This is a genomic window from Candidatus Glomeribacter gigasporarum BEG34 (genome assembly GCF_000227585.1).
Lineage (GTDB): Bacteria > Pseudomonadota > Gammaproteobacteria > Burkholderiales > Burkholderiaceae > Glomeribacter > Glomeribacter gigasporarum_B.
Genome location: NZ_CAFB01000034.1, coordinates 1 through 54,530, shown reverse-complemented (window position 1 = coordinate 54,530; position 54,530 = coordinate 1). Strand labels below are relative to the sequence as shown.

Annotated in this window: 57 protein-coding genes, 1 tRNA gene and 6 pseudogenes (1 of these 64 running past the window's edge); 24 read left to right on the top strand and 40 right to left on the bottom strand. The window is 55.7% G+C overall.

Features of this window, described 5'->3' with window-relative positions:
- The 5 genes and pseudogenes from CAGGBEG34_RS00925 to CAGGBEG34_RS00905 form a co-directional block, all read left to right on the top strand.
- Positions 1-540: the 3' portion of a methyltransferase domain-containing protein gene (locus tag CAGGBEG34_RS00925; protein WP_006682041.1), read on the top strand. 444 nt of this gene lie to the left of the window's left edge; 540 of the gene's 984 nt are visible here — the last part of the coding sequence; its start codon lies beyond the left edge, outside the window; its stop codon occupies positions 538-540.
- 4 nt (positions 541-544) lie between these two features.
- Positions 545-1,699 (top strand): annotated as a pseudogene (gene coxB, locus CAGGBEG34_RS00920) (cytochrome c oxidase subunit II); the annotation flags it as partial.
- 55 nt (positions 1,700-1,754) lie between these two features.
- Positions 1,755-3,809 (top strand): cytochrome c biogenesis protein ResB, encoded by a 2,055-nt coding sequence (locus tag CAGGBEG34_RS00915; protein WP_006682039.1) that lies wholly within the window; start codon positions 1,755-1,757, stop codon positions 3,807-3,809.
- A complete protein-coding gene (gene ccsB, locus CAGGBEG34_RS00910) occupies positions 3,806-4,945 on the top strand; it encodes a c-type cytochrome biogenesis protein CcsB (protein ID WP_006682038.1) in 1,140 nt (379 codons plus the stop codon). Before CAGGBEG34_RS00915 ends, ccsB begins: the two co-directional genes overlap by 4 nt.
- Positions 4,946-5,007: 62 nt before the next feature.
- A tRNA-Ser gene (locus CAGGBEG34_RS00905) sits at positions 5,008-5,098 on the top strand.
- 83 nt (positions 5,099-5,181) lie between these two features.
- Here the strand turns inward: CAGGBEG34_RS00905 and CAGGBEG34_RS00900 are convergent.
- Both CAGGBEG34_RS00900 and CAGGBEG34_RS00895 read right to left on the bottom strand, forming a co-directional pair.
- The gene (locus tag CAGGBEG34_RS00900) at positions 5,182-5,814 is read right to left on the bottom strand and encodes a tyrosine-type recombinase/integrase (protein ID WP_050009262.1); all 633 of its coding nucleotides are present in this window, start codon (positions 5,812-5,814) and stop codon (positions 5,182-5,184) included.
- A gap of 160 nt (positions 5,815-5,974) precedes the next feature.
- Positions 5,975-6,524 (bottom strand): annotated as a pseudogene (locus CAGGBEG34_RS00895) (recombinase family protein); the annotation flags it as partial.
- A gap of 204 nt (positions 6,525-6,728) precedes the next feature.
- Here CAGGBEG34_RS00895 and CAGGBEG34_RS00890 point away from each other — a divergent pair.
- A pseudogene (locus CAGGBEG34_RS00890) lies at positions 6,729-9,633 on the top strand (Tn3 family transposase).
- Between the two features lie 37 nt (positions 9,634-9,670).
- Here the strand turns inward: CAGGBEG34_RS00890 and CAGGBEG34_RS00885 are convergent.
- The 7 genes from CAGGBEG34_RS00885 to CAGGBEG34_RS00855 form a co-directional block, all read right to left on the bottom strand.
- Positions 9,671-10,006: a ComEA family DNA-binding protein gene (locus CAGGBEG34_RS00885; RefSeq protein WP_042687432.1), complete on the bottom strand. Its 336-nt coding sequence runs from the start codon at positions 10,004-10,006 to the stop codon at positions 9,671-9,673.
- Positions 10,007-10,077: 71 nt separating this feature from the next.
- Entirely contained in the window at positions 10,078-11,058 is a 981-nt protein-coding gene (rfaD, locus tag CAGGBEG34_RS00880) for an ADP-glyceromanno-heptose 6-epimerase (RefSeq protein ID WP_006682037.1), read from the bottom strand.
- Complete coding sequence (locus CAGGBEG34_RS00875) at positions 11,055-11,504, bottom strand: DUF29 domain-containing protein (RefSeq protein WP_006682036.1); 450 nt, start codon at positions 11,502-11,504, stop codon at positions 11,055-11,057. Before CAGGBEG34_RS00875 ends, rfaD begins: the two co-directional genes overlap by 4 nt.
- 11 nt (positions 11,505-11,515) lie before the next feature.
- Positions 11,516-11,956 carry a DUF29 domain-containing protein gene (locus CAGGBEG34_RS00870; protein ID WP_006682035.1) on the bottom strand — a complete coding sequence of 147 codons (441 nt, stop codon included), beginning with the start codon at positions 11,954-11,956 and terminating at the stop codon, positions 11,516-11,518.
- A gap of 1 nt (position 11,957) precedes the next feature.
- A complete protein-coding gene (gene rfaE1 / locus CAGGBEG34_RS00865; protein ID WP_006682034.1) occupies positions 11,958-12,923 on the bottom strand; it encodes a D-glycero-beta-D-manno-heptose-7-phosphate kinase in 966 nt (321 codons plus the stop codon).
- Positions 12,910-14,301 (bottom strand): UDP-glucose dehydrogenase family protein, encoded by a 1,392-nt coding sequence (locus CAGGBEG34_RS00860; RefSeq protein ID WP_006682033.1) that lies wholly within the window; start codon positions 14,299-14,301, stop codon positions 12,910-12,912. The genes rfaE1 and CAGGBEG34_RS00860 overlap by 14 nt, the downstream gene beginning before the upstream one ends.
- A 347-nt stretch (positions 14,302-14,648) precedes the next feature.
- Positions 14,649-15,200, bottom strand: a complete 552-nt coding sequence (locus CAGGBEG34_RS00855) for a fimbrial protein (protein ID WP_006682032.1) — start codon at positions 15,198-15,200, stop codon at positions 14,649-14,651.
- Between the two features lie 115 nt (positions 15,201-15,315).
- Between CAGGBEG34_RS00855 and CAGGBEG34_RS00850 the strand changes: the two genes are divergently transcribed.
- Both CAGGBEG34_RS00850 and pnuC read left to right on the top strand, forming a co-directional pair.
- On the top strand, positions 15,316-16,479 hold the full coding sequence (locus CAGGBEG34_RS00850; protein ID WP_042687332.1) for a phosphotransferase enzyme family protein: 1,164 nt from the start codon (positions 15,316-15,318) through the stop codon (positions 16,477-16,479).
- Entirely contained in the window at positions 16,466-17,074 is a 609-nt protein-coding gene (gene pnuC, locus CAGGBEG34_RS00845; protein ID WP_006682030.1) for a nicotinamide riboside transporter PnuC, read from the top strand. Before CAGGBEG34_RS00850 ends, pnuC begins: the two co-directional genes overlap by 14 nt.
- Here pnuC and CAGGBEG34_RS00840 read toward each other — a convergent pair.
- A complete protein-coding gene (locus tag CAGGBEG34_RS00840; protein WP_042687329.1) occupies positions 16,993-17,427 on the bottom strand; it encodes a dihydroneopterin aldolase in 435 nt (144 codons plus the stop codon). The two genes, pnuC and CAGGBEG34_RS00840, sit on opposite strands and share 82 nt — an antisense overlap.
- A gap of 4 nt (positions 17,428-17,431) precedes the next feature.
- On the opposite strand from CAGGBEG34_RS00840, the gene CAGGBEG34_RS00835 reads away from it, so the two are divergent.
- Positions 17,432-18,628 (top strand): class I SAM-dependent methyltransferase, encoded by a 1,197-nt coding sequence (locus CAGGBEG34_RS00835; protein ID WP_006682028.1) that lies wholly within the window; start codon positions 17,432-17,434, stop codon positions 18,626-18,628.
- Between the two features lie 141 nt (positions 18,629-18,769).
- Here CAGGBEG34_RS00835 and CAGGBEG34_RS00830 read toward each other — a convergent pair whose 3' ends face one another.
- Complete coding sequence (locus CAGGBEG34_RS00830) at positions 18,770-19,921, bottom strand: tRNA nucleotidyltransferase/poly(A) polymerase-related protein (protein WP_006682027.1); 1,152 nt, start codon at positions 19,919-19,921, stop codon at positions 18,770-18,772.
- Positions 19,922-19,969: 48 nt separating this feature from the next.
- On the opposite strand from CAGGBEG34_RS00830, the gene lipB reads away from it, so the two are divergent.
- From lipB to xseA, 3 genes are read left to right on the top strand one after another with little or no spacing between them, the layout of a single operon-like run.
- A complete protein-coding gene (lipB, locus tag CAGGBEG34_RS00825) occupies positions 19,970-20,605 on the top strand; it encodes a lipoyl(octanoyl) transferase LipB (protein WP_006682026.1) in 636 nt (211 codons plus the stop codon).
- Position 20,606: 1 nt separating this feature from the next.
- Positions 20,607-21,596, top strand: a complete 990-nt coding sequence (lipA, locus tag CAGGBEG34_RS00820) for a lipoyl synthase (protein WP_006682025.1) — start codon at positions 20,607-20,609, stop codon at positions 21,594-21,596.
- Positions 21,593-22,825, top strand: coding sequence for an exodeoxyribonuclease VII large subunit (xseA, locus tag CAGGBEG34_RS00815; protein ID WP_006682024.1), 1,233 nt, complete (start codon positions 21,593-21,595; stop codon positions 22,823-22,825). Before lipA ends, xseA begins: the two co-directional genes overlap by 4 nt.
- 21 nt (positions 22,826-22,846) lie before the next feature.
- Here xseA and CAGGBEG34_RS00810 read toward each other — a convergent pair whose 3' ends face one another.
- From CAGGBEG34_RS00810 to def, 3 genes are all read right to left on the bottom strand, one after another.
- Entirely contained in the window at positions 22,847-24,418 is a 1,572-nt protein-coding gene (locus CAGGBEG34_RS00810; RefSeq protein WP_042687323.1) for an ABC transporter substrate-binding protein, read from the bottom strand.
- Positions 24,419-24,452: 34 nt separating this feature from the next.
- Positions 24,453-25,229 (bottom strand): helix-turn-helix transcriptional regulator, encoded by a 777-nt coding sequence (locus CAGGBEG34_RS00805; RefSeq protein ID WP_006682022.1) that lies wholly within the window; start codon positions 25,227-25,229, stop codon positions 24,453-24,455.
- Between the two features lie 113 nt (positions 25,230-25,342).
- Positions 25,343-25,846 (bottom strand): peptide deformylase, encoded by a 504-nt coding sequence (gene def, locus CAGGBEG34_RS00800; RefSeq protein ID WP_006682021.1) that lies wholly within the window; start codon positions 25,844-25,846, stop codon positions 25,343-25,345.
- An 81-nt stretch (positions 25,847-25,927) separates the two neighbouring features.
- On the opposite strand from def, the gene dprA reads away from it, so the two are divergent.
- Entirely contained in the window at positions 25,928-27,121 is a 1,194-nt protein-coding gene (gene dprA / locus CAGGBEG34_RS00795; protein WP_006682020.1) for a DNA-processing protein DprA, read from the top strand.
- A gap of 14 nt (positions 27,122-27,135) precedes the next feature.
- On the top strand, positions 27,136-27,513 hold the full coding sequence (locus CAGGBEG34_RS00790; RefSeq protein ID WP_006682019.1) for a thioredoxin family protein: 378 nt from the start codon (positions 27,136-27,138) through the stop codon (positions 27,511-27,513).
- Positions 27,514-27,611: 98 nt separating this feature from the next.
- On the opposite strand, the gene CAGGBEG34_RS00785 is transcribed toward CAGGBEG34_RS00790, so the two are convergent.
- The 6 genes from CAGGBEG34_RS00785 to gatC all read right to left on the bottom strand — a co-directional run bounded on the left by CAGGBEG34_RS00785 (position 27,612) and on the right by gatC (position 31,784).
- A complete protein-coding gene (locus CAGGBEG34_RS00785) occupies positions 27,612-28,400 on the bottom strand; it encodes a BON domain-containing protein (protein ID WP_081463690.1) in 789 nt (262 codons plus the stop codon).
- Between the two features lie 27 nt (positions 28,401-28,427).
- Positions 28,428-29,030 carry a phosphoheptose isomerase gene (locus tag CAGGBEG34_RS00780; RefSeq protein ID WP_006682017.1) on the bottom strand — a complete coding sequence of 201 codons (603 nt, stop codon included), beginning with the start codon at positions 29,028-29,030 and terminating at the stop codon, positions 28,428-28,430.
- 14 nt (positions 29,031-29,044) lie between these two features.
- Complete coding sequence (locus tag CAGGBEG34_RS00775) at positions 29,045-29,407, bottom strand: YraN family protein (RefSeq protein ID WP_238984918.1); 363 nt, start codon at positions 29,405-29,407, stop codon at positions 29,045-29,047.
- Positions 29,407-30,099 carry an ABC transporter ATP-binding protein gene (locus CAGGBEG34_RS00770; protein ID WP_006682015.1) on the bottom strand — a complete coding sequence of 231 codons (693 nt, stop codon included), beginning with the start codon at positions 30,097-30,099 and terminating at the stop codon, positions 29,407-29,409. Before CAGGBEG34_RS00770 ends, CAGGBEG34_RS00775 begins: the two co-directional genes overlap by 1 nt.
- A 132-nt stretch (positions 30,100-30,231) precedes the next feature.
- Positions 30,232-31,479, bottom strand: a complete 1,248-nt coding sequence (locus CAGGBEG34_RS00765) for a lipoprotein-releasing ABC transporter permease subunit (RefSeq protein ID WP_006682014.1) — start codon at positions 31,477-31,479, stop codon at positions 30,232-30,234.
- On the bottom strand, positions 31,476-31,784 hold the full coding sequence (gene gatC, locus CAGGBEG34_RS00760) for an Asp-tRNA(Asn)/Glu-tRNA(Gln) amidotransferase subunit GatC (protein WP_006682013.1): 309 nt from the start codon (positions 31,782-31,784) through the stop codon (positions 31,476-31,478). Before gatC ends, CAGGBEG34_RS00765 begins: the two co-directional genes overlap by 4 nt.
- Before the next feature lie 87 nt (positions 31,785-31,871).
- On the opposite strand from gatC, the gene CAGGBEG34_RS00755 reads away from it, so the two are divergent.
- From CAGGBEG34_RS00755 to mrdA, 4 genes are read left to right on the top strand one after another with little or no spacing between them, the layout of a single operon-like run.
- Positions 31,872-32,915, top strand: coding sequence for a rod shape-determining protein (locus tag CAGGBEG34_RS00755; RefSeq protein WP_006682012.1), 1,044 nt, complete (start codon positions 31,872-31,874; stop codon positions 32,913-32,915).
- An 11-nt stretch (positions 32,916-32,926) separates the two neighbouring features.
- Positions 32,927-33,835: a rod shape-determining protein MreC gene (gene mreC / locus CAGGBEG34_RS00750; RefSeq protein ID WP_320408613.1), complete on the top strand. Its 909-nt coding sequence runs from the start codon at positions 32,927-32,929 to the stop codon at positions 33,833-33,835.
- Positions 33,832-34,344: a rod shape-determining protein MreD gene (mreD, locus tag CAGGBEG34_RS00745; protein ID WP_006682010.1), complete on the top strand. Its 513-nt coding sequence runs from the start codon at positions 33,832-33,834 to the stop codon at positions 34,342-34,344. Before mreC ends, mreD begins: the two co-directional genes overlap by 4 nt.
- A 28-nt stretch (positions 34,345-34,372) precedes the next feature.
- Positions 34,373-36,304 carry a penicillin-binding protein 2 gene (gene mrdA / locus CAGGBEG34_RS00740; RefSeq protein WP_420885869.1) on the top strand — a complete coding sequence of 644 codons (1,932 nt, stop codon included), beginning with the start codon at positions 34,373-34,375 and terminating at the stop codon, positions 36,302-36,304.
- A 53-nt stretch (positions 36,305-36,357) separates the two neighbouring features.
- Here mrdA and CAGGBEG34_RS00735 read toward each other — a convergent pair whose 3' ends face one another.
- From CAGGBEG34_RS00735 to CAGGBEG34_RS00665, 15 genes and pseudogenes are all read right to left on the bottom strand, one after another.
- Positions 36,358-36,819: a ClpXP protease specificity-enhancing factor gene (locus tag CAGGBEG34_RS00735; protein WP_006682008.1), complete on the bottom strand. Its 462-nt coding sequence runs from the start codon at positions 36,817-36,819 to the stop codon at positions 36,358-36,360.
- Between the two features lie 24 nt (positions 36,820-36,843).
- Positions 36,844-37,443 (bottom strand): glutathione S-transferase N-terminal domain-containing protein, encoded by a 600-nt coding sequence (locus CAGGBEG34_RS00730; RefSeq protein ID WP_042687317.1) that lies wholly within the window; start codon positions 37,441-37,443, stop codon positions 36,844-36,846.
- A gap of 258 nt (positions 37,444-37,701) precedes the next feature.
- A complete protein-coding gene (gene tatB, locus CAGGBEG34_RS00725; RefSeq protein WP_042687314.1) occupies positions 37,702-38,142 on the bottom strand; it encodes a Sec-independent protein translocase protein TatB in 441 nt (146 codons plus the stop codon).
- Positions 38,143-38,169: 27 nt separating this feature from the next.
- Positions 38,170-38,427 carry a Sec-independent protein translocase subunit TatA gene (tatA, locus tag CAGGBEG34_RS00720; protein WP_042687413.1) on the bottom strand — a complete coding sequence of 86 codons (258 nt, stop codon included), beginning with the start codon at positions 38,425-38,427 and terminating at the stop codon, positions 38,170-38,172.
- Positions 38,428-38,546: 119 nt separating this feature from the next.
- On the bottom strand, positions 38,547-38,912 hold the full coding sequence (locus tag CAGGBEG34_RS00715; protein ID WP_006682004.1) for a histidine triad nucleotide-binding protein: 366 nt from the start codon (positions 38,910-38,912) through the stop codon (positions 38,547-38,549).
- Positions 38,913-39,136: 224 nt separating this feature from the next.
- A complete protein-coding gene (gene murA / locus CAGGBEG34_RS00710; protein WP_006682003.1) occupies positions 39,137-40,444 on the bottom strand; it encodes a UDP-N-acetylglucosamine 1-carboxyvinyltransferase in 1,308 nt (435 codons plus the stop codon).
- A gap of 90 nt (positions 40,445-40,534) precedes the next feature.
- Positions 40,535-41,290, bottom strand: coding sequence for an ABC transporter permease (locus CAGGBEG34_RS00705; protein WP_006682002.1), 756 nt, complete (start codon positions 41,288-41,290; stop codon positions 40,535-40,537).
- Positions 41,291-41,344: 54 nt separating this feature from the next.
- Positions 41,345-42,028: pseudogene (locus tag CAGGBEG34_RS00700) on the bottom strand (ABC transporter ATP-binding protein); the annotation flags it as partial.
- 17 nt (positions 42,029-42,045) lie between these two features.
- On the bottom strand, positions 42,046-42,327 hold the full coding sequence (locus CAGGBEG34_RS00695) for an STAS domain-containing protein (protein WP_042687308.1): 282 nt from the start codon (positions 42,325-42,327) through the stop codon (positions 42,046-42,048).
- A complete protein-coding gene (locus tag CAGGBEG34_RS00690) occupies positions 42,324-42,995 on the bottom strand; it encodes an MlaC/ttg2D family ABC transporter substrate-binding protein (protein ID WP_006681999.1) in 672 nt (223 codons plus the stop codon). The genes CAGGBEG34_RS00695 and CAGGBEG34_RS00690 overlap by 4 nt, the downstream gene beginning before the upstream one ends.
- A 40-nt stretch (positions 42,996-43,035) precedes the next feature.
- Complete coding sequence (locus tag CAGGBEG34_RS00685) at positions 43,036-43,863, bottom strand: MlaA family lipoprotein (protein ID WP_006681998.1); 828 nt, start codon at positions 43,861-43,863, stop codon at positions 43,036-43,038.
- Between the two features lie 5 nt (positions 43,864-43,868).
- Positions 43,869-44,378 (bottom strand): outer membrane lipid asymmetry maintenance protein MlaD, encoded by a 510-nt coding sequence (mlaD, locus tag CAGGBEG34_RS00680; RefSeq protein WP_006681997.1) that lies wholly within the window; start codon positions 44,376-44,378, stop codon positions 43,869-43,871.
- Position 44,379: 1 nt separating this feature from the next.
- Positions 44,380-45,168 (bottom strand): lipid asymmetry maintenance ABC transporter permease subunit MlaE, encoded by a 789-nt coding sequence (mlaE, locus tag CAGGBEG34_RS00675; RefSeq protein ID WP_042687408.1) that lies wholly within the window; start codon positions 45,166-45,168, stop codon positions 44,380-44,382.
- The gene (locus CAGGBEG34_RS00670) at positions 45,168-45,998 is read right to left on the bottom strand and encodes an ABC transporter ATP-binding protein (protein ID WP_006681995.1); all 831 of its coding nucleotides are present in this window, start codon (positions 45,996-45,998) and stop codon (positions 45,168-45,170) included. Before CAGGBEG34_RS00670 ends, mlaE begins: the two co-directional genes overlap by 1 nt.
- Positions 45,999-46,026: 28 nt before the next feature.
- A pseudogene (locus CAGGBEG34_RS00665) lies at positions 46,027-46,326 on the bottom strand (septal ring lytic transglycosylase RlpA family protein); the annotation flags it as partial.
- 198 nt (positions 46,327-46,524) lie between these two features.
- Here CAGGBEG34_RS00665 and CAGGBEG34_RS00660 point away from each other — a divergent pair.
- Both CAGGBEG34_RS00660 and CAGGBEG34_RS00655 read left to right on the top strand, forming a co-directional pair.
- Positions 46,525-46,902, top strand: a complete 378-nt coding sequence (locus CAGGBEG34_RS00660) for an SMR family transporter (RefSeq protein ID WP_042687404.1) — start codon at positions 46,525-46,527, stop codon at positions 46,900-46,902.
- The gene (locus CAGGBEG34_RS00655; protein ID WP_006681993.1) at positions 46,899-48,071 is read left to right on the top strand and encodes a DegT/DnrJ/EryC1/StrS family aminotransferase; all 1,173 of its coding nucleotides are present in this window, start codon (positions 46,899-46,901) and stop codon (positions 48,069-48,071) included. Before CAGGBEG34_RS00660 ends, CAGGBEG34_RS00655 begins: the two co-directional genes overlap by 4 nt.
- A 114-nt stretch (positions 48,072-48,185) precedes the next feature.
- Here the strand turns inward: CAGGBEG34_RS00655 and gspF are convergent, their stop codons facing one another.
- Positions 48,186-49,397 (bottom strand): type II secretion system inner membrane protein GspF, encoded by a 1,212-nt coding sequence (gene gspF, locus CAGGBEG34_RS00650; protein WP_006681992.1) that lies wholly within the window; start codon positions 49,395-49,397, stop codon positions 48,186-48,188.
- A gap of 198 nt (positions 49,398-49,595) precedes the next feature.
- Here gspF and CAGGBEG34_RS12065 point away from each other — a divergent pair.
- From CAGGBEG34_RS12065 to CAGGBEG34_RS00635, 3 genes and pseudogenes are all read left to right on the top strand, one after another.
- Positions 49,596-50,628 (top strand): annotated as a pseudogene (locus CAGGBEG34_RS12065) (glycerophosphodiester phosphodiesterase family protein).
- Positions 50,625-51,404 carry an exodeoxyribonuclease III gene (xth, locus tag CAGGBEG34_RS00640; RefSeq protein ID WP_006681991.1) on the top strand — a complete coding sequence of 260 codons (780 nt, stop codon included), beginning with the start codon at positions 50,625-50,627 and terminating at the stop codon, positions 51,402-51,404. The pseudogene CAGGBEG34_RS12065 and the gene xth overlap by 4 nt, the downstream one beginning before the upstream one ends.
- Positions 51,405-51,481: 77 nt before the next feature.
- The gene (locus CAGGBEG34_RS00635) at positions 51,482-52,129 is read left to right on the top strand and encodes a 4'-phosphopantetheinyl transferase family protein (RefSeq protein ID WP_203224810.1); all 648 of its coding nucleotides are present in this window, start codon (positions 51,482-51,484) and stop codon (positions 52,127-52,129) included.
- Between the two features lie 156 nt (positions 52,130-52,285).
- On the opposite strand, the gene CAGGBEG34_RS00630 is transcribed toward CAGGBEG34_RS00635, so the two are convergent.
- A complete protein-coding gene (locus tag CAGGBEG34_RS00630) occupies positions 52,286-52,531 on the bottom strand; it encodes a hypothetical protein (protein ID WP_042687284.1) in 246 nt (81 codons plus the stop codon).
- A gap of 428 nt (positions 52,532-52,959) precedes the next feature.
- Between CAGGBEG34_RS00630 and CAGGBEG34_RS10910 the strand changes: the two genes are divergently transcribed.
- Positions 52,960-53,103: a hypothetical protein gene (locus CAGGBEG34_RS10910; protein WP_158641748.1), complete on the top strand. Its 144-nt coding sequence runs from the start codon at positions 52,960-52,962 to the stop codon at positions 53,101-53,103.
- A gap of 142 nt (positions 53,104-53,245) precedes the next feature.
- Here CAGGBEG34_RS10910 and CAGGBEG34_RS00620 read toward each other — a convergent pair whose 3' ends face one another.
- The 3 genes from CAGGBEG34_RS00620 to CAGGBEG34_RS11910 all read right to left on the bottom strand — a co-directional run bounded on the left by CAGGBEG34_RS00620 (position 53,246) and on the right by CAGGBEG34_RS11910 (position 54,034).
- Complete coding sequence (locus tag CAGGBEG34_RS00620; RefSeq protein WP_275226110.1) at positions 53,246-53,500, bottom strand: glycoside hydrolase family protein; 255 nt, start codon at positions 53,498-53,500, stop codon at positions 53,246-53,248.
- Positions 53,501-53,518: 18 nt separating this feature from the next.
- Positions 53,519-53,668 (bottom strand): hypothetical protein, encoded by a 150-nt coding sequence (locus CAGGBEG34_RS11270; protein ID WP_203224809.1) that lies wholly within the window; start codon positions 53,666-53,668, stop codon positions 53,519-53,521.
- Positions 53,669-53,911: 243 nt separating this feature from the next.
- Positions 53,912-54,034, bottom strand: a complete 123-nt coding sequence (locus tag CAGGBEG34_RS11910; protein WP_275226108.1) for a hypothetical protein — start codon at positions 54,032-54,034, stop codon at positions 53,912-53,914.
- Between the last annotated feature and the right edge of the window lie 496 nt (positions 54,035-54,530).

Genomic DNA, 54,530 nt, shown 5'->3' with positions numbered 1-54,530 from the left:
CATTGGCATGCGCGACCGGATGAAGTGTTGACTGAATGGCAACGGGTATTGAGAAAAGGCGGTTTGCTGATGTTCAGCACGCTGGGGCCGGATTCGTTGCGCGAATTGCGCGCCGCATGGTGCGCCGCGGACGCCGCGCATGCGCTGCTGCGCGTGATTCCTTTTATCGATATGCACGATCTGGGCGATATACTGGCGCGCAGCGGCTTTGAAACGCCGGTGATGGATATGGAAATGCTGACATTGACTTACCGTTCGCCTGCCGCATTGCTCAACGATGTGCGCCGCTGGGGCGCGTATCCTTGCAACCGTTCGCTGGATGGACTGACGGGCCGACGCCGGTACGCCGCGCTGACCGCAGCGCTGGAGGCGCAGCGCGCTGCCTGCGGCGGCCAGATCGAACTGACTTTTGAAGTGGTCTACGGCCACGCCTGGAAAGAGCGCGCGCGGACATCCACCTCATCGCCGGAAGGATATGGGGTTGTAAAACTTGAAAATATTCTTGGGCGCTCAAAAAGCAGCCATCACATCATTCGATGAAATTATGAAGATCATCGCTCAAACACGGAATATCCTGAAAAATGGTTTGGCTCTGGCCGGCGGCGCGTGGGCAAACGCAGTCTGGGCGCTCGAAGATAAAGAGGGTTTGCCCCCGGTGAACGGGATGAATTTCCAGACGCCGGTCACAGAAATCGCTCAAACCTTATACAGCTTGCACACCCTGATGCTGGCAATCTGCGGCGTGATTTTCGTCGGCGTGTTCGGCGTGATGTTTTATTCGATTTTTGCGCACCGCAAATCTAAAGGACGCGCGCCCGCGCATTTCCATGAAAATATGGCGGTTGAAATCCTCTGGACGGCGGCGCCGTTATTGATCATTGTGCTGATGGCCTTGCCCGCGACGCAAACGGTGATGCGGATGAAAGATACAACAAATCCGGATTTGACGGTAAAAGTCACCGGCTATCAGTGGAAGTGGGGCTATGAATATCTTCAGGGGCCGGGCACGGGCGTACAGTTTTTATCGACGTTGACAACGCCGCGCGATGAAGTCAATGGCCGAAGCCCGATCTCCGAGACATATTTACAGGAAGTGGATCATCCGCTGGTGGTGCCGGCGCATAAAAAAATCCGCATTCTGACCACGTCAAGCGATGTGGTTCATTCATGGTATGTGCCGGCATTCGGCGTCAAGCAAGATGCAATACCGGGCGTGATGCGGGACACGTGGTTCAAAGCGGATAAGGTCGGTACGTACCGGGGTTTTTGTACAGAATTATGCGGAAAAGACCATGCGTATATGCCGGTCGTGGTGAAAGTGCTCTCCGGGGCGGACTATGCGCAGTGGGTGGAACGCGCGCAAAAAGGTCAAATAGCAGTTCATCTAGCAGTGAAAGAAGTCTTGACGATGGATGAACTCAAGGCGCGCGGCAGGCAAGTGTACGCAATGCACTGTGCAGTGTGTCATCAGGACAATGGCAAAGGCATCGGACCATTTCCAGCGATTGACGGCGGGGCGGTGGCGAGCGGGCCGCTGGATGCGCATTTAAAACTGGTGCTTCAAGGCAAAGGGCAAATGCCGCCGTGGGCGCATACGCTGAACGATCTAGAAATCGCCGCTGTAACCACCTATCAGCGCAATGCCTGGAATAATCAGACGGGAGAGATTGTGCAACCTGCACAAGTGTCTGCATTGCGTTAGCGTATTCGCCGTGCGCCAACGTTGCCGTTCCATTCTTCACATTTTAGGTTCGATGCGCATCGCCATCGGCCTGCTGGTGGTGCTGGCCATTGCGAGCGTCATTGGCACGGTGCTCACGCAACAAGCGCCCTATGCAAACTACGTCAACCAGTTCGGCCCGTTCTGGGCTGAAATTTTTGACGCGCTCGGCCTGGTTCACGTCTACGGCTCGGCCTGGTTCACCGCGATTCTGCTTTTTCTGGTAATTTCGCTGTCGGTATGTCTCGCGAATCATGGCCCTAAAATCGTGGCCGATCTGCGCAGCTGGAAAGATCGAGTCCAGGAACAGAGTTTGCGCGCCTTTGGCCATCAAGCCTCTTTTCATGCTGCGGGTTCGCGCACCGAAATGGCCGCGCGGCTGTCCCGGTTGGTCGAGGCGCAGGGCTATCGCCAGCGTCAACAGGAAAAAGCGGGCGCAACGCTGATGACCGCAAAGCGCGGCGCACTGAACCGGCTCGGCTATCTCTGGACACATCTGGGGATTATTGTGATCTGCACGGGCGGATTGCTCGACGGTTCGCTGCCGGTGACGCTACAGATGTGGTGGTTCAACAAAAGTCCGCTGCACGGCAATATGACGATTGCCGAAGTGCCGCCCGAACACCGCTTGCCGGCGGCCAATCCGAGTTTTCGCGCACAAGCGTGGGTGCCGGAAGGGCGATATGTATCGACCGCGGTTCTGAATCGCGGCAATGGCGTTCTGATTCAAGACTTGCCTTTTTCCATTCAACTGAATCAGTTTATCGTCGAGTATTACTCGACCGGAATGCCGAAGCGGTTCGCCAGCGATATTGTGGTGATCGATCATGCCAATGGCGCGCGCATCCCCGCCCGCGTCGAAGTGAACAAACCCTTTATTTACCGCGGAATTGCGATTTATCAATCGAGCTTTGAAGACGGCGGCTCAACGGTGCATTTAAGCGCGTATCCAATGAGGGGCGCGCGCACATCCGCCTTTAAACTCAGCGGAACGGTTGGCGAATCCGCGCAGATCGCTGGCGCGCAGAAGGGCGAAACAGTTGAATGGACGGGCCTGCGCGCGATCAACGTCGAAAATATCGCGGACGGCGCCGGTCAAACAGATGCGCGCGGCCTTGCAAAAAAGCGCGGCTTGCGTGAAGTATTCGACGAGCGGCTTGGCTCAGGCGCGAAGGCATCGAAACCGGTTCAGTTGCGCAATATCGGCCCTTCGTTGCAATATATATTGCGCGATCAAAGCGGCGGCGCGCGCGAATTCAATACCTATATGCTGCCGGTTGACATCGACGGCGAGCGCGTTTTTCTGGCCGGACTGCGCGAAAATCCCAATGAGCCGTTCCGCTATCTGCGCATTCCGGCGGACGCTGAAGGGACGTTGCGACAATGGATGCAATTGCGCGCCGCGCTGGCGAATCCCGCGTTGCACGCAGCCGCGGCGCGGAAATTCGCCGCCGCGCTGCAATCGCCTGAGCCGCGGCTGCGTGCGCGCGCCGAGCAGAGCGCCGCGCGCGTGCTGGCGCTTTTTGCGGGTCAGTCCGAAATACAGCCGCGCCGCGCGCGCGCTATCGGCGGTTTTGCCGCAGTGGCGGACTTTATTGAGTCTTCGGTGCCAAAGCCAGAGCAAAATCGGGCCGCGCAATTATTGCTGCGCGTGCTGGAAGGCGCGGTATGGGAACTGTGGCAAGTCTCTCGCGCGCGAGCCGGCGAGCCGGCGCTCAAGGAGACAGAGGCGAACCGCCGTTTTGTACAATCCGCCATGAATGCATTGTCTGACCACTTTTTTTACCGCGCGCCGGTATTGCTGCAACTGAATACCTTTAATGAAGTCAAAGCATCGGTGTTTCAGCTCACGCGCGCGCCTGGCAAAAAGTGGGTGTATTTAGGCTGCGCGTTGCTGGTGCTGGGCGTATTCTCAATGTTTTTTATCCGTGAACGGCGTCTCTGGTTCTGGTTGAAAGACGATGACGCTCAAGTCAATGTACTGATGGCGATGTCAACGGCGCGCCGCACCGTTGACTTTGAAAACGAATTCAATCATCTGCGCGACAACGTCCGCGCGGCCCTGAATGCGTCCGAAGCAGATCGATGAAAACCGTGATTGCCCTAATGCGCGCCCGATTCAGCCGATTCACGCCTTTTGATGGCGTGTATGCCTTCGCGTTGGCTGCGGGTGCGCTCTTCCTGCTTACGCGCTACCACGCCGCGATGGATGGCTATGAGCGGCTCATTTTGATCGGCGCAGCGTTCGCGCTCGGCGCGCTTGGCATGCGCTGGAAACCCGTACGAGCGCTGATCAGCGCAGTGGCGATGCTGTCCCTGCTAGCGATTACGCTTTACCGCGGCGATCTGGCGCGCGCTGAACAGGTCTTTCTCCTCAAATATGCACTGTCGAGCCAGTCAGCAATTTTGTGGATGAGCGCATTATTTGCGTTCTCCACCATTTTCTACTGGATTGGCGTATGTGCGCGCGCGCCGCTTGGATTCAATCTTGGCATGCGTCTGTGCTGGAGCGCGGTGCTGATGGGCGCAACCGGCATGATGGCGCGCTGGTACGAGTCTTATTTGATCGGCGCGGACGTCGGCCATATTCCGATTTCAAATCTGTATGAAGTGTTCATCTTGTTTTGCCTGATCACGGCGCTGTTTTATTTATATTATGAAGCGCATTACCAGACGCATGCGCTCGGCGCGTTCGCGCTGCTTCTGATCAGCGCAGCGGTTGGATTTCTCATTTGGTACTCGGCAACGCGCGATGCACATTTGATTCAACCGCTTGTTCCCGCGCTGCAAAGCTGGTGGATGAAAATTCATGTGCCGGCAAATTTTATCGGCTACGCGGGCTTTGCCTTGGCGGCGATGGCGGCGGCGGCCCGTCTGCTCGCGCAGCGCGGATTATGGACATCCCGCCTGCCCGCGCTGGATGTGCTGGACGATCTGATGTACAAAGCCATTGCCGCCGGTTTTAGCTTTTTCACGCTTGCCACGATTCTTGGCGCATTATGGGCCGCGGACGCATGGGGCGGATACTGGAGCTGGGACCCAAAAGAAAGCTGGGCGTTGATCGTCTGGCTGAATTACGCCGCCTGGCTGCATATGCGGCTGATCAAAGGGTTGCGCGGCGCGCTGGCCGCCTGGTGGGCGCTCGCCGGTTTACTGGTAACGCTGTTCGCTTTTCTGGGCGTGAATATGTTCTTATCCGGCCTGCATAGTTACGGCCAGTTGTAGATTTGTCCCCAGAACCTTAAAATCGGCGCGCGCTGGCATCTGGCAATAGAGATCAAGCAATAGGAAAGGTGGCAGAGTGGTCGAATGCGCCGGATTCGAAATCCGGTGTACGGTCAACCCGTACCGTGGGTTCAAATCCCACCCTTTCCGCCACTGGCTTAGGTTCTGGCGGAATTTAACAGATTATTTTTAAGAGCCTTTTATGGCCTATTTTGCGGAATATTCCGCAAAAATGCTTACTGGGTTGGCTTGACCAGAGTACCTATCCGGTTTCTGACATACCGCTTTGTCATCGTTTCAGAAGTATGGCCAAGCTGTTTCTTGGCTTCTTCCATCCCTGCGCTCTGCTCTTTCTCAGTGGCCGCTTTAGCGCGCAAATCCCTGAACTGAAACATCTGTTTTGAAATACCCGCTTTCTCTCTTGCTCGATCAAATCGCGAGCGCAGTGTAGTTTGGCTTAATGGCGCTCCTTCTTCATCGCATACCAGCGCGAGCGAATAAATCTTATGTGCTGCTTTCCGAGCGGCGATTCGCGTTAATACAGAGGATAATCGGCCTGTAATCTCAATCCGTAATCGAGTGCCCGTTTTGTCAACATACACATCCCTCCCTTTTTCTCGATGCTTTTTAATACCAGCGCACGGATTCGTTTTTTCTGTGTACCCCCACTCTCTGCCTTTATTCCAGATATGCGAAAACAAAGCCAACTCTCTATTGGCGCGCACGTGGCCTGCATTGATCGGAACGTTCCGTTTTGATTGTAGTAAACGCTTGCGCGTCATTTCTACGCGCCAATCCCGATATTGCGCGATGTGCAATGGCTTGATTTCTTCAAGTGGCGCTTCATGAAAGAATTCCAAAAGTTTCACAAGTTCTCGTGCATTATCGTGTTGCGTGTAGGGGTCGCGTCACGCAACGGACGACAGAGTACGCTAAGCCTGAGGGAAGGGCCGCGAGGAGTCTAAATGAGGTTGCCCCAGAAAACGGACACCAGAGTGCGTTAAGACTTGCAGTAATTGATACAGGCAGAGAAGCAGCGGGCACCCAACGATAAAGCGTCGGGACAGAAACGCCCAGATTTCGGGCCACCTCCCGTGGGGCTACTCCGTTGACCAGCAGCTTTTGAGCAGATTTTAGTGTGCTGTCTGTCATTTTTCGCTTGCGTCCCCTCTTCGCCCCTGTTGACGGGCGGCTTCTAGGCCTGCTTTAGTGCGTTCCAGCAGCAGTTCCCGCTCCATCTCGGCCAAAGATGCCATGACGTGAAAGAAGCACCGGCCCGCTGGGGTACTGGTGTCAATGGCGTCGGTCAGGCTTCGGAAGTGAATGCCCTGCTGGGATAAACCCCCGACCAGTTCAACCAGATGTTTGACACTGCGCCCTAAGCGATCCAGCTTCCAGACGACCACCCGTGTATCTTTTGGGCGCAGCATCTCAAGCGTTTTAGCCCACCCGGGACGCGCTGTATGCCCTGCGCTCGCCTTGTCTTTAAAGATTTTCTGGCAGCCCGCCTGCGTAAGGCATCCTTCTGAAGCGTAAGATTTTGGTCTTGCGTAGAAACGCGCGCGTACCCAATCAGCATGAGACTGCCAAAAGATTCTTGAAACCCGTGGAAAGGTGACAGAATTGAGAAAAGACTTTCAAGAGTGATGTTCAAGAATACAAAAGTCAGGATTTTATGAGGCACAGCGGCAGGGTACGGTAGACTATCAGAAACAAAGGTTGACAAGCAGCCATGCCGCGTCGTTGGGTGCTGTCTGCAGCGGAACGCGAGAGTCTGTGAGCGCTGCCTGAACATCAGGATGCCCTGATTCGGCATGACACGTTCAGCGAGTCTGATCTGTCCATCATTCGCCAGCGTCGCAAGGCTGCCACTCAGCTGGGATTTGCAGTCCAGCTGTGTGACATGCGCTCCCCAGGCAGGATGTTGGAGATAGAAGAGCCCCCTTTTTCTCCGGTGCTGAGCTTCGTGGCAGCCCAGCTTAAATGACCGTTAGACATTTGGGCTGAGTACGGGCAACGGGCAGAGACGCGCCGAGCACATCTGGTTGAACTGCAGTCTGTGTTTGGCTTGAGGCCCTTTACAGTGCGATGTCACAAATCTTCTGTGCAGGCGTTGGCACCACTGGCACAGCAGACCGATAAAGGCATCATGCTAGCCAAGGCGCTGATTGAGGCACTCCGCAGCCGTTGAATCCTGCTGCCATCGATCCTAATGATCGATAGGATTTGCGCAGAAGCCATGACACGCGGCAATCGACCCCTTTATTCCGCGCTCACAGCAGGTTTGACCCAGGCTCATCGGCAGAAGCTAGAGCATCTGCTCAACCTACATGAACACAGCAAAATCAGCCTATGAGCCTGGCTACGTCAGTCGCCCAATGCGCCGAATGCCCAGCACCTGTGAGCACATCTGGATGGGCTTAAAACGCTGGAAGCGCTGAGATTGCCAGAGGGTCTTGAGCACCGGATACATCAGAATCGGCTTTTAAAGCGCGCTCGTGAAGGCGCTCAAATGACTGCCCAACATTTGCGTGATCTGGAAAGTACACGTCGGCACGCCACGCGGGTTGCTGTCGTGCTGGAAGTTCAATCGACAATCATCGAGAGATCATTGACCTGCATGACCGCATCATGGGCCGTCTTTTCAATTGGGCTAAACACAGTCACGCGCAGCAGTTCCAGGAATCCGGCAAGACAATCCACGAAAAGATGCGTTGATACGGGAAAATCGGCACGGTCCTGCTGGCCGCCAGGACAGAGGGTACAGACGCCTTTTCAGCGATTGAAGCGCTCATTTCATGGGAAACGTTTGCAAAAATCGTGACAGCAACACAAGACCTCACCCCAAGGGAGTTTGACGACCTGCATCGCATTGGAGACGGCGATGCGCAGGTCCGTCGATATGCCCCCGCGCTTCTGGATGCCCTGCAGATGAAAGTCGCGCCTGCAGCACAGGATGTGTTGTCTGCTGTAGAGACGCTCAAAACACTCAACGCGGAGAATGCCCGAAAAGTACCACAAGACGTGCCCACCCGCTTTGTGCGAAAACGCTGGGAAAGCCTGGTCTTCAAGGCAGAGGGTGTGGATCGGCGCTTTTACGAACTGTGCACACTGTCCGCACTGAAAAATGCACTGCGTTCAGGTGATCTTTGGGTGCAAGGCTCTCGCCAGTTCAAGGATTTCGGGGATGATCTATGACCGACGGATCCATTCTCTGCGCGCAGTCTATCTCATCATTTAGCCATTGAGACAGACTGCGATGCCTATCTTCACGAACGCCTCTCCAAACTGACGCAACAACTGAACATCGTCCGTCGCCTGGCAAAGGCAGAGGCATTGCCAGAGGCCGTCATGACCCCATCCGGTCTGAAAATCACGCCGCTGAACAACAGCGTACCTGACGCAGCTGATGTGTTGATCCAGCAAGCCTACAGCCTGCTGCCGCCTATCAAAATCACTGAATGGCGGGTGGAAGTAGACAAATGGACAGACTTCACCCGCCCCTTCACGCCCCTAAAAACAGGCGATTTGGCCAAGCACAAATCCCTGCTGCTCACCCCCCTTCTGGCAGATGCCATCCACCTGGGTTTAAGCAAGATGGCCGAATCCTGCTCTGGAACCCCCTATGCCAAGCGGGCCTGGCTACAAGCATGGCATGTTCGAGATGAAACCTATTCGGCAGCTTTGGCAGCACTGGTGAATGCGCAGTTTCGACATCCTTTTGCAGGAGACTGGGGCGATGGGTCGACCGCTTCCTCAGACGGCCAGCGCTTCAGAGTGGGCGGGCACGCGGAACGGGGCGGCAATATCCACCCCAAATAGGGCAGTGAACCCGGCATCCAATTCTACACGCATGTCTCCGATCAGGATACGCCGTTTCATACCAAGGTGATCAATGTCGGCGTTCGAGATGCGACCTATGTATTGGATGGGTGGCTGTATCACGAATCAGACTTGCGAATTAAAGCGCATGACACGGATACCGCGGGCTTTACCGATCATGTGTTTGGCCTGATGCATCTCTTAGGCTTCCGGTTTGCGCCCCGTATCCGTGATCTCGCCGATAAACGGTGGTACGTGCCGGGTAAACCGGCGGATTTCCCTGATGTGGCTGCTTTGGTGGGTGGTTCGATCAATACCAAGCATATCCGAAGCCACTGGAACGAGATTCTTCGGCTGGCGGCATCCATTCGTCAGGGGACTGGGACGGCTTCTCTGATGCTGCGCAAGCTCAGCAGCTCTCCCAGACAAAACGGACGGGCGGTAGCCCTTAGAGAACTGGGCAGGGTCGAGCGTAGTGTGTTGACCTTCGATTGGCTGCACAACGTCGAGCTGCACCGCCGCGTCAACGCGCGGCTGAACAAAGGCGAAGCCAGAAATGCGCTCACCAGAGCCGTCTTCTTTCACCGGCCGGGCGAGATGCGAGACCGTAGCTTCGAGAACCAGCGTCATCGCGCCAGCGGCCTTACGCTGGTGACAGCAGCTATCGCGTTGTGGAACTCAGTCTATCTAGAACGGGCAATCCAGGCGCTCAGGGAGCATAGCCAGTCTATTGAGGCGTACCTTCTAGTATATCTGTCACCGTTGGGCTGGGAGCATATCAATTTGACGGGGAATGATGTTTGCAGCAGGGAAAAACGCCCAGGAAAGGAACATTCAGGCCCTTGCGACCCTTCCCTCAGGCTTAGCGTACTCTGTCCTCCGTTTCGTGACGCGACCCCTTTTTCACCGTCGCTCCTGAACCGCTGCTTGCGCTGGTTTAGCGGGAGCAGTTTTGGCAGACGACGGAGCGGCTGCGCCAATCGTCAGCCCTTCTTCCTGGAGTTTGGCGGTGGATTTGGCACCCAAGCCTTTTACGCGCTTTGCCAAGTCCTCAGCGTTTTTATACGGGCCGTGCGCGGCGCGCTCCTGGATAATCGCCTGTGCTTTCACGGGGCCAATGCCCTTAATGCCGGTGAGCGCATCGGCGGTTGCTGTATTGACATTCACTGCCGCATAGGCGAGTTGAGCGGCGATCAGGCACAAAGCCGCACATCCCGCCCATCGTAATTTTTTCAACATGGCATTTGCTCCTTCTGAGTGAACGGCGAGCGCCGCAACAGGAGGCCAGTGTAGATTGCGCGCGTTGCGCTTTATAGCTGGCTGATCAGCCAATGTACATAGCGTTCGACGCCTTGCTGGACCGTCAGAAAAGGGGCGCTGTAGCCAGCGCCGCGCAACCGGGTCAAATCCGCCTGCGTAAAGCACTGGTATTTGCCGCGCAGCGTATCCGGAAAGGGGATATATTCGATTTTCCGTTGCGCTACCAGCGCTTCAAGCGTATTAGACACTGCGTCTCGAGTATTGATGACGCTCACCGCAACATCATTAAATGGCTGTGCGCGGCCTGTGCCAAGATTGAAAATGCCGGAGCGGTCTGGATGGTCAAAAAAATACAGATTCACCTTCACGATATCTTCAACCGATACAAAATCGCGCATCTGCAAACCGGCTGCATAGCCGCCGTATTCGCCAAAGAGCCGCACGCGGCCATGCGCGCGGTATTCGTTGAAGTGATGGAATGCAACCGAGGCCATCCGTCCTTTATGCGCTTCGCGCGGGCCATAGACATTGAAATAACGCAATCCGACGATCTGGCGATGCGCGCCAGGCAACTGGCGGCGCACATACTGATCAAACAGCAATTTCGAGTAGCCGTAAATATTCAGGGGCCGCTCGTAGGCGCGCGCCTCAACGAAGCGTTCCGCACGACCGTACACCGCCGCCGATGACGCATACAAAAAAGGGATGCGTTGCGCCGCGCAGATGTCCAGCAATATGCGACTATAACGATAGTTGTTGTCCATCATATAGCGGCCGTTGGTTTCCATCGTGTCCGAGCACGCGCCTTGATGGAACAGCGCGCGCACGGCGCCAAACGCCCCGCTTGCAAAGCGCTCGATGAATTCGGATTTGTCGAAATAATCGTCAATCTCGCCATCGAGCAGATTTTTGAATTTATCGGCGCGCGTTAAATTGTCGACCGCGATGATGCCGCGCTCGCCGCGCGCAGAGAGCGCATGAATCAGATTACTACCAATAAAGCCGGCCGCGCCGGTGACGATCAGGGTCATGAGGATGAATGGCCTTCGGGATAGAACGCATCAGATAACACATCCTCCAGATGCCACAGACACACTTTTGGAAAGATATCCAGCGCTGTTTCAGAGACAGCATGCGCGAGCGCTTTTTTCCACACCAGCCTCATCCAAATTGGATCATTGAACTTCGCTTTGAGACTGGGCGCTTCTTTTTTTAGAATATAGTCAATTTCTTCGCGTTGCAGCTCAATTGTCCGGCGCCAACTGGGGCCGCGTCGTTTTGGTTGAAACTGCCATTTCAATAGATGCGCCATCAACACGGCCAGCCGACTTTCTAATTCACGCCGTTCGCTCTTCCCTACGTCTTCGATCTCATCGGCAATATGCTCACGGTCGAGCAAATCAAATTGACCGCTACGAATGAATTTCGCCTGTTCGTCCGCCCAGGCGACAATATCCTCTTCATATAGGGTGGGCATTTCGTTCTTTTTCAGTCAGGGTAAAACGCTTGAGACAAGATTTGTTCTTGCATCCAAGGGCAGAATGCAGGAAATTGTTCTAAACCTGTTTCGTCCGTTGCCTTTGCCACCGCATCCGCCCAAACCGCTTCGAGCCAGTGAGCGTTGTCTAAGCAGGCACATAGACTAGGCGTGTCTTGGATGTGTAATGCAATTGCACGGCGTTGCTCTTTGATAGTCCGCTGCCAGCTCGCGCCCCGTCGTCCAGGCTGGAACTGCCACTTCAGCAAATGCGCGAGCAGCACAGCCATTCGATTGGCGAGTTCGCGTCGTTCGCTTTTCCCCACGTCTTCGATCTCGTCTGCAATGTGTGCACGGTCGAGCAAATCAAATTGCCCGCTACGGATAAATTCCGCCTGTTCATTCGCCCAGGCTACGATGTCCTGTTCGTATAAGGTTCGCGTTTCACGCATGTCAATCTCCTGCGTCTGGAAACAGTTCTTCATAAGTGACCGTCGCGGCGCCGAGTTTTCCAACAACGATTCCAGCCGCGCGGTTGGCGTGCGCAACCGCGTCGGAAAGAGGAACGCCCGCGCCCATCAGCGCCGCCAGCGTTGCCGCAACGGTGTCTCCGGCGCCGGAGACATCGTACACTTCGCGCACCTTGGCGGGCGTATGCAGCATACCGCCGTCACTGTAGAGCGTCATGCCTTCTTCTGCGCGCGTGAGCAGCACGGCGTCTAAATCCAGCCTGGCGCGCAGCCGCGCAACGCGCGCGGCCAGATCATCTTCACTGCGCCAGCGGCCAATCACTTCGCGCAATTCCGCGCGGTTCGGCGTCATCAGCGTTGCGCCGCGATAGGGTTCCCACGCATCCCCTTTGGGGTCGATCACAACCGGTTTTCCCGCCGCGCGCGCGCTAGCAATCATCCTGGGAATGTGGGTTAGGCCGCCTTTTCCATAGTCTGAAAACAGCACGATGTCTTGCGCGGCAAGGACTGTCTCAAACCGGGCGCGCGCCGCCTGCAGTATTTCATGCGCGGGCGGCATTTCAAAATCGACCCGCAATACGTGCTGCTGACGCGCCACAACGCGCAGTTTGATCATCGTCGCCCAGTCGGCATCCCGTTCCAGATGCGCCTGGATATGGTGCTCGCCCAATAAATCGGCAATCCGCCGCCCAGGCTCATCGTCTCCCACGATGCAGATCAGGCCCGTTTGCGCGCCCAGCGCCGCCACATTGCACGCCACATTTGCCGCTCCGCCTAAACGCTCTTCGCAGCGCTGCACGCGCACGACCGGCACGGGCGCTTCAGGCGAAATACGCTCGGTATCGCCAAACCAGTAACGATCAAGCATCGCATCGCCAATCACCAGCACGCGCGTGTGCGCCAGGCGCGCGCGCAGCGCTGGATGCGGAGATATTTCAAGCGGTATCACGGCTTTCGTCGTATCCTGCGGATGTGCGCCCAATCGTATGGTATTCAATCCCTAGCTCGCGCATCGCCGCCGGCTCGTACAGGTTACGACCATCAAAAATGAGCGGCGTTTTCAGGCCATCCCGTAATTGTTGGAAATCCGGGCTTTTAAAGGCTTGCCATTCGGTCACAATGACCAGCGCGTCCGCGCCCAGGACAGCCTGCATTTGATTCTCCGCGAAATCGAGCCGCGCGCGCGCATCCGGCGCATGTTTCAGATCAAGCGCGAACGCGCGCTCCGCTGCGCGCATCGCGGCAGGATCATAGGCGGTGACGCGCGCGCCGCGCGCGAGCAGTTCGGCAATCAGGACGCGGCTCGGCGCTTCGCGCATATCATCGGTATTGGGTTTGAATGCCAGGCCCCAGATGGCAAAGCGCAAACCGCTTAAATCCATTCCAAGACGGGCGGTCATTTTTTTCGCCAGCACTTCTTTTTGCGCGGCGTTCACTGCGTTGACCGCGTGCAGAATACGCAAGGGTTGATCATATTGGCGCGCGGTGCGAATCAGCGCGCTCGTATCCTTTGGGAAACACGAGCCGCCGTAGCCGCAGCCGGCATATAAGAAGTCGTAGCCAATCCGCGGGTCCGCGCCGATGCCGCGGCGCACGGCTTCGATGTCGGCGCCCACGCAGTCAGCCAGATTCGCCAGCTCGTTCATAAAGGAAATGCGCGTCGCCAGCATCGCGTTCGCTGCGTATTTCGTGAACTCGGCGGAACGCACGTCCATATATAGCATGCGGTCATGATTCCGGTTAAAGGGCGCATATAGACGCTGCATGATTGCGCGCGCGCGCTGGCCTTCCGGGCCGGATGCGCACCCAAGCACAATGCGATCCGGCCGCATAAAATCCTCAATCGCCGCGCCTTCCTTCAGAAATTCGGGATTTGAGACGACTGCAAACGGCGCATCATTGCCGCGCGCGGCCAGTTCCGCGGCGATGCTTTGCCGAACGCGCTGCGCAGTGCCGACTGGCGCCGTCGATTTGTTGACAACCAGCGTATACCGGCTCATATAACGGCCAATCGCGCGTGCGGCGGCCAGCACATGATTGAGATCGGCTGAACCGTCTTCATCCGGCGGCGTACCCACCGCAATGAACTGAACCGCGCCATGAGCAACGCTCGCGGCGAGATCGGTTGAGAAGCGGATCCGTCCCGCCTGAAGATTACGCGCAATCAACGCTTTCAGACCGGGTTCGTAAACCGGCAAGCCGCCGTTGTTGAGCAGCTCGATCTTGCGTGCATCTATATCTATGCAGAACACCTCATTGCCGAGTTCCGCGAAGCATGCACCGGTCACCAAGCCTACATAACCTGTGCCGATGATCGTGATTTTCATGCGCTGACAGGGGAGAGGTCAAAAGAAGCGTAGATGAATTATAGCCAAGCGCATTTACTCTGATACGGCGGCTTCAAAGCTCGCCGTATTTGTATACTGTCTTCGCGGCTGCTTCCTTGTCTCAAATTAAATGCGCTTGGCTATATATGCGGCGGGGAAGGATGAAAAAGGACGAAAAAGAGCGCGCACTTTGAAGATGTTCAAAATGCGCTGCATGACTTGGGACAAAAAGATGGATTTCCTTGCGTGGCGAAAGGCAAGGATAGAAAAAACAGAATATTGCGTGGTAACAGGTCAACAGCCCGGAGCATCTTCCGGGCCAAGTTGAGCGCACCGTCAAAATCGCATTAATTATAATCAACCCGGAATTCTAAAGTAGCAGATGCACTCCCGGCTTTTACCTGCGGGTCGCCGTTTGCGACATAAGCGACTGAGAATTCCAACCGGTCCTTCGTTGCATCACCTGCCAGCGTAAAGGGCTCAGATGGGTCGTTGAGCAGTATGGGTTTGTTGTCTTTATTCAATATTCTGAACGCAACACCACTCGCTCCCTGTTGCCCATCCTGGACAGGGTCCAGCGCAAGGTCTCCATTCTTGTCGGCCGTACCTGGAAAGGTCAGAGTTGCATTATTGTGAGTGGGACAGCCGTTCCAAGGCAAATTGATATTCTGTCTGCTAAACAACTGCCCCTTGTCTTTCTTTACAGCACTCTTGGGCGCAGGATTCAAAGGAATGTCCAGAATGCCTGCCTCATTGCCTAACTGACATACTGCTTCAACAACTTCGCCAGCAAATCTAATCGTGCCATCTATCCTGCCTTCGTTTTCTCTGGCCTGCGCAACGGACACAGCGCTCGCGAGTGAGATCGCAAGCGCGCTTAAAGAAATCAAATGTTTCATGAATACCTCAACGGAATCAAAAATATCAAGCAAAATTGCACGAACATGTGCACACGCAGGATAAATTTGAATTGGATATTCTCACAATCCATATATTTCCTGTTGAAACAGGAACATGTTTGTATCTATTAAAGAATGTTCTAAAGATCGCGTGCCCTCTTTCTGTCCATCGCTCACGCTGAAGGAAACGCGGGCGGTACTCGACCGGTTTCCCCAATTAGGCTGCGTCAAAACCTGGATTTGGCGCAGGCGTAATCCGTACTACGCTGCCTCTGGTATTGTCCTGGCATCCGGCGGGCCGGTGTTTATCAAACGCCATTCTTCTTCCGTGCGCAATGCGCATGCTTTAATGCAGGAACATCGCTTTATTGCGCATTTGCGCGCTGCTCAACTGCCCGTTTGTGAAGTGCTGGTCGATGCTTCCGGCGCTTGCGCGATTGACTGCGGCCATTGGGTCTATGAAGTGCATCGCGCAATGCCGGGCATCGACCTGTACCGCGACGCCTTTTTCTGGACGCCATTTGTCAGCGTTGCGCATGCGCGCGCCGCGGGGCAGGCGCTGGCGCAACTGCATCTTGCCGCGCGCGGTTATACAGCGCCCGCGCGGCGCACGCAAATCCTCGTTGGCCGCTTTGGGATTTTTGCCAGCGCCGATCCGCTCGCGCAGCTGGACGCGCTGATCCGCAATTGTCCCTCCCTGGCGCGCCTGCTTGCGCGCCGGCGCTGGCGCGCCGCGGCACACAAGCGCTTGCTGCCCTTTCACGCCCGCCTGTATCCGCTGCTCCAGACGCTGGAGACGCTCTGGACGCATAACGACTGGCATGCGTCCAATCTACTCTGGAGCAGCGCGCGCGCGCCCGTGCGCGTGTCGGCGATTCTGGATTTTGGTTTATCCGACCGAAGCTACGCGCTGTGTGACCTTGCGATTGCGATAGAACGCAACATCATTGGCTGGCGCGCGCAGCCTTATGTGCATTCCGGAAGCATCGACTGGGACGCGCTGCATGCCTTTCTGGACGGCTACGAATCGCTCAAGCCGCTCACCGAGGCTGAGGCGCATGCGCTCCCCCGCCTGCTGCCGCTCGCGCACGCCGAATTCGCGCTCTCTGAAATGGCCTACTTCAGCAGCGTCGCCGATGCACCCGAACAAGCCGCGCTGACCTACGAACGCTATTTTCTGGGTCATGCGGACTGGTTTAACGGTTGCGCGGGTCAGGCGCTTATTGCCTGCCTGGAACGGCGCGCTGCACGCGCAAATACAGCGTATGCGCTCTATTGAAGCATGCGCGGTGATGCTGAGCGCGCTCGGCGTCTGGCTCAATGTGCGGCGCAACCGGCTATGCTGGCCCGCCGGAATCGTGTCCGCGCTGCTGTATGGGTGGATTTTCTGGCGCGTCCGGCTGTATTCGGGTATGGTATTGCAATGCGCGTATATTGCGCTTGAGACAGACGGCTGGCGGCGTTCCTCTATACAGCACGCATCTCACCGAGATGTCTCTCGCCGGATGCACGTCATGCCGATTCCGCGCCGGATGTGCGTCCTTGGATTACTGTGCGGCGCGGCAGGCAGCGTGGCGCTCGGTGCGTTGACCGCACAGTTCGCGGACGCGGCGCTGCCTTGGCTGGATGCAACGCTGACCAGCTTTAGCCTGGTGGCGGAATTCTGGAAAACGCGCCGTTATATTGCGCAGTGGCGGCTATGGATTGCCGTCAATTGCGCCTATGTCGTGATGTTCGCATTCGAGAATCTGCCGTTGACCGCCGCGCTTTATGCCGGATTTATTGTGTTGTCCTATATTGGGTTGCGCGATTGGAAGCGGGATGACTCTTTAATACGGAATACCTCGACGCCCACGGCCTCGCAATCCGGATAAATATCCGGCTTTTCGACCGCAACGCGCACTGCGCGGACTTTTGGATGTTCCAGCATTTGCCGCGCCAGATCATCGCACAGCGTCTCAAGCAAATGGATATGCGTATTTGCGGCGCTTGCTTCAATGGTGTTGCGTATGAAATCGTAATCGACCACCTCGTCCAGTCTGTCTGCAACGGGCGTGGATAAGGAAAGAGGCACAAATAGATCGACATTCAGCGTAATGCGCTGCTGTTCTGCTTTTTCAGGCGCATATACGCCGATCAATGTATTGAATGTGTAGTTGCGCAGGAACAAGCGCCGACAGTCGCTCAAATCAGGGAACATCAAGCGCAACACTTCTATTTCATTCATCTCGATGAAGTTCAATACTCGAACCTCCACCCGTTTACCCCTTCCAGAAACTACAGCGCGCGCGCATTCGCGCCTGCTGTGCGCGCGGATCAACGCAGCCCTGGAGGAGGCGAATGGCTGGCTGCCGTTTGACCGTTATATGGAATATGCGCTGTATACGCCAGATTTCGGATACTACTGCAGCGGCGCGCACCCATTCGGCCATTGCGCCCGGAATGGCAGCGACTTTATCACCGCGCCGGAGCTTTCTCCCTTATTTGCGCGCCCGCTTGCGTGCGCCATTGAGGCGGCGCTGGATGCAAGCAATACCTGCGAAGTGATGGAATTTGGCGCGGGCAGCGGCCTATTGGCGGCGCAGTTGCTCGATGCGCTTGGCGCGCAATGCGCGCGTTATACGATTGTTGAGCTGTCTGGCGGGCTGCGCGCGCGGCAGCAGGCAACGCTCGCCGAACGCGCGCAACGCTTCGCTTCGCGCGTCCGTTGGCTGGGCACTCTGCCGGACGCATTTGAGGGCGTCATCGTTGGGAATGAAGTATTGGATGCGATGCCCATCCGGCTTTTTGCGCGCCGGGAAAACCAGTGGTTCGAGCGCGGCGTCACGCGCGATCAGCCGCTATTCAGATGGCTCGACCGGCCTGTGGATTTGGATCAATGGCCTCATGAGCTCATGGAATTACTGTATTCCATTGACGGCCACCATGATTATCTGGCTGAATTCCATCAGGCCGCGCGCGCATGGACGCGAACCGTCTGCGCAATGCTTGCGCGCGGCGCGGCACTGTTGCTGGACTATGGTTTTCCGCGGCGCGAGTACTACCATCCGCAGCGCAGCCAGGGGACGCTGATGTGCCATTACCGGCATCACGCGCATCCCGATCCCTTTTTCTGGCCAGGGTTGCAGGACATCACCGCGCACGTTGATTTTTCCGGCATTGCGGACGCGGCGCTGGCAACAGGTGCGGAACTGCTTGGCTATACCTCGCAGGCGCGCTTTTTGATCAATAGCGGCATCGCCGACGCGCTGGCTGAACTTGATCCGCTGGAGCCCGCCCGTTTTTTACCCGCTGCGAATACCGTGCATAAACTGCTCTCAGAGGCGGAAATGGGAGAGTTATACAAAGTGATCGGATTTGGCCGCGGCATCGATCAGAGCGCGCTGGATTTTGCATTTGCGACCGGAGACCGGTCTCAGTGTCTGTAAGAACCTGTCCACAAATCGTAGCGAGCGAGCGCTAGGCAAGGAGGACGGAGCGCAGGAAGCGGAGCATATATGAAATATGTGAGCATTCCGAGCACCGCCCGACGCAGCATAGCACTCGCGCAGTAGATTTGTGGACAGGTTCTAAGATTGGACTGCCGCAACGCGCGCCTGATGCACCGCCGCCTTGATGGCGGCAGGCGCATTGGGATACATTGCGGCGATTTTTGCCGCGTCCACGCTGCGTGCGGCGCTTAATCTCTGACGCAGATGTTCCGCCTGCGGATAAGGCGCTTTCTCAAAACCCGCGCGCCCGCAAAAATCCGCCTCGCACGCCTGCAAAACTTCAGCAAAACGTTCAGGTTTGCGTATCGCATCGCATCGTTCCAGCAATCGCACCAGCGCATCCGCATCCAGCTCAAGCGCTCGATGGATATGCGCGTGTTCGCGCGCGACCAGGGCCGCCAGTTCGCGGCATGCCTTTGGCGCTTTCAAACGACGGTGCCCTGCATCGCGCATTACAACCGCATAGCGCGTTGTCAATCCATAGCCGCGCGCGGCGGCATGGTCGAGCGCCATCATCACGTGAATGCCGGCGCCGCTTTCTAGATCTAGAAGGTGCTGGGCATTCTGCGACATGCCGTAGAGTCGGTCGATTTCCGGCAGCAGCCGCGAAGCAGCGCCGCATTGCCGCAATACGGCAAACATGCGCGACGGCTTTTTTTCCATCAGTCCGCGCGCGATTTCCTGCCAGACGCGCTCGGCGACGAGCGCATCGACTTCGCCATTGGCCGCCATCGCGCGCATCAGCGCGATGGTTTCATCCGCAACGGTGAAAGCGCTCAGGCGCGCCGCAAAGCGCGCCAGCCGCAAAATGCGCACCGGGTCTTCGGCGAACGCATCGCTGATATGCCGCAAGACGCGCTTTTCCAGATCGGCGCGGCCATTGAACGGATCAATCACCGGCCCGGCTGGCGCGCCATTGGCGTCCACCGCGCGCGCCATTGCGTTGATCGTCAAATCGCGCCGCGCCAGATCCTGTTCAAGCGTGACATCGGGCGCGCAATAAAACTGAAAACCGCGGTAACCGCGCGCTGTTTTGCGCTCGGTGCGCGCGAGCGCATATTCTTCCTGAGTCTGGGGATGCAAAAATACGGGAAAGTCGCGTCCAACCGGCCGGTAACCGCGCGCCATCATCTGCTCAGGCGTAGCGCCTACGACCACATAATCCCGATCCTTAACGGGGATGCCCAGACATTCATCCCGCACCGCGCCGCCAACCGTATAGATTTCCATTGCATTAGATATTGAGCCTCATCAATCAAGATTCTCAGGAGTACCGCGTTGATTCACATCCGCTGGCGAGGAATTGAACCATACCCAACAAGTTTTGATGCGATGCGCGCGTTTACCGATGCGCGCGATTCCCATACGCCCGATCAGCTCTGGCTGCTCGAACATCCGCCTGTGTATACGCTGGGCCAGGCGGGCGACCCCGCGCATTTGCTGGACAAGAACACGGGGATTGACCTCATACGGACAGATCGCGGCGGTCAAATCACCTTTCATGGGCCGGGTCAAGTGATTGCCTATCTGCTGCTTGACCTGCGCCGCCGCCGGTTGATGGCGCGCGAGCTGGTCAGACGCATCGAGCAGGCGGTTATTGAAACACTGGCCGCATATAATTTAAGCGTTTGCCGTAAGCCGGGCGCGCCAGGTTTGTATATCGATGATACGCTGTCTGGCCGCGGGTATCACGGCGCGAAAATCGCCGCGCTTGGGCTTAAAATCCGGCGCGGATGTTGTTATCACGGCGTCAGCCTGAACGTGAATATGGATTTAAGGCCGTTCGATTCCATTCATCCATGCGGTGATGCGGGGTTGCGGACAGTGGATATGGCCAGCCTCGGCGTATTGGCTGACTGGAGTGAGGCGGCCTCGCTGCTGGCTGCGCGGCTCAACGAAAATTTACCAACGTGAAATGAATACCCAGATCACTGCTTCGACGCTCCAGTCGCATCACGCCGCCGCTTACGATGCGCGCATCAAACAGAAAGCGCAGGAGAAGACAGCGCGCATTCCAATCAAAATCATTCCTGCGGAAACGCTGAAGAAGCCAGACTGGATACGTGTCAAGGCGGCGAGCGGTCATTCGCGCTTTTACGAAATCAAACGGATCCTGCGCGAACACCAACTGCATACGGTGTGTGAAGAAGCCAGTTGCCCGAATATCGGCGAATGCTTTGGCAAAGGCACCGCGACTTTTATGATCATGGGAGATAAATGCACGCGGCGCTGCCCGTTCTGCGATGTTGGACACGGGCGTCCCGATCCGCTCGATGCCAATGAGCCGGACAACCTGGCCAGAACGATTGCGGCGCTCAAGCTTGAATATGTGGTGATTACAAGCGTTGACCGGGATGATTTGCTCGACGGCGGCGCGGCGCATTTTGTGGCGTGCATTGAGCGGGTGAGGGCATTATCGCCCTCCACCAAAATCGAAATTCTGACGCCGGATTTCCGTGGCCGTTTAGATCGCGCGCTGTCGATTTTGAACGCCGCGCCCCCCGATGTGATGAACCACAATCTTGAAACGGTCCCGCGTTTGTATAAAGCGGCCCGTCCAGGCGCTCATTATCTGCATTCGCTCAACCTGCTCAAAGCCTTTAAGGACGCGCATCCTGAGATCCCGACCAAATCCGGCCTGATGGTTGGGCTGGGCGAAGAAGCGCATGAGATTCTGGACGTAATGAGTGATCTGCGCGACCACCATGTCGATATGCTGACCATTGGCCAGTATCTGCAACCCTCGGCGCACCATTTACCCGTGCGCGCCTATATTCATCCCGATCAATTCAAGACGTATGAAGACGCGGCGTACAGGATGGGCTTTACGCACGCGGCGGTGGGCGCGATGGTGCGTTCGAGTTATCACGCGGATGCACAGGCGCACTGCGCAGGCATTCAATGAGTCCTGATATCAGACTGTGGAACGACAACACTGTTGTTTCCGTCTCGGCGCTCACGCGCGCGATCAATGCGCATCTTGAAGAGCTTTTTCCGCGCGTTTGGGTCAGCGGCGAAATTTCGAATTTCGCCCGCGCAGCGAGCGGTCATTGGTATTTCTCATTAAAAGATGAGGCGGCGCAATTGCGCTGCGTGATGTTCCGGATGCGCGCCCAAAAAGTCGCGTTTATGCCGCGCGAAGGCGACCATATTGAAGTCTGTGGTCGGGTCACAATGTACGAGCCGCGCGGTGAATGTCAACTCAATGCTGAACAGTTGCGGCGCACGGGCGCGGGGCGGCTCTACGAGGCTTTTATGGCGCTAAAGCAGCGTCTTGAGAATGAAGGACTGTTTGATGTGGCCAAAAAACGCGCGTTGCCTGTCTATCCGCGCGCGATTGGCGTGGTGACTTCGCTGGCGGCGGCGGCATTGTGCGATGTGTTGACGACGCTGGCCCGCCGCGCGCCGCATTTGCCGGTCATTGTGTATCCCGCGCCGGTGCAGGGCGCCGGCAGCGCGGCGCAACTGGCGGCGATGGTCGAGTGTGCAAACCGGCGCGCTGAAGTCGATGTATTGATTGTGTGCCGTGGCGGCGGCTCTCTGGAAGATCTGTGGGCATTTAATGAGGAAGCGCTGGTTCGGGCGATTGCGGCGAGCGCGCTGCCGGTGATCAGCGGTGTTGGGCATCAAACGGATTTTACGCTCGTTGATTTTGCCGCCGATGTGCGCGCGCCAACGCCAACGGGTGCGGCGGAGCAGGTGAGCGCTCCGCGGGCGCAACTGTTGCGTGCACTCTCTGATTTACATATGCGTCAGAGGCGGGTGCAGCAACGCCTGCATGAGCGCCGCGCGCAACAACTCGACTGGCTCGCGCGCCGTCTGATCAGTCCAGTTGAACGGCTGGCGCAGCAGCGCAGTGATTTAAGGCAACAGGCACTGCGTTTTTCAGCGGCATTGAAGCGCCAGCAAGCCGGACGCTGCGCGCAGATACGCGAATACGCTGCCCGTTGCACAGCGCTCAGTCCACAGCAAACGCTGGCGCGCGGCTACGCTGTATTGCTCGATCCGTATAGCAAATGCGCGCTGCGCACGCCAGCGGCGCTAAGCTCTGGAAAACGGGTTAGGGTCCATCTGGCGCAAGGGTGTACCGAAGTGGGCATCACCGATCCGCAGCCGTGCGCCTCTCTTTTCTGATGGATGTGTTTTTTCCAATCATTATTTCAGGCCGACCCCAGAAAAAACCGTCGGGCCGAGTGGATTGATTTTGAAACCCGTCACACGTTTATTGACCACTGCATCGTCCGTCGCATAAGCGATAGGAGTAACCGGCTGTTCTTGTTTAAATATTTTTTGCGCTTGCGTATAGAGCCGGGTGCGCTCAGCAATATCCAGTGTTTGAGTCGCGCGATCAATCAAATCGTCGAACAACACACTGCTCCATCTTGAGAAACTGTAGTCATTGCGCGTTGTTGTGCCAAAAGCTCGACCTCCAAGCCAAAGATCAGGTTCAGGAATGGAGCTCACGATGCCGAGGATCAAGGCGTCGTGTTCGCCATGATTGGCCCGTTTAATATATTCAGCCCATTCGTATGTCACAATTTTCGTTTTGATGCCAATTTTCTTCCAATCCGATTGAATCATTGCAGCCATCAACTGTGGATTCGGATTGTAAGATCGCTGAGGTGGCGTCCATAAAGCGATTTCAAAACCGTTTGGATAGCCGGCTTGTTCTAACAGCGCTTTTGCCTGTTTCAGATCGCGTGGCGTATCTTTCAGAGTTTTATCGTAAGACCATTGCAACGGCGACATCGGCGCAATGGCGATTTGCGCACGTCCTTCATAAACTTGATCAATGATGGCTTGTTTGTCGATGGCCATGTCCAGTGCGCGGCGTATCCGCACATCATCCAAAGGTTTATGAGTGGTGTTATAAGCCAGAAAGCTCACATTGAAGCCTGGCTGATTGAGTACCTGAAAATTGGGATCGCGTTCAAACGCGGGAATATCCGTTAAACGCGGACTCGTGACCACTTGACACTCGTTCGCTCTCAGTTTCTGCATGCGCACGGCGGCATCGGGCGTGATATCGAAGATCAGCCTGGATAATTGCACATCGTTGGGTTTCCAGTACTCAGGATTGCCTTTGAATCGAATCGTTGCATCCTTTATGTATTCCTGAAAAATAAACGGGCCAGTGCCAATCGGTTTCCAACTGATCTCAGAGGGATGGCCCTCCTTCAGCAATTTCGCAGCGTATTCGGCGGAGAGAATGGATGAAGTGGGCGCTGCCAGATTCAACCAAAAAGGCGCAAGCGCTTTGTGTAATACGAACCGCACTGTATAAGGATTCAGCGCCTCAATTTTAGAAATGATCTTGTCAAGGCCGGCGCTATGAAAATCTGTAAATTCCGTCGGGTACGCTTTACGGAACGGCATATTCGGATTGCGCATCCGCTCAAAAGTAAAGAGCACATCCTCCGCGTTGAATTCACGCGTTGGCTTGAACCAGGGCGTACTGTGAAATTGCACGCCGCGCCGTAGATGGAATGTGTAGACTTTTCCGTCCTTTGAAATGTCCCAGCTTTCAGCAAGACCCGGTTCAAGTTTCGTCCCGCCGCGCCCGAATTCGATCAGGCGATTATAAAGAGAGGCTGCGCTTGCTGTGTGTGCTGGGATGGTTTCGGATTGGTTCGCATCGAACCCGGTTGGGCTGACCTCAAAACAATATGTGAGTGTTTTATCCGGTATTGCAGCGATACTGTCTGACATATTCATGAATATACTCATGATAAAAACCAGCCCTATTAGGATCAGGTTGTTTTTAAACTGCATACATGATTTGTTCATCTTCAGGTAGCGCGGACAATTTGTGCAGCACGTCGTGTAAGGTGCCCGACGTTAATTTTCCATGAATATTACTGATGTGACTGCTGGCTGTTGGTACACTACATCCAAATTTATTGGCGATCACTTTACATCTGGAATTCTCGCGCATCGCAATGAGCACTTCTATTTCTTTTTGAGTGAGAGGCGCATGAGGATCAAAATAACTTTCTATATTGAAATGACTCAAGAATTTTTGGATGGCTTCCTTATGAGGATAAAAGACTTGGTAAATTTTGAGCAGTGTACTTAATGGGACCTGGTGAGTCAGGCAAATGCAAATAGTCAAGAATGCAATCATTTTACCTTCGTGGTTTTGAATTCCAGTCTTAACGACTGTTTCAAAACCAACATGTCCTCTACTGTTAAGGAAAAAGCATTGAGCGGTTACAGAATGTTTAGTCGATAGAACTTGATTCTCAATTTTATCAATCTTCTTTATTCTATTTTTAAAACTTGATATTGTGGTTTGACTCAAACTCCTCTTCTTCTGAATGGTGCTATCAAACCAGATATCGTTCTGTGTATATCCAATGATGTCATCAACGGTTTGCAGTCCACAGTCACTCACCATATGATGATTTACCATTAAATATTTCTTCGTCTGCATTTCTCTTATATGAGATGACTCTGGAAATTTCTCGACAAAATCATATAACAAACTCCCGTCAAGGCTGATACGCCTTAGATCAGGCAGAATCTGAGCAGTATTCATAAGGTTTCCCAATCGATGAAAATTTTCAGGAGTTTCGCATCGATTAAGCGTAATCTTATTTTTTGATAAGAGGTACTCTAATGCATTCTATAATTCACCTGCTTAGTTCAAAATCAACGCGCGTGTGCGCGCTTTTTCATTTTTGTCTTAATGCGCATCCGCTTGAGCGCAGAGAGATAGTCAACAAATACTTTGCCGTTCAGATGATCGACTTCATGCTGGATACACACAGCCAGCAAGCCGTTCGCGTCGATTTCAACAGCTTTGCCTTCTTCATTGAGCGCGCGCAGACGGATCCGCTCTGAACGTTCGACGGTGTCGTAAATGCCGGGTACAGATAGGCAACCTTCTTCGCCGGGTTTGGTTTGCGCGCTCGTTTCAGTCAGTTCGGGATTGATAAATGCTTGTAACTGATCGCGCGTGTCAGAAACGTCAATCACCATCACGCGCTGATGGACATTCACTTGCGTTGCTGCGAGCCCGATGCCAGGCGCTGCGTACATCGTCTCGGCCATATCGCGTATCAACTGGCGGATGCGCGCATCCACTTCGGCCACCGGCTGCGCGACGGTATGAAGGCGGGGATCGGGATAACACAGGATATTGAGCAAGGCCATCAGTATGCTGAATGGGGAGCCGGCTTGTAGTGAGTTTAACAAACATACAGAATTCAAGGATAGAAGACTCTCTTCCTCATGATGCAAAGGCTCACTCTTACTGAGGATGAAATTAAAGCCTGGTTGCGTTTAACAGGCGCTGCGGGCCTTGGGCCGATAACGGTGCGCCGCCTGCTGGCAGCCTTTGGATTGCCGCAACAAATTTTCGGGCAATCCTATACCGCGCTCGCGCATGCAGTAGGCGAGCAGCACGCGCAAGCAGTTTTGCATGCGCGCGATGACCACAGTCATGATGCAGTCCATATGCGCGCGGTGGAATGGGCGTTTGCACCCAACCATCATTTCGTGACGCTCGCCGACCCTGCATATCCGCGCGCCCTGCTTGAAATCGCCGACCCGCCGCCGGTGCTGTATGTACGCGGCCGCCTGGCGAAACTCCATATGCCCGCGCTTGCGGTAGTGGGAAGCCGTCATGCAAGTCCCCAGGGGCTTCAGAATGCGGCGCAATTTGCGCGCGCGCTGGCCGATGCGGGCTTGTGCATTGTGTCTGGACTGGCGCTGGGAATCGACGGCGCAGCGCATCAAGGCGCGCTTGAGGGCCGTGCGGGCACCGTCGCGGTGATGGGCACGGGCATCGATCTTGTCTATCCGGCGCGTCACCATGCGCTTGCGCAACAGATTGCCGCGTCTGGTGCAATCGTGTCCGAATGGGCGCTTGGCGCGCCCGCGCGCGCTGCGCACTTTCCGCAGCGCAACCGCCTGATTGCGGGTCTTGCACAGGGCGCGCTGGTGATTGAAGCGGCGGCGCAGTCCGGCTCGCTGATTACCGCGCGGCTGGCGGCTGAGGCGGGCCGTGAAGTGTTTGCGCTTCCGGGGTCGATTCATTCTCCGTTGTCAAAAGGCTGCCATCGACTCATTAAAGAGGGCGCCAAACTGGTGGAGTCTATTCAAGATGTGCTGGATGAACTGCAACCCGCGCAGGCATCGCTTACGGCTGCGGCGCTTCGTCCCAAATATGGGCCGCAGCACGCAGCGCTTAAAACGGGGGCACAAATAGGAATGAAAAAAGGCGCGCCAGACAGGTCGAGGCAACGCCTGTCCGCCACGCAGCAATGCGTGCTTGAAGCGCTTGGCTACGATCCGTGCGCTCTGGAAACGCTCATGATACGCACTGGACTGGAAAGTCCCGTGTTGCAGGCCGCGCTGTCTGAACTGGAGATAGAGGGCTGGGTTGCCCTGTTGCCAGGCAGTCGGGTTGCCCGCCTTTCAAAGTGACAGGTTGATTTGACATGCCCGCTTATGATCTTGATAGCGATGCGCGTACAATTGCGGCCCGTCTGGCTGCGCCGGATACGCTTCTGGTCGCGTGTCTATGCGCTGCGTGGTGCGATACCTGCCGCGCCTACCGAACAACCTTTGATGCGCTTGCCGGTTTGTATCCGGGAATATGCTTTGTGTGGATCGATATTGAAACGCATGCAGACCGGATCGAAACATTGGAAATTGAAAACTTTCCAACGATTTTGATTGAAGACGCGCATCGCACGCGCTTCTTTGGCGTAGTGCCTGCCAAAAAGCGCATCCTTGAGCGACTCATCCGTCATTTTATGGCGGAGGAGAGGATGCAGGGGGATGCAGCGCCCAGTTTGCGCCCTATGCTGGTTTAGAGCATTTTTCAGTGGCTTGCCCTGTGTCGCTTCGCGCTCGCCGTATTGTGCATACTGTCTTCGCGCTCGCTCCTTGGGCAATCTCACTGAAAAATGCTCTATTCAGGCGCAGTTGAAACCGGCGCTGGTTTTTGCTGAATATATTCATATACGGTCACCACTTGCTGCACGCCCGGCACCTGGCTGGCAACCGCTGCCGCGCGCTTGCCTTCATCGATGCTCACCAGCCCCATCAAATAGACAATACTGCGCTCGGTCACGACTTTCAGGTTATTCGCGGATAGATGCTTCGCCGCAACCAGCGCCGCTTTGACGCGCGTTGTTAAATAAGCGTCCATTGAGCGCGCCCCGATTGAGCTTGCGCCCCGAATGGCCAATTCGTTCACAATGCCGCCCACATTGGCGATTTCACGCACCATGGATTCCGCTTTCTGCTTTTCCGTCTCACCGGGCACTTCACCCGTGAGCAGTACGCGCCGGTTAAATACCGTAGTGCTGATATGCGCCTCGTCCGGCAACGCCCGAATGAAGCGGGCATTGGCTATGCTCTGAATTCTGCGATCTTCTACTTGGGTGGGCAGGGTACGGCGATCTGCGGCCGCCAGCACGCCGCCGCCTGCAGCGCCCGCTGCGCCAATCAGCAGCAGCGGACATCCTGTGAGTGAAGTCAGCAGGCTGAGCGTCAACGCTGTGCGTCCTAGAGCATTTTTCAGTGATTTCCCCTGTGTCGCTTCTCTGCTCCGTGTATTCGGGATCGCTGCGGGGTCGCCTCCATCGCTTTGCGATGGAGACCTGCTCCGCCCGCATCGATCCCCATACTGTCTTCGCGCTCGCGCCAGTGGTAAATCGACTGAAAAATGCTCTAGGATTCGGGTCAGTGTCCTCATCTATGGATTCCTCATTGGAACAATGCTCTAGTGCGTTTCGCCGAGCAGCATGAAATCAATGCCATCGCACAAACAATGGATAATCAGCGCATGGGCTTCCTGAATGCGCATCGTGGATGCGCTGGGTACGCACAAATGCAAATCGGTATCGAGCAGCGCATCACGCGCGCAGCCTCCGCCTTTTCCAGTCAGGGCAATGACGCTCATCCCGGATTCATGCGCCTGATCAACGGCGGCCAGCACGTTCTCTGAATTGCCGGAGGTGGAGAGCGCCATCAATACATCGCCCGGTTGACCCAGGCCGCGAATCTGACGGGCGAACGCCTGTGTAAAACCATAATCATTGCCAATCGCGGTGAGCGCCGCAGTATCCGCGCACAGCGCAATGGCCGCCAGGCTTGGCCGTTCGCGCTCAAAGCGTCCGATCAATTCGGCGGCGAAATGTTGCGCATCGGCCGCCGAACCGCCATTGCCGCAAACAAGGATTTTGCCATTATTCGCCAGACAGTGGGTCATCCTGTCGACAGCCGCCGCCAGCGGCGCTGAAAGCGCGTTGAGCGTCTCCTGTATCGTTGAGATACAGCCCTGAAAATGGCGCTGGATTCTTTCAATCGAGGCTGGAAGTTCCATGCACCCCACTCCTTTTATACGGTATCGGCGCTAAAAGCATTACGCAGCCAGACGACCTGCGCGCCGTCGAAGGTGACGGTATCAAAGCGGCAGGCGGGCAACGGCCCGCGCCATCCGGATAAATACGCATGCGCGGCGCGCTGGATGCGCGCGCGCTTGGCTTGATCAATGCTCGCGAGCGCGCCGCCATAGTGCGAGCCGGCGCGGGCGCGCACTTCAACAAAGACTAATACACTGCTTGCATCGCGCATCACCAGATCGATTTCGCCGCAGCGAAAACGCACATTGCGCGCCACGCACTTCAGCGCGCGCGCCTGCAAGTAGTGTAGCGCGCGCGTTTCAAAAGAAGCGCCTTTGACGTGTGTATTGCAGATCATCATGAACAGGTTTTTAGTCCGCCCTCTCTCAATTTCAGTACGCGATTGCAGCGCATTGCAAGCCCCATATCGTGCGTCACCAGGACAAAGCTGATCTTTAAAGTACGCGATAAATCCAGCAACAATTGAAAAACGGATTCGGCGGTGGCGCCGTCCAGGTTCCCAGTTGGCTCATCGGCGAGTACGCAGGCCGGCTCCGCGACCAGCGCGCGCGCAAGTGCGACGCGCTGCCGTTCGCCGCCAGACAGCGCTCCCGGTCGGTGTCTGGCGCGTGCCGTCAGGCCAACGCGCGCGAGCGTCTCGGCGGCTCGGCGGCGCGCGGCGCGCTGATCGACGCGGCGGATCCGCAATGGCATCGCGACGTTGTCAAGCGCGCTGAATTCAGGGAGTAAATGATGGAACTGGTACACAAAACCGAGTGCGCGGTTACGCAGCGCGCAGCGCGCTCGCTCGCTGATGGCATTGAACGGCTGGCCAAGCACAGATACCTCTCCGGCGTCTGCCGCATCGAGTCCGCCCAGCACGTGCAATAGCGTGCTTTTGCCGCTTCCGGAGGCGCCTGTCACCGCCAGCGTTTCTCCGCGCGCAACCTTTAATTGCACGCTGCGCAACACTTCAACGCGAATCTTGCCCTGGACAAAGGATTTGGCAATATCGCGCGCCTGTAATACGCAGTCAGAGCTAGAAGTCATGTCATCAATGGCTGCAAGGCCGTGATGCAGGGCCGGGCGGTGCTCGGAATCCTCATGTATCCATATACATTCCGGTTCCTGCGCTCCGTCCTCCCCTGCCTGACGGCCTTTCGCCTATTTATGAAATGACTTCTACTCATAGCGCAGCGCCGCTGCCGGCTCAATACACGCCGCGCGCCAGCTTGGGTAAAGCGTTGCGAGCACGGAGAGTAGAAAAGCGAAGCCGCCAATCCGTATGACATCGCTTACGACCAGATTGGAAGGCAGGCTGCTGATGAAGTAAATGCTAGGCGGCAGAAACTGAATATGCAATGCGCGCTCCACCATCGGCGCAAGCACTGGAATATTGGCCGCGATCAGGCAGCCAAACGCAATCCCCAACGCGGTGCCGAACGCGCCGATGGCCATCCCCTGTACGAAAAAAATTTGCATGATCGATGCGGGTCGCGCGCCAAGTGTGCGCAGAATGGCGATATCTGCCTGTTTACTGGTCACAGTCATCACCAATGATGAGACGAGATTAAACGCGGCAACGGCAATAATCAGCATCAGAATGATGAACATCATTCTTTTTTCAACCTGCACCGCAGCGAACCAGGTGCGATTCTGCGTGGTCCAGTCGCGCACGTACAGTTGGCCGGAGAGCGAACGCGCGAGCGCGCGAGCAATGGCGGGGGCGCGCTGCATATCGTGCAAGCGCACGCGCACACCTGTCGGGGCTTCCAGTCTGAAGAGCGTTTGCGCATCGGCCATATGAATCAAGGCAAGCGAACGGTCAAATTCATAATGGCCCGACTCAAAAATGCCGCTGACTCTGAACAATTTATAGCGCGGCAATAAACCCACTGGCGTGCTTTCTGCCTGCGGCGCGATAACGGTCAGCGTATCGCCAGGCAGAACCGCAAGGTCTTCGGCCAGTTGCGCGCCGAGCGCGATGCCAAATCCGCCCGCCTTCAAATCGGAAAGATCGCCGGCTTTCATCGCGATGCTGGAAATCTGTTTTTCAAGGGTTGGATCAATACCGCGCAGCGCAACGCCGCTAACGGCGCTTCCGCGCGCAAGCAGGGCTTGCGCTTCGACATAGGGCGCGGCGGCGCGCACTTCCGGATGACGGCGCGCTTCATCCGCCGTCTGACGCCAGTCAGGCAAAGCGCCTGCGGGCGAAAGTATTTCGATATGCGCCAGTACAGACAGCATCCGGTCGCGCACTTCCTTCTGGAAGCCGTTCATCACCGATAACACAATAATCAGGGCGCTGACGCCAAGCGCAATGCCTCCCATTGAAATCAGCGAAATGAAGGAAATAAAGCCATTTCCGGCGGTGCGTCTGCCAGTGCGGGTATAGCGCCAGCCGATCTGCCATTCGTAAGGAAGCTTCATTCAATGACTTGGGGCACTCGATACAAACCGTTATATATATCGGGCGCGCCGTTCTGGCAAGCGTCGCGCTCTGGAGATTCGGTGAGCGTATCATCGCGCAAACGCGGCGTGCAGCCTTCTTCAACCGGATAGACGAGCGGTTCAATCCCGTGCGTATCTACCGCCTGTATTTGCGCAACAAATTTAAAAAAATGGCTGAGTTGCGCGTGCATGTGTTCTGCTTCGCTGGCAGCAAGTTCCAGACGGGCAAGATCGGCAATATGTTCAATATCGCCTAGAGAGAGTGAAAAGTCGGGCGGGGCCATTATGAGAAGGGAAAAGCTAAAAATTATACGGTATGATGGCCAATCTTAACATTACTCTGGAAGACTGTTTTAAAAGGTAATTTGACTATGTTCGGTTTTCTGCGCAGGTATTTTTCCAATGATCTGGCGATTGATCTTGGCACTGCGAACACGCTCATTTATATGCGCGGCAAAGGCATCGTGCTCGATGAACCGTCGGTTGTCGCGATCCGGCAGGAAGGGGGACCCAATGGCAAGAAAACGATCCAGGCCGTCGGCCAGGAAGCCAAACAGATGCTCGGCAGGGTTCCGGGCAATATCCAGGCCATTCGTCCGATGAAAGACGGCGTGATTGCCGATTTCACGGTCACTGAACAGATGATCAAGCAATTCATCAAGATGGCGCATGAATCGCGCCGCTTTGCGCCTTCGCCGCGCATTATCATCTGTGTGCCGTGCGGCTCAACACAGGTCGAACGGCGGGCGATCAAAGAGGCCGCGCACGGCGCGGGGGCATCGCAAGTCTATTTGATCGAGGAACCGATGGCTGCCGCGATCGGTTCCGGATTGCCGGTATCCGAAGCGACCGGCTCAATGGTCGTGGACATCGGCGGGGGCACCACGGAAGTGGGCATTGTTTCCCTGGGCGGCATTGTCTATAAGGGCTCGGTGCGCGTTGGCGGAGATAAATTTGACGAAGCGATTGTCAACTATATCCGCCGCAATTACGGGATGCTGATTGGAGAGCAAACGGCTGAAACGATCAAGAAAAATATCGGCGCCGCATTCCCAGGCTCCAAAATCAAGGAAATAGAAGTCAGAGGACGCAATCTGTCAGAAGGCATTCCGCGCAGTTTTACAGTGTCCAGCAACGAAATTCTCGAAGCCTTGACCGAACCCTTAAACCAGATCGTCTCTCAGGTCAAAATTGCGCTTGAGCATACCCCGCCGGAATTGGGGGCCGACGTTGCGGACCGCGGCATGATGCTGACCGGCGGCGGGGCCTTGATCAACGATATTGACCGTTTGCTCGCTGAAGAAACGGGCCTTCCAGTGTTGATTGGAGAAGATCCGTTGACCTGCGTGGTACGCGGTTCAGGCATGGCGCTGGATCGTATGGACAAATTGGGCAGTCTTTTTTCACATGAGTAGAAGTTCATTTCATGCCGGCTATGGCAGACACTCCGCCTCCTCTGTTCAAACAAGGGCCCTCCGCCTTGGCGCGGCTGGTGGTATTCGTGCTGCTCGCGCTCGGATTATTCATTCTTGATGCGCGCTACCGGTCTGTGGAGGCTCTGCGGCGGGTGATTGGCGCGGGCCTGTATCCGGTGCAGCGCGCAGCGCTGGCGCCGCGCGAGATTGTCCGGGGCGTTTCATCATTTTTCGTTTCCCTGTCCGCCTTGTACGCTGAGAACCGGACGCTTCAAACACAGCGCCTGAAATTTGCGCTGGCCGCCCAGCAGACCGGACATCTGGCCGCCGAAAACGCGCATTTGCGCGCCTTATTGCATCTGAACGCCCGCCAGACCGCTCAGACCACGCTTGCCGAAGTGCAATATGATCTCCCCAATCCTTTTACCCAAAAGCTCGTGATTGATAAAGGCGTCTGGCAGGGTATACAGGCAGGCGCGCCGGTGATGAATGAAGCGGGCGTCGTCGGTCAGGTCACGCGCGTGTACCCCGCGCATGCCGAGGTGACTTTACTGGTCGATAAGGATCAAGCGATTCCGGTGCAATCTGTGCGGTCTGGCGTAAGAAGCGTGATTTACGGCACGCCGCGCGGCGATGCGCTCCGGTTGCGCTTTGTTCCCGTAAACGCGGATATACAGCCAGGCGATGCGCTGGTGACGAGCGGTCTGGATGGCGTATTCCCTCCAGGCTTGGCGGTCGCAAAGGTCGTGAAGATCGAGCGGCAGGGTGAGAGCGGATTCACGCGCGTGATCTGCGCGCCCGCGGCGCGCGTGCGCAACACGCGCCAGTTACTGGTGCTGCATTATCAGGACCCGGCTCCGCTGGCCGCTGCGCATGCGGCGCATGCCCGAAGTATGGATCGGTTGGAACCATCGCCATGAGTCGCGCACATCCCATTCTATTGCCGGTCACCCCTTCTTTTATTGCATTCAGTCTGGCATTCGCTTTTATTCTGAATCTGCTGCCGTGGAGACAATGGCCGGGCGCGCCGGATTTCGTCGCGCTGGTACTTCTGTTCTGGAATATTCATCAGCCGCGCAAAGTGGGCATCGGGATCGCGTTTGCGCTTGGCCTGCTGATGGACGTGCATGATGCGAGTCTGCTCGGCGAACATGCCTTGGCCTATACCCTGCTTTCATATGGCGCCATTATGATTCATCGGCGCGTCCTGTGGTTTCCGCTGCCAGCGCAAGTCTTGCATGTGCTGCCATTGCTTGTGCTGGCGCACATGGTGCCTTTTATCATCCGCGTGCTGATGGGCGCAGCCTTTCTGGACTGGAAAACCCTGCTCAGCGGTTTTATCTGCGCCGCGCTTTGGCCGATCGCCAACATACTGTTGCTGGCGCCGCAGAAACGCGCGCCTGACCCGGACGATACGCGGCCTATATAGGACGCACATGATCGAACTCAACAATGCAGTGCAACACCTGCGTCAATTCCGGATGCGCATTGTCATTGCGGGCATTTTTGTCTTTTCATGCTTTGCGCTTCTTGCAGGGCGTCTGGCCTTTCTGCAATTCTGGCATTACCGGCGGTATGCCGCACAGGCGGATGAAAACCGGATCTCCATTGTGCCGGTTGCGCCAAGCCGCGGCATGATCATTGACCGCAATGGCGTTGTACTGGCAGAAAACCGTCCAGCATACACGCTTGAAATAACCGCTTCCAAAATCGATGGCGCGCTCGACGATATGATTGGCCGCCTTTCCAGCGTTGTGGCAATTGGGGCGGCGGATAAACGCCGTTTCAAAAAGCTGCTCGAATATTCAAAATCTTTCCACAGCCTTCCGATTCGTCTGCATCTGACTGAGGCCGAAGTGGCGCGCTTTGTAGTGCAGCGTTTCCGCTTTCCCGGCGTCGAGGTGCGCACGCGCTGGTCCAGACGCTATCCGCTTCAGGCAACTGCGGCGCATGCAATTGGCTATGTCGGCCGTATTTCAGCGCAGGATCAGGCGCGTATAGCTGCTGCGAGCGCGCGCAACGAACATGGCCCGGGGCCGTATGATCCGCGTCTGAACGCCAATAATTACAAAGGCAGTCATACGATTGGAAAGACAGGCATTGAACAGAGTTATCAGACAGAATTGCACGGCCAGACAGGCTTTGAAGCGGTTGAAGTTACGGCGGGCGGGCGGCCGGTGCGCACGTTATGGCGCAGCCCGGCCACGCCGGGGAATCGTCTGGGACTCACCCTGGATAGCGGTCTGCAACAGGCTGCTGAACGCGCGTTCGCCGGCAGGCGCGGCGCGCTGGTCGCGATTGAACCCGCAACGGGTGAAATACTTGCCTTTGTGTCCGCGCCGGGCTTCGATCCCAATCTGTTTGTGGACGGTATTGATCAAATACATTGGGATGAGCTCAATACATCACCCGATCGCCCATTATTAAACCGCGCGTTGCGCGGCACCTATCCGCCGGGATCAACATATAAACCATTTATGGCGCTCGCCGCATTGACGCTAGGCAAACGCACGCCCCAGTGGGGCTTTTATGACTCTGGACGTTATACGCTCGCGGGTCACGTGTTTCGCGACGACAAACCGGGCGGGCACGGTTGGGTGAATATGGCCAGATCCATTGTAGTTTCATGCGGAACTTACTATTACATACTCGCGCATGAAATGGGCGTGAATGCGATTGCCGAATTTATGAAACCGTGGGGCTTTGGCCAATTGACCGGCGTTGATCTTGAAGGCGAGGCGCGCGGCGTATTGCCAAGCACCGAATGGAAAAAGCGCGCATACCGCCGCCCCGCGCAGCAAAAATGGTATGAAGGCGAAACCATCAGTCTGGGCGTCGGCCAGGGTTATAACGCATTTACCATGCTTCAGCTTGCGCATGCAGTTGCAACCTTGGCCAATCATGGCGTGGCGATGACGCCGCATCTGGTCAGGGACATCCGCGATGCGCACACTGATATTAAAAGGGCGGCGTCCAGCGCAAATAGACGGATCAATGTCAAACAACAGGATATGGAGGTGATTAAGCGCGCGATGGCAGACGTGATGACGCGCGGCACCGCAGCCGCCAGCTTTAGGGGCGCGCCGTATCAGGCCGCCGGGAAAACGGGCACTGCGCAGGTGTATTCGCTGCGCGGCGGCAAATACCATGCGTATCAAGTCGCGCGGGAGCGGCGCGATCATGCCTTATTCATCGCGTTCGCGCCGCTCGATCAACCGGTGATTGCGCTCGCGCTGATTGTTGAAAATGGCGGCTGGGCCTGGCAGTCCGCGGCGCCCATTGCGCGGCAAACGCTGGATTATTATCTGGTTGACCGGTTCAAGACGCCGCTTCAAACAGTGGAAAGCATCGCCCGCGAATCTGCTCCCGGAAGCGCGAGAGGAGAGTAAGTATCTGCCAATGAGAGTGCGATGCCTTTAGAAGTCAGACGGCTTCTATTTTTTTATTTAATTAATTTTAGATGCGCGCCCCGCTTTTTCCCGGTCGTTCGCGCTGGTTTGAAACGGGAAGACGCTTGTCCGGACGCGCCAGGAGCGGATTCATCTGCCGCAGTATCACTGCTTTCCTCATTCTCATTTACGCAAGAAGGTTGCGCTTCAGCCGGAAAGCTCATGCCTTGTCCATTTTCGTGCGCATAAATCGCCAATACATTGCTCACAGGTATTTCGAGCTTGTGTGATTTTCCAGAGAAACGCGCGTTAAACTCGATCCAGTCGTTATTCATTTTCAACTGATCCGTTGCATCAAAGCTGATATTCAAAATAATTTTCCCGTCACGCACAAAGGCCCGCGGGACGCGCGTGTGCGCGTCAACATGCACGACAATATAAGGCGTATAACCCTGGTCGCTGCACCATTCGTATAGCGCGCGCAGCAAATAGGGTTTGGGCGAACACGGTTGCATGGCGAGTTCCTTTGCTCTAAAAACTCAACGGCGCATCACTTTTTCAGAAGGCGTCAGCGCTTCAATATACGCTGGACGGCTGAAGATGCGTTCTGCATATTTCATCAGCGGCGCGGCATGATTTGGCAATTGAATACCGAAACAATCAAGCCGCCAGAGCACAGGGGCAATGGCCACGTCGAGCATCGAAAATTCATCGCCTAGCATATATCTGTTTTTTGTAAAAATCGGCGCAAGCTGAATCAAATGTTCCCGGATCGCAGTGCGCGCTTTGTCAGCCGCTTTCGCCTTGTCTTTCTCAAGCGTATGCACATGCACAAAAATTCCCTGCTCAAAATTGTGCAGAAAGAGACGGACGCGCCCCCGTTGTACGGGATCCGCCGGCATTAATTGCGGATGCGGGAAACGTTCATCAATATATTCGTTGATGATATTGGACTCATACAGAATAAGATCGCGTTCAACCAGAACCGGCACTTGTCCATAGGGATTCATCATTGCAATATCTTCCGGTTTGTTGAACAGATCCACATCCCGTATTTCAAAATCCATACCCTTCTCAAATAATACGAACCGGCAACGTTGAGAGAATGGACAAGTCGTGCCGGAATACAAAACCATCATTTTCTAATTTTTCCAGAATTTCCAAAAAAGTTCCAAAGAGCGGACTGTGCTACTTGAGCACGCTAGAGCATTTTTCAGTCGATTGGCCACTGGCGCGAGCGCGAAGACAGTATAGGGGTCGATGCGGGCGGAGCAGGCTCCATCGCGAAGCGATGGAGGCGACCCCGCAGCGAGCCCAAATGACAGAAAGCAAGAAGCGACACAGGGAAAATCACTGAAAAATGCTCTAGATTTAAAGGAGCGATTTAAAACAAAACATTAAAAAAAATGAATCCGTCTTCTCCGAAGCGCCGGTCTATGTCGCATCATGCGCGCCGCGCCGGATTGCACATAGGCGCGGTGACGCACCGTCATGCGTTTACGCCAAAGAGGCGGGGCCTTTCTTCTGATATGCCAGTTTCTGCGCCTGGCGGGCGCAGGCATTCGTTGAGCGGAAGAGGTCATCAGCGCTTCGCGCAAAGAAGCATGCAGCGTCTGATCGACGCATCGCGCGGATTGCTCAAATTCTGTTTTCACCTGCTGCAATTCTTTCAGTTCGATTTCACGGTTGACCTCATCTCTGATTTCATTGAGACAGCGTTGCGCGCGTCCCAATAACATGCCCGCCGTGCGCGCAACGCGCGGAAGCCGTTCTGGACCAATCACGACCAACGCAACGAGCGCAATCAGCGCAAGTTTGGCAAGCCCCAGTTCAAGCATTAAATCCAGCGACTGCAAGCTTAAGCATTATTGGGCATCGCGCGTTTGCGCCGCGTTCTGAATATCCGCCTCAATCCTGGGGAGCACTTTCCGAACCGCCTGCTTTCCGTCTCCCTTTCCGTCTCCCTTTCCGTCTCCCCTTCCATCCCCATCCCGCAGCCCCTCTTTAAATCCCTTGATCGCGCTGCCTAAATCACTCCCCAGATCGCGCAGTTTCCGGGTGCCGAATACGAGCGCAACAATCAGCAGCACAATCAGCCAATGTCCGATACTGAATGAACCCAACATTTTAATTCCTCCCTGAAGTCATTTTATCTATGACCTTGACTACGTTAGAGCATTTTGCAGCGATCCCGAACACACGGAACGGCGAAGTGACGTAGTGCAAGCCGCTGAAAAATGCTCTAGCCCATGCGCGACCACGGACGTTTCCCTCCCAGCAAATGCGCATGCAGATGATAAATTTCCTGTCCGCCCCCAGGGCCGGTATTGATCACGGTTCTAAAACCTGTACCGCCGGCGTCCGCGCCGCGATACGCCACGCCAAGCTGTGCTGCGAGCTGTGCAGTCAGTATCATCATCCGCCCTAATAAAGGCGCGTCCTGCGGCGCGCAATCGACAAGCGTTGCAATATGCCGGCGCGGAATGAGGAGCACATGTACGGGCGCCGCCGGTTTGGCATCGTGAAAAGCGCAGAATGTATCATCTTCGTATACTTTCCGGCTCGGTACTTTGCCCGCGGCAATTTTGCAGAAAAGACAGTCATTCATATCGATGGCTTCAGCCTGATGTTTACTGATCATTGTTAGAAGTCATTTCATCAATAGGCGAGAGGTCGTCAGGCAGGGGAGGACGGAGCGCAGGAAGCGGAGCATATATGAATATGTGAGCATTCCGAGCACCGCCCGACCCTGCATCACGGCCTCGCAGCCATTTATGAAATGACTTCTGTAAATTGTATCGAAATCGCCTCTATTGAAGTCAAGCATATGCACTATGCAGCGCGCGCGTTGGCGATACGCTTGAGTACCACTTCTGCATGGGTGTCCTCCGCGTCAACGCGGCGTACATTTGCGCCGAGCGCGGCCAGTTTCATTTCCATTTGATCGTAGCCGCGATCCAGATGATCGATCCGTTTGACCCACGTTTCGCCATCCGCGACCAACCCGGCAATCACCAGACTGGCGGATGCGCGCAAATCGGTGGCGGTGACGGTCGCGCCTGATAAACACGGCACCCCGGTGACAAAGGCAGTATTGTGATGCGTATGAATCCGGGCGCCTAGCCGTCTGAGCGCCTGCACGTGCATCAGGCGGTTTTCAAAAATCGTCTCGACGATGCGCGCGCCGCCGTTCGAGATACAGCCCAGCGCCATAAACTGCGCTTGTAAATCCGTTGGGAAGCGGGGATATTCGGCGGTCTGGAAGGAGACGGCGCGCGGCCGGCGGTTCATCTGCACGCGGATCCAGTCCCGGCCCGCGCTGATTTTAGCGCCCGCTTCGCAGAGTTTCTCAAGCGCTGCATCGAGCAGGCCAGGCTGAATATGCCGAAGCACAATTTGCCCCCGCGTTGCTGCCGCTGCACATAAAAAAGTGCCGGCTTCAATACGGTCGGGAATCACGCGATGACGCGCGCCATGTAATTGAGGCACGCCTTGTATCACCAGCCGGTGCGTACCGATTCCCTGAATATGCGCGCCCATTGCGCACAGAAGCGTTGCCAGATCGCTGACTTCCGGCTCGCGCGCGGCATTCTCAAGCACCGTTTCGCCTTCCGCAAGCGTCGCGGCCATCAACAAATTTTCTGTGCCGGTGACCGTAATGCAGTCAAAGACGAAACGGCAGCCTTTAAGCCGCCGCGCGCGCGCGTGGATATAACCCTTTTGAATGTCGATGGCGGCGCCCATCGCGCGCAGACCGGCAATATGCTGATCAATGGGGCGCGCGCCAATCGCGCAGCCGCCCGGCAGCGATACATACGCCTCGCCGAGACGCGCGAGCAGCGGACCAAGCGCCAGAATCGAGGCGCGCATCGTTTTGACGCGCTCGTAAGATGCAATACCCTGTATGATCCGGCCGCTATCGAGCGTGACTGTTCCCGCCTCCATTTCAGATTGCACGCCCATGTCTTCAAGAAGCGCCAGCAGAGTGCGCACATCCTGCAAATCGGGAATATTGTCCAGATAAAGCGGCTCGGCGCATAACAGACTCGCGCACAGATCAGGCAATGCCGCATTTTTCGCGCCTGAGACATGGATTTCACCGCTTAAGCGCACACCGCCCTGAATTAAAAATTTATCCATGATGTTGATTGTTATTGTGTTCCCATGCAGCACTGTTCAGCGATGGCCTGTCGGATGTGTTCAGGTGCGGGCAGCCACGTTGCTCTCGTTTCAATTTCTGAGTTTATAACCACTAGATAACAGGCGCAGCGCCAGACATGCCAGCGCCGCGCAGCATGCACCCGTAATGATCAGGCTGGTGATTGGCGCAAGATCGGAAATGCCAAAAAAGCCATAACGGAATCCGTCAATTAAATAGAAAAAAGGATTCAGGCGGGAAACGGCATGCCAGAGCGGCGGCAGGGAATGGATGGAATAGAACACGCCCGCCAGCAGGGTCAGCGGCGCAATCAAAAAATTCTGGAATGACATCATCTGATCAAACTTCTCGGCATAAATGCCCGCGATTAACCCAAGCGTGCCGAGCAGGGTTGCGCCGATCAGAATAAACGCGGCGCTATAAAGAGGCGCAGCAATTCCGAAAGGGAAGAACCAGACCGTGGCCAGATAAACGCTCAGACCAACGCACGCGCCGCGCGCGACTGAAGCAAGCACATAAGCGCCGAAAATTTCCCAGGCGCCAAGCGGCGCCATCAGCACAAACACCAGATTACCATTGAGTTTCGACTGAATCAGAGAGGTTGCGCTATTCGCGAAAGCGTTTTGCAGCACGCTCATCATGATCAGGCCGGGAATCAGAAAATGCGTATAGGAAACTCCGGGATAGACCTGCATATGTTTTTGCAGCGCCGAGCCGAAAATCACCAAATACAACAAAGCGGTGACCATTGGCGCCACAATCGTTTGCAAACTGACTTTCCAGAAACGCAATACTTCCTTGTAGAGCAGGGTATAAAAAGCACTCATAGACGCGTTTTAACGGTGTGTGGCGAGGCGCATCACCTGCATGAACACCTCTTCCAAATCTGCGCCGGAAAAGCGTTGCAGCAACGCGCGCGTGTGGTCAAGCGCAACGATTTCACCCCGCTGCAGCATTGCAATCCGGGTGCATAACTGTTCGGCTTCTTCCAGATAGTGCGTGGTCAGAACAATCGTATGGCCGGCGCGATTCAATTGAGTAATGAATTTCCATAAGGTCTGACGCAGTTCCACATCCACGCCAGCCGTCGGTTCATCAAGCACAATAACGGCAGGCCGGTGCATCAGCGCCTGCGCAATCAGTACGCGCCGTTTCATACCGCCGGAGAGCGCGCGCATATTTGCATCCGCTTTGTCCGCAAGACCGAGGTTGGCGAGTACCTCATCGATCCAATCGTCATTGCGCAACAGGCCATAGTAACCGGACTGGATGCGCAAGGTCTCCCGCACCGTAAAAAAAGGGTCAAACACCAGTTCCTGCGGTACAACGCCGAGCATGCGGCGCGCGGCGCGAAAGTCAGAAAGGGTATCGCGCCCGCAAATCCGGACCCTGCCGCCATCGGCGCGCGTTAAGCCCGCCAGGATGTGGATCAAAGTCGTTTTACCGGCGCCGTTCGGACCCAGCAGTCCAAAAAACTCGCCTTCCTCAATGGTCAGGCTGATGTTATTCAGCGCTTGCAATTTTGGATAACGTTTTTGAACGCAGACAATTTCTATTGCGGGCATGGCGCCATGTAAAAAATTTAAAAGGAAGCGTTTTTCCGATCTGCGATCAGCGTATCAATACCATATGCGCGCGCCAGATTCGCCAGTTGAGCCGGTACATTGAGAAGGCGAAGCGTCATGCCGCGCGCGCGCGCGGCTCGGCGCCAGGCGAGCAGAACAGCGAGCGCCGCCGAATCAAAATGCGCCAGCGGCGCGCAATCGACCCGATCCGCGCCTGTTGCGATGTGCACCAAACCCATCTTAAGCGCTGCGCGGGCATTCGATTGTGTTAACGCCGGGCCGGTTGTAAGCATTATCATGCACGCTGGCCTGCCTTAAGCTGCTGGTTGCGTTTGCTGAGGAATTCCAGCAGGCCATCGATGCCTGCTTCGGCGATCTTATTGTCAAATTGTTCCTGATAGTTTTGAGTCCACCACATGCCGCCAAAATTGACATCGTATACTTTCCAGCCCTCTGATGTCTTTTCAAGACGGTAGTCGATATTGACAGGGTTGCCTTCATTCATCAGCACTGTTTCAACCACGACCTCATGACCGGAATTCTGGGCGCGCAGAGGCAGATAATTCATCGGCGGCTGATTTTTGAGTTGCGCCGTGGAGATTTTCGACAAAGCGCCCGCGTAGGTATAGAACAATAAATCCTTGAATTGCGTCATCAACTGCTGCCGCTGCGGCGGCGTTGCATTTTTCCAGTGGCGGCCCATCGCCACGCGCGTAGCGCGCTGCATATCGGTATGCGGGAGAATCTTTTGATCGACGAGTCGAGTCAGTCTGCCCATATCCTTTGTGATGGAAGGATCATTCTTGACAATATTCATCACCTCTGTCGTCACGGCGATGATGAGCTCGCGCGCTGCGTCTGCATCATTGCCTGATGGCTGCGCCTTTTGCGCATGCGCTACGCCTGCGCACGCGAAGAACGCGGCGAGCGCGGCGCGCATCATAAACGGTAGAAATTGTTTGTTCATAGGGCGTTCCGGATAAAGGGCATAGACCGTGAGCAGGCGCTTACCATCCTAAATGAATCTGCGGCATTATATGCGGTGGTATCATCTGCTGCGATGGAATGTGCTGTTCAGCCGGCGGCGCGGCCACAGAGCCAGACGAAGACGCGCCTTCATCCTCATCACGAGGCGGCCCGTTGCGGTTGTGCGCGCCGCTGAAATAAGCGCGGCGTTGCAAGTAGGCATTGCGTACAAATGAGTATTTATCGAGCGCTGCTTCACTGAGCAAATTGCCGGCCTGTAACAGCGCAGCGCGCGCGCTGATCATTCGCACGCCATATAAGCCATAGCTCAATAGCGCCGGATTGACATAGGAGACCGGGTTGGCTGAGTAGTCAAAAAAAGTGCCTGCCGTATCACGCACGGTGCTAGGGCCAAGCAGCGGCAACACGAGATAGGGCCCGGCTGGAATACCGTACCGTCCAAAGGTGAGACCAAAATCGGTGCGACGTTTGGGCAGACCGACCTCCTGCGCAACGTCGAACAGGCCGCCCACTCCGAATAAAGTATTGATCGCAATGCGCATCAGGCTTTCGGCGCTGAATGCCCATTGACCTTGCAACAGATAATTCGCCATCACCGGAACATCGCCCAGATTTGAAAAAAAGTTCGACACGCGGGTGCGCACGCCTTGCGGCAGGGTCCGGTGATAGACGCGCGCAACCGGTTGAAGCGCGGCCCGATCCACCGTATCATTGAACTCAAACATAGCGCGGTTCATGCCTTCCCACGGGTCCGAACGGACCGGCGCGCGCACATTTGCGCAGGCAGCCAGTCCTGCAGTCAAAACGAGCAGGGTAAACAAACGCTTTTTAGAAAAATGGGTCTCCATCTCTGTCACGGACGATTCTTATCTGAGGCAGATGTGTCTGTTGCAGATTTTGCACCGCCCGCGCCGGCTGCTTTGCTATATAGAAACTGGCTCACCAGATTTTCCAGCACAATTGCGGACTGCGTCATCGTCATGGTCCCGCCTGGCGGCAGCATCTGCTCATCGCTGCCGGGCGTAATGCCGATATATTGCTCGCCGAGCAGGCCAGCGGTCAGAATTTTTGCTGAACTGTCGCGCGGAAACTGATAACGTTGATCAATATCGAGCCTCACCCTGGCCTGATAACTGGTGTTGTCGAGCTGAATGCGCGCGATGCGCCCGACGCTCACCCCCGCGCTTTTGACCGGCGCGCGGGGTTTAAGGCTGCCGATATTGTTGAATGTGAGTTCGAGCGGATAAGTGCGCGAGAACGAAAAAGCGTTCATATTGCCCACTTTTAACGCAAGAAAAAGCAGCGCGATAGCGCCCAGCACAACAAAGACGCCAACCCAGTAGTCCAGTGTCGTTTTTCTCATTTCATTGTCCAAACATGAGCGCAGTCAATACGAAATCGAGTCCCAATACCGCTAGCGATGAAAATACAACGGTGCGCGTGGTTGCGCGCGCAACGCCTTCCGGGGTCGGCTTTGCTTCATATCCCTGAAACAAGGCGATAAAGGCGACGGTAAAGCCAAACGCCATACTTTTAACGACGCCGTTGCCAATATCGCGCCACACATCGACGCCGCCTTGCATCTGCGACCAGAACGCGCCCGCGTCCACGCCAATCAACCGTACGCCCACCAGATAACCGCCGATCACGCCGACCGCGCTGAAGATTGCGGCCAGCAATGGCATCGCAATCACGCCCGCCCAGAAACGCGGCGCAATGATCGCAGAAACGGGCTGAATCGCCATCATTTCCATCGCCATCAATTGCTCGCCGGCTTTCATCAGGCCAATCTCGGCTGTCAATGAAGTGCCAGCGCGGCCCGCGAACAGCAGCGCCGTGACCACCGGGCCAAGTTCGCGCGTGAGCGATAAGGCAACCAGCAATCCGAGCGCTTCCTGAGCGCCATAACGATTCAAAGTGTAATAGCCTTGCAAGCCGAGTACGAAACCGACGAACAGGCCGGACACCGCAATAATCAACAGCGACTCATTCCCAATAAAGTGAATCTGCCGGATCAGCCGCCTTGGACGTTTGAAAACGCGGGAAATTTCCAGCACAAGCCGCAGGAAAAAGCGCGCGCCGTAACCGGCGCGGCCCAGGCTGCTCAAAACGGCGCGCCCTGCAGTGCTGAAGAAATTGAATAAGATCGGCATCATCCTTGCCCGCGCGCCGCGCAAGCTAGACCAAAATCGGCTTCGAGCGGCGCGGCTGGGTAATGAAAAGCAAAGGGGCCATCGGGCGCAGCGTCGAGAAACTGGCGCACAGTGGCATCGGTTGAAGCGCGGAGCTTGTCTGGCGCGCCTTCGGCGTGGACGCCGCCGTTGGCGAGAAAATACACATAATCGGCGATTGCAAACGATTCCCGCACATCATGGCTGACCAGAATCGATGTGGTCCCCAGCGCGTCGTTCAGACTACGGATTAAATTGGCGATGATGCCCAGCGAGATCGGGTCTAATCCAGCAAAGGGTTCGTCGAACAGAATCAGTTCAGGATCAAGCGCGATGGCGCGCGCGAACGCGACCCGCCGCGCCATACCCCCGGAAATTTCAGAGGGCATTAAATAGCGCGCGCCGCGCAGGCCAACCGCATTGAGTTTCATCAACGCCAGGTCATGAATCAGCGCTTCGGGTAAATCGGTGTGTTCGCGCAATGCAAAGGCCACATTGTCAAAAATGGAAAGATCGGTAAATAGCGCGCCCAACTGGAACAGCATCCCCATTTTCCGGCGTACGGCGTACAGCCCGGAGATTGCGAGCGCACCGATATCCACTCCTTCAAACCGGACCTGGCCGCGCTGCGCGCGCACCAGGCCGCCGATCAGCCGTAATACCGTGGTTTTGCCGCAGCCGGAGCCACCCATGACCGCAACGACCTGATGACGCCTGAATTGCATATTCAGGTTCGACAGCACGCGCTGTTCCCCGTAGCCGAAATCCACATCGGCCAGTTCAAGCAGAATATCAGGCGGAGGCGTTGCCATCAAAGTCATCGATTTAGAAAATCACCCATTATGGCCGCGCAATCCCCTGAATTTTGACCCTGCCAACGCCGCGCCGGCGCAAACCGATCGATTTTGCCGCCGCATAAGAAAGATCGATGACTCGGCGGCGCGAGAAAGGGCCCCGGTCATTGATCTTCACCACAACCGATTTGCCATTGGCCAGATTGGTGACGCGCACATAACTGAGCAGCGGCAGCGTCCGGTGCGCAGCGGTCAATGCATGCATATTGAACCGTTCTCCGCTGGCCGTGCGGCGGCCGTGAAAGCGGCGGCCGTACCAGGATGCGCGGCCCTTCTGAGAAAAACGCGCAATATTGGGAATGCGCGATGAGGCAATGCGATGATAAGCTTGGCGGCGATGCGCGGAAGCAGGGTAGCGGTATTTTTTTCCAGCATGCGTGGTTGTGCAGGCAGTAAGCAGCATGACGATCAAGAGTAGGCCGCACCCATGCCCTCTTGTCCAGCGCTTCATCCAGTGTACATTTTTCCTTTTATGCCACAAGCGATCACTCCCGTTTCTTTTGCCTGCATTCTAATAGGCGTTCTACTCAACGCAAGCGCGCAACTGCTGCTTAAAGCAGGCGTGAACGCGGTCGGGGCATTCGCTTTTACGCGCGCGAATATTGTACCGGTTGGATTAAAACTCATTGCGCAAATCCCGGTGATCGCGGGTCTGGTCTGTTATGCCGCCAGCCTGATGGTCTGGATCATGGGCTTATCGCGCGTCGATGTGTCCATTGCCTATCCGATGCTCTCGCTCGGCTATGTCGTGAATGCTCTGCTCGCTGCGCTTTTCTTTGGCGAAGCGTTGACGCTGCAACGTTCGGCGGGGATATTGATCATTCTGCTTGGCGTCTATGTCCTGGCCCGGAGCGGCGGATGAACGCGCCCTTCCTTCCCCTGACCCGCCCTGACATCGACGAAGCGACCATTGCGGGCGTTGCAGAAGTATTGCGCAGCGGCTGGATTACGACCGGCGAGCAGAATCGCGCTTTTGAAGCGGCGCTGTCCGAATACGCAGGCGGGCGTTTGGTGCGAACGTTCAGTTCCGGTGCCGCGGCGCTTGAGGTCGCGTTGCGCATTGCGGGCGTCCAACCGGGCGACGAGGTCATTACAACGCCGCTCTCATGGGTAGCGACCAGCAATACCATTCTCACCGTTGGCGCAACGCCCGTATTCGCCGATATCGATCCAGTCACGCGCAATCTTGATTTAGACCAGGTGGAAGCCCGGCTCACGCCGCGCACTAAAGCATTGATGCCTGTCCACCTGGCAGGGCTGCCTGTGGATATGGATCGTTTGTATGCGATTGCGCGCGCGCACCATCTGCGTGTGATTGAAGATGCTGCGCAGGCGCTGGGCGCGCGCTGGCGGAGGCAGCGGATTGGCGCGTTCGGAGACCTTGTATCGTTCAGCTTCCACCCGAACAAAAACCTGACCTCAATCGAAGGCGGCGCGCTCGTGCTCAACGATGAGGCCGAGGCGCTGCTCGCGCAGAAATACCGCCTGCAAGGCGTCACCCGTCATGGTTTTGACGGCATGGACGTGGATGTGCTGGGCGGTAAATTCAATTTGAGCGATGTGGCGGCGCGCGTCGGATTGGGGCAGTTGCCGCATCTGGCGCGTTTTACCGCGCGGCGGCAGCGGCTTGTGCGCCATTATTTCGACTGCTTCGAGCGTCTGGAAGGCGGCGCGGCGATAAAAATAGGCGTCGAGCTGCCGCCGCGAGATTTCGAGCAGACGAACTGGCATATGTTCCAGATTATTTTGCCGCTGCAGCGGCTGAGGATGCGCCGCGCTGATTTTATGGCCAAACTGCATGCGCGCGGAATCGGCAGCGGCGTTCATTTTCCGCCGGTGCATCTGTTTAAACTGTACCGCGCGCGCGGCTTTGAACCCGGCATGTTCCCGCACGCCGAGCGCATTGGGGCATCGATTGTCACATTGCCGCTGTTTCCAGCGATGAGCGAAGAAGACGTTGGGCGCGTTGTCGGGGCGGTGCATCAGATTCTTCAACGCGATTCCAAAGATAGCCAAGCGATTTTAGTTTGATACGGCGTCATCGCCGCTCGCCGTATTACTCATACTGTCTTCGCGGCTGCTTCCTTGTCTCAAACTAAAATCGCTTGGCTATAAGCGCCTGGGGAATTTCGATACGATATCCACTCAGCCGACCAATTGATTCAACTCAATAATCGGCATCATCACCGCCAGCACAATCATTAATACCACGCCGCCCATCGCGAGAATGAGCAAGGGTTCAAGCAGACTGGTCAAAGAAAGCGTGCGCCGCTCCAGTTCGGCGGCTTCGCCCGCGGCAGCGCGCTCCAGCATCGTGGTGACATTGCCGGTGGCCTCGCCCGCGCGGATCAAATGAACCAGCGCGGGGGCAAAGGTCTGCGCGCCGGCCAGCGCGCGCGACAGAGCAGCGCCTTCACGCACGCGCACGATGGCGTCGTCGATGTTGCGGCGCATCGCAGTATTGGAGAGCGTTTCGCTCGCCGCCTGCAATGCGCGCAGAATCGGCACGCCGGCCGCGCTCAGAATCGCGAGCGTGCTCGCAAAACGTACGGTGTTATAGCCGCGCACGAGTTTGCCCGCAAGCGGCGCGCCGAGCAGCCAGCGGTCAAAGGCAAGACGGGGCGCGGGGCGGCGCAGCAGGCGACGGAGGAGCCAGGCGAGCATCGCAACCATGATCAATATCACCCACCAGCCCTTTCTGACGAATCCGGAGAGCGCGAGCATCGCCACCGTCAGCCACGGCAGCGATTGCTTGGTATTCACAAATACATTGACAACTTGCGGTACGACATAACTCAGCAAGAAGCTCACGATGCACAATGCAACCACCGTCACAATGATGGGGTAGGTAAACGCGAGCTGGATTTTTTGCCGCAGCGCGTTGCGCGCCTCGATATAGTCCGCGAGCCGCGCCAGCACCAGACCGAGCTTGCCCGTTTGCTCCCCGGCGGCGACAAGCGCACGATAGATATCGGGAAAATCGCGCGGATGCGCCTTAAACGCGCCGGCGAGCGACTGGCCGCTCAACACTTCGGCGCGCAGCGCGGCAATCAGCTCGCGCACATACACGCGCTCAGCCTGTTCGCACAAAATGCCGAGCGCTTCATCCACCGGTAAACCAGCGGTCAACAGGCTCGCCATTTGGCGAATGAAGAGCGCCTGTTCGCGCGGCGACAAGCGCCGCTGCAATGTCAACGCTGCGCCGCGCGCCGCGCGATGCGCCGCCGGTTCAATGACAAGAGGGATTAAATTCTGCGCGCGCAACTGGCTGCGCGCGGCGCGCGCGCTATCCGCCTCCAGCAGGCCGCGCTGAATTTCGCCGTGAATATCATTTGCCTCAAACCGGAACGCGGGCATTGGTGAATGTGTCCTAGCGCTTATCCAAAACTTGTGCGGCCTCGGCTTGGGTTGCAGCCAATGCACCTGTTTAGCCAATGTGGCATCATACGCTTGCGCGGTTTCGATAAGCGCCTGTTTGCGATTGTCATGAGCGCCCGGAAGCGCCACATTTGCAGGTGTGGTTGCCCTATATCTATCGATTTGACTGATCCATCAATGGCTGAGCGCCTTCTCACATTCCCGCATTTAAAACAATGCACGCTCATGCTTCTGATGACCGCGCTCAGTGCATGCGCTGCTATAAAAAAGTCCCATACGCCCAACGATCACGCGAGTAAAGCGCTGCCATTGATGATTGCGCATCGGGCAGGCACAAAAGATTATCCTGAAAATACGCTGCTGGCCATCAATGAAGCGTTAAAAAATGGCGCTGATTTAATTTGGGTCACTGTGCAACTGAGCAAAGGTGGCATCCCGGTTCTCTATCAGCCAGCGGATTTATCCGCATGGACTGAGGCAAACGGAGCGGTTGCAGATAAAACGCTGGCTGAATTGCAACAATTAAACGCTGGATGGAATTTTGTATCGATCGATGCCGATGGAAATAAAGCCTATCCATATCGTCATCAGAATGTGCAGATTCCAACGCTGAAGGAAGCATTACAACTCATTCCATACAAGATACCCATCATTCTTGATATGAAGGCATTGCCAGCCAGCGCAGAAGCAGACAGAGGCTATTGCACAGGCGCTTAACGAAGAGAATGCGTGGAACCGCGTGATGATTTATTCAACTGAGGCGGCTTATCAACGCGCGTTCGCAGCCTATCCTAAAGCGCGCCTTTTTGAATCGCGTGATACGACCCGTCAACGGCTGGTCAGCATCGCGCTTGAGCATCAATGCCCTGCCCCGCCGCCTTCCAATACATGGGTGGGTTTTGAGTACCAGCGTCAATTAAGCGTGACTGAAAAATTTACTTTGGGTGAAGGGCATTCTGAAGCAAACGCGCTGATGTGGACGCCAGAATCAGTGGCATGCTTTACTCAAAATTCTCATGTACGCATTATTGCGTTTGGAATTAACGATGAGCCGGATTATCTCAAATCCGCCTGTTTAGACATTTATGCAGTGCTCGTAGATTCGCCTCGAAGAATGAGAACATTCAAAGAAAAAATGGGCCATTCGTTGAAATGCCCACAGACCCCTACGCGAACGCAGGCCGCTGAAAAAGCCACTGAATCACGGTGAAGCTTGCAACCTGGAACGTTAATTCTCTGAAAGTCCGCCTGCCGCAGGTGATGGACTGGCTGACTGCGCACCCGGTCGATGTGTTGTGTCTGCAGGAAATCAAATTACCGGACGAACAATTTCCACATACAGTATTTGCAGCCGCCGGCTACCGCAGTATTTTTCTTGGTCAGAAAACCTATAATGGCGTTGCCATTCTGGCGCGCACAACGACCCCACTTGACGAAATGGACATCGTGCGCAATATCCCCGGTTTCAACGATCCGCAACAACGCTTAATTGCCGCCACGCTAGCCGATGTGCGCGCGATATGCGCGTATTTTCCAAATGGCCAGGCGCCCGGCACAGAAAAGTTCGCATATAAACTCAAGTGGATCGATGCGTTATATGATTGGCTCACGGAAGAGATGGCGCGTTATCCAAAACTCGCGCTGCTGGGAGATTACAACATCGCACCTGCGGCAACAGACGTGTGCGATCCGTGCCTGTGGGAAGCGCGGAATCTGTTTTCACCGGATGAGCGCGCGGCCTTTGCCCGTTTGTGCGCGCTGGGTTTGACGGATGCCTTCCGGCTCTTCGCGCAAGAGGAAAAAGCCTACACCTGGTGGGATTACCGCGCAGGCGCGTTCCGCCGCAATGCGGGGCTGCGGATTGACCATATCCTGTTATCCGCTCCGCTCGCGGCGGCATGCGTGCGCTGCATCATCGACAACATGCCGCGTCGCTGGCCGCAGCCCTCCGATCATGCGCCGGTCATTGCCGACATTGAAATCTAGAGCCTGTACGCACAAATTGCATGAGTCTTAATGCAAACGCAGTGTACATCTGGCACGTTAACCTACAAAATTTTTCGTTGCATAAGGATGACCATTGGCACTTACTGGACAACGATGAGAAAGCCAAAGCAAACCGTTTCCATTTCAACATCCATCGTCACCGCTTCATTGCCGCGCGCGGTATTCTCCGCTGCTTAGCAGGTCAATTATTGGGCCAGCCACCCAACGCCTTGCAATTCAGCTATACAAGCTACGGCAAACCTATCTTGAAAGAGTATCCACGCCTACAGTTCAACCTCTCCCATTCCCATGACAGGGCTATTTATGCTTTCACTCTGGATATGGCCATTGGCGTGGATATCGAATATCAAAATTCTCAATGTGATGTGGAAAGCATCGCCAAGCGGTTTTTTACAGCTAGAGAATTTAATGCGCTTCAAACCCTGCCGGGCCCAGAAAAAATAGCGACCTTTTTTAAACTTTGGGTTCGGAAAGAGGCGGTTTTAAAGGCTTTAGGGTATGGCCTCTCCTGGCCGCTTACCAAAGTCGAGTTCAATGTAGAAAAGCAACCCATCTGTTTGAGTGAATCCAATCGTGACATCAAATCTTCGGAATGGTCGCTTATTGCCTTAGACCCGGTACGGGATTTTGCCGCCGCCCTGGCGCTCCAAGCCCATACGGGACGGGGGCAAATACATCAGATGATGCTGGATAGCTGGCCGTGATACCGCCGCCAACAGGTCAGGCGCGCTTTTATTTTCTCCAAAGTCATTCTTTAGGGCTTGTAAATGCCTGCACTTAAGGGAGTTGTTTGGGAATGGCGAAAGTATTTTCGTTCGTATGTAAGTCAACATCGACATTTCGATCATAAGACGGCCCCCCTAATATTTCTGCAAACCTCTTCCCTTCTGGATACTGATTTTGCATGAAGTGGGCTTATAAAAACGCTTCACTTTATGAGCAGTCTGATACTTTTCTTTGACCGCCCTTTCAAGCTTCTGCTGCGCCTCACTTTCAATATCAAAGCGCACTGAATGCACGAATTCTTTTACAGGGTCTTCTTGGCCTTCATCAATCCTCTGTATCCGCTTTTTATGCTGTACGGAATAGATGAATGGATTGACCAACGTTCCGTCGGCGTAATAGGCGCGTACAGTCAGTCTTGATCTGAGGCGTCCTCCTCTAGAGGGTGGACGGTTCAGTCTTCATGCTCAAACGTTGCAAGGATTTCAGATGACATGGCGCTTCCCGATTCTGCTGTATTGATATTGATATTGAGAAGAGGAGAAGGTAGGGCTGAAGATGCGCGCCGTCTATTATCCGTTTGGCTCATCCAGCGCCTTAAGGGCCGAGCGTTGACGGTCAAAAACATGTTCTGAAGCGATCAGTATGGCCCGGAGAAACATCTTACAAATCAAAGAGTGATATCTCTCAAGGTGAGTCAAGGCTTGGTAAATGGGGGCGAGCTGGGGCCGGACGTTTAAGCATTGTGGCTTTGCCTGGAGCATGGGCAGATGGTTTTACTGGGTAAACGCAATCGACACGCCTTAGGAAGATGGATAAAACATTCTATGAGCAGCGTGCTCTGGTTCCCCTCATTGCTCAGTTGCTGGCTTGGCAAGCCGTCGCGGCAGAGATTGTGTTTTCCATGCGCGGCGCGATTCGTGCGCAAAGATTTCTATCGTGGACAATGCTCTAACATACTCATTCCTGGTATGCGGCTCGCCCATGCAAAAGCTCGTGGAAGCGGATTGGGCCATTGCCGAGCAATTGACTGTTCAAGCAGTACAGGGCCTTTGCTTTTTTAGAGAGCGGCTTTAGTCTTTGCCGCTCACACAGGTTTATGGCTGCGCCTCGCATAACTGCCGCTCGATCTTGCGGCGTTTGACCAGGCCAGGCTGAATGCGTTTTCTGCCGTGGCTGGCGTTGTCTTTGCCGTAAATCCAGCGGGAGAGTTCGCTGCATGCGCGCGCGCCTTCGCCCGCATTGATGCGGCGCAACAGCGTGGAACGGGCGAATTTCGTTTCTCCAAAGTGATACACGAAAGAGGCGAGCGCGGCGACGGTGGCAGTGCCGCACCGAGGGCGAGCGCCAATTTGTTCTTGAAGTGCATCTCACACTCCCGTTTGCAGGCGGCGTTTTCGCCACCACGGACGCACCAGCTTTTTCCAGATGAAATGACCGAGCAGCGTGAGCGTGTAGGTCAAGGTGACGATGCTGACCCAATCGGAGATCTGGCAGCCTAGAAAAGTTATGGCCGTCACCGACACGGCGGGGGCGATTTTGACGGCCTCGACGACGACCCCTGTTTTTTTGCATGGCGCACTCCGAAAATAAAAATCCGCACAGCAGCGGCAGAAACAAAAAACCGCCTTGAGGCGGTGAGAAACCTGTATCACTTGTGCACCGCTTGAATCAGAGCGGCAATGGCATACACAAGCGGCGTTGCTGCTATAAAGCGCACGGCAAAACCCATGCAAAGACGGAGCCACGGGCTGAGCATGTGGCTATCCATGTGAAAACAATCCCTGCACCGCATGGATAAGCGCGGGCAGCGCAAAGCCATAAAGAACGCCTAGACCGGCGTAATACGCGACGCGAATCGATGGATGCTTTACAAAGAGCTTCATCATTTGTATCCATGCGTCGCCGCAACAATTTTTGCAATGCCGAACAAAACAGGCGCTGCGGCAAGGAGCACAAGCCAAAGCCATACGGCTAAGAATCGAAGCGGTGGTAGTTCTTTCATCATCTACTGATGAGATGCCCGAACCAAAGCTGCGATGGCGTAAACAAGTGGTGTCGCTGCTACAAAGAGCACAGCAACGCCTATACACAGTCGAAGCCAGGGCGTGAGCATCGCTTCAAAATCAATTCCTTCGCGTGTCATTCGGAATGTAAAGTTCAGTTGAAAAATGCCCCTTGGTGGAGTCGAAAAATGCCCCCTCCCCCCGTGAGTCCAACAGACCCTATTATTGAGTTGTGTCCTGCCCGTTTTGTTCTTTTTTCAGTTCTTCAACCGCCCACTTTTGTTGGCTGTTTCCAGCACAAGGCAAGGGTAGGTGAACCGAACAATGAGGGTTTGAGTCATCTGGGTGTGCCCAAAGACGTGTACCCATTCTTCGA

What these genes read in the sequence shown, in the direction of transcription:
- CAGGBEG34_RS00790 (WP_006682019.1), top strand. Translation starts at nt 27,136, where the DNA reads ATGCCCGCTTATGATCTTGATAGCGATGCGCGTACAATTGCGGCCCGT.
- CAGGBEG34_RS00690 (WP_006681999.1), bottom strand. Translation starts at nt 42,995, where the DNA reads ATGAACAAACAATTTCTACCGTTTATGATGCGCGCCGCGCTCGCCGCG.
- CAGGBEG34_RS00705 (WP_006682002.1), bottom strand. Translation starts at nt 41,290, where the DNA reads ATGAGTGCTTTTTATACCCTGCTCTACAAGGAAGTATTGCGTTTCTGG.
- CAGGBEG34_RS00685 (WP_006681998.1), bottom strand. Translation starts at nt 43,863, where the DNA reads ATGGAGACCCATTTTTCTAAAAAGCGTTTGTTTACCCTGCTCGTTTTG.
- CAGGBEG34_RS00765 (WP_006682014.1), bottom strand. Translation starts at nt 31,479, where the DNA reads ATGAAGCTTCCTTACGAATGGCAGATCGGCTGGCGCTATACCCGCACT.
- CAGGBEG34_RS00860 (WP_006682033.1), bottom strand. Translation starts at nt 14,301, where the DNA reads ATGAAAATCACGATCATCGGCACAGGTTATGTAGGCTTGGTGACCGGT.
- gspF (WP_006681992.1), bottom strand. Translation starts at nt 49,397, where the DNA reads ATGCCCGCGTTCCGGTTTGAGGCAAATGATATTCACGGCGAAATTCAG.
- CAGGBEG34_RS00810 (WP_042687323.1), bottom strand. Translation starts at nt 24,418, where the DNA reads ATGAGTATATTCATGAATATGTCAGACAGTATCGCTGCAATACCGGAT.
- CAGGBEG34_RS11910 (WP_275226108.1), bottom strand. Translation starts at nt 54,034, where the DNA reads ATGAAGCTCTTTGTAAAGCATCCATCGATTCGCGTCGCGTATTACGCC.
- CAGGBEG34_RS00755 (WP_006682012.1), top strand. Translation starts at nt 31,872, where the DNA reads ATGTTCGGTTTTCTGCGCAGGTATTTTTCCAATGATCTGGCGATTGAT.
- CAGGBEG34_RS00735 (WP_006682008.1), bottom strand. Translation starts at nt 36,819, where the DNA reads ATGCAACCGTGTTCGCCCAAACCCTATTTGCTGCGCGCGCTATACGAA.
- CAGGBEG34_RS00870 (WP_006682035.1), bottom strand. Translation starts at nt 11,956, where the DNA reads ATGCGTGAAACGCGAACCTTATACGAACAGGACATCGTAGCCTGGGCG.
- CAGGBEG34_RS00915 (WP_006682039.1), top strand. Translation starts at nt 1,755, where the DNA reads ATGCGCATCGCCATCGGCCTGCTGGTGGTGCTGGCCATTGCGAGCGTC.
- gatC (WP_006682013.1), bottom strand. Translation starts at nt 31,784, where the DNA reads ATGGCCCCGCCCGACTTTTCACTCTCTCTAGGCGATATTGAACATATT.
- ccsB (WP_006682038.1), top strand. Translation starts at nt 3,806, where the DNA reads ATGAAAACCGTGATTGCCCTAATGCGCGCCCGATTCAGCCGATTCACG.
- xseA (WP_006682024.1), top strand. Translation starts at nt 21,593, where the DNA reads ATGAGTCCTGATATCAGACTGTGGAACGACAACACTGTTGTTTCCGTC.
- mreC (WP_320408613.1), top strand. Translation starts at nt 32,927, where the DNA reads ATGCCGGCTATGGCAGACACTCCGCCTCCTCTGTTCAAACAAGGGCCC.
- dprA (WP_006682020.1), top strand. Translation starts at nt 25,928, where the DNA reads ATGCAAAGGCTCACTCTTACTGAGGATGAAATTAAAGCCTGGTTGCGT.
- CAGGBEG34_RS00695 (WP_042687308.1), bottom strand. Translation starts at nt 42,327, where the DNA reads ATGATAATGCTTACAACCGGCCCGGCGTTAACACAATCGAATGCCCGC.
- mlaD (WP_006681997.1), bottom strand. Translation starts at nt 44,378, where the DNA reads ATGAGAAAAACGACACTGGACTACTGGGTTGGCGTCTTTGTTGTGCTG.
- CAGGBEG34_RS00835 (WP_006682028.1), top strand. Translation starts at nt 17,432, where the DNA reads ATGAAGTTCAATACTCGAACCTCCACCCGTTTACCCCTTCCAGAAACT.
- CAGGBEG34_RS00805 (WP_006682022.1), bottom strand. Translation starts at nt 25,229, where the DNA reads ATGAATACTGCTCAGATTCTGCCTGATCTAAGGCGTATCAGCCTTGAC.
- CAGGBEG34_RS00840 (WP_042687329.1), bottom strand. Translation starts at nt 17,427, where the DNA reads ATGAATGAAATAGAAGTGTTGCGCTTGATGTTCCCTGATTTGAGCGAC.
- murA (WP_006682003.1), bottom strand. Translation starts at nt 40,444, where the DNA reads ATGGATAAATTTTTAATTCAGGGCGGTGTGCGCTTAAGCGGTGAAATC.
- CAGGBEG34_RS10910 (WP_158641748.1), top strand. Translation starts at nt 52,960, where the DNA reads ATGGATAAAACATTCTATGAGCAGCGTGCTCTGGTTCCCCTCATTGCT.
- CAGGBEG34_RS00670 (WP_006681995.1), bottom strand. Translation starts at nt 45,998, where the DNA reads ATGGCAACGCCTCCGCCTGATATTCTGCTTGAACTGGCCGATGTGGAT.
- CAGGBEG34_RS00855 (WP_006682032.1), bottom strand. Translation starts at nt 15,200, where the DNA reads ATGAAACATTTGATTTCTTTAAGCGCGCTTGCGATCTCACTCGCGAGC.
- CAGGBEG34_RS00830 (WP_006682027.1), bottom strand. Translation starts at nt 19,921, where the DNA reads ATGGAAATCTATACGGTTGGCGGCGCGGTGCGGGATGAATGTCTGGGC.
- lipA (WP_006682025.1), top strand. Translation starts at nt 20,607, where the DNA reads ATGAATACCCAGATCACTGCTTCGACGCTCCAGTCGCATCACGCCGCC.
- CAGGBEG34_RS00780 (WP_006682017.1), bottom strand. Translation starts at nt 29,030, where the DNA reads ATGGAACTTCCAGCCTCGATTGAAAGAATCCAGCGCCATTTTCAGGGC.
- CAGGBEG34_RS00785 (WP_081463690.1), bottom strand. Translation starts at nt 28,400, where the DNA reads ATGAGGACACTGACCCGAATCCTAGAGCATTTTTCAGTCGATTTACCA.
- CAGGBEG34_RS00875 (WP_006682036.1), bottom strand. Translation starts at nt 11,504, where the DNA reads ATGCCCACCCTATATGAAGAGGATATTGTCGCCTGGGCGGACGAACAG.
- mlaE (WP_042687408.1), bottom strand. Translation starts at nt 45,168, where the DNA reads ATGCCGATCTTATTCAATTTCTTCAGCACTGCAGGGCGCGCCGTTTTG.
- tatB (WP_042687314.1), bottom strand. Translation starts at nt 38,142, where the DNA reads ATGCTTGAACTGGGGCTTGCCAAACTTGCGCTGATTGCGCTCGTTGCG.
- CAGGBEG34_RS00770 (WP_006682015.1), bottom strand. Translation starts at nt 30,099, where the DNA reads ATGACTTCTAGCTCTGACTGCGTATTACAGGCGCGCGATATTGCCAAA.
- CAGGBEG34_RS00885 (WP_042687432.1), bottom strand. Translation starts at nt 10,006, where the DNA reads ATGTTGAAAAAATTACGATGGGCGGGATGTGCGGCTTTGTGCCTGATC.
- CAGGBEG34_RS00715 (WP_006682004.1), bottom strand. Translation starts at nt 38,912, where the DNA reads ATGAATGACTGTCTTTTCTGCAAAATTGCCGCGGGCAAAGTACCGAGC.
- CAGGBEG34_RS00775 (WP_238984918.1), bottom strand. Translation starts at nt 29,407, where the DNA reads ATGATCTGCAATACACACGTCAAAGGCGCTTCTTTTGAAACGCGCGCG.
- rfaD (WP_006682037.1), bottom strand. Translation starts at nt 11,058, where the DNA reads ATGACCCTGATCGTCACCGGCGCGGCCGGCTTTATTGGTAGTAATCTG.
- pnuC (WP_006682030.1), top strand. Translation starts at nt 16,466, where the DNA reads ATGCGCTCTATTGAAGCATGCGCGGTGATGCTGAGCGCGCTCGGCGTC.
- def (WP_006682021.1), bottom strand. Translation starts at nt 25,846, where the DNA reads ATGGCCTTGCTCAATATCCTGTGTTATCCCGATCCCCGCCTTCATACC.
- mreD (WP_006682010.1), top strand. Translation starts at nt 33,832, where the DNA reads ATGAGTCGCGCACATCCCATTCTATTGCCGGTCACCCCTTCTTTTATT.
- CAGGBEG34_RS00850 (WP_042687332.1), top strand. Translation starts at nt 15,316, where the DNA reads ATGTTTGTATCTATTAAAGAATGTTCTAAAGATCGCGTGCCCTCTTTC.
- CAGGBEG34_RS00730 (WP_042687317.1), bottom strand. Translation starts at nt 37,443, where the DNA reads ATGATGGTTTTGTATTCCGGCACGACTTGTCCATTCTCTCAACGTTGC.
- CAGGBEG34_RS00655 (WP_006681993.1), top strand. Translation starts at nt 46,899, where the DNA reads ATGAACGCGCCCTTCCTTCCCCTGACCCGCCCTGACATCGACGAAGCG.